The organism is Streptomyces radiopugnans (assembly GCF_900110735.1).
In the GTDB taxonomy this organism is placed as follows: Bacteria; Actinomycetota; Actinomycetes; order Streptomycetales; family Streptomycetaceae; genus Streptomyces; species Streptomyces radiopugnans.
Genome location: NZ_FOET01000018.1, coordinates 1,638 through 57,848, shown reverse-complemented (window position 1 = coordinate 57,848; position 56,211 = coordinate 1,638). Strand labels below are relative to the sequence as shown.

Here is a 56,211-nt window from a genome sequence, read left to right as displayed (position 1 = left end):
CCCGGCCTCCCTCGTGGCAGTCGCGCCCGTAGGCCCGTCGCGGCCGGTCTCAGCCCACCGGCGCCGGCAGGTCCACCAGCGCGGCGAGCGCGGCGCGGTGGCGGTCGGGGGTGCCCAGCGCGATCTGGTCGGCCTTGGCGCGCTTGAGGTACAGGTGCGCCGGGTGCTCCCAGGTCATGCCGATGCCGCCGTGGAGCTGGACGCACTCCTCGGCCGCCCGTACCGCCAGCTCCCCGCAGTGGGAGGCGGCCACCGCGACGGCCACGGGGGCGTCCGGATCGCCGGTCGCGAGGGTGTCGGCGGCGTACCGGGCGGCGGCCCGCGCGCCCACCACCTCCAGCCAGAGGTCGGCCAGCCGGTGCTTGAGTGCCTGGAACGAGCCGAGCTGCCGCCCGAACTGCCGCCGGTCCTTCAGATGGGCGACGGTGGCGGTCAGGCACCACTCGGCGATGCCGAGCTGCTCGGAGGCGAGCAGTCCGGCGCCGGTCAGCAGTGCGCGCTCCAGCGCGGCGGGGGCCTGCTCCGCGCCGGCCAGCCGCCGGGCGGCGGTGCCGGTGAGCGTCACGTCGGCCACCGGGCGGGTGAGGTCGAGGGAGGTGCGCGGTACGACGGCCAGGGCCGCCGCGGTCGTCTCCACCGCGTACAGTCCCGGCCCGTCCCGGCCCTCGGCCGGGACGATCAGGACGTCGGCGGCCGTGGCGTCGGCGACCGAGGTGACCGTGCCGGTCAGGGTGCCCGCACTGTCGGCCCGTACGGCGGAGGGGAAGGTTCCGGCCCCTGGCATCACGGAGAGCGGCACCGCCAGTGCGGCGGTGCGCTCGCCCGCGGCCAGGGACGCGAGCAGCTTCGAGGCCTCGCCGGCGCCGCTGTCACCGCTGTCGCCGTCCGTGCCCTCCAGGGCGAGCAGGGCGGTGGTGGCCAGGACGGCGCTGCCCAGGTACGGCGTCGGCGCCGACGCCCGGCCCAGCTCCTCCAGCACCACGGCGGCCTCGCGCACCGAGGCCCCGGCGCCGCCCGCCTCCTCCGGCACCGCCAGGGAGGCCGTGCCCAGGTCGCGGGCGAGGGTCTGCCACAGCCCGCGGTCGTAGGGCTCGCCCGTCTCGCAGCGGCCCAGGGTGTTCTCGTGCGGGCAGCGGTCGGTGAGCAGCGCGCGGACGCTGGCGCGCAGCTCCTCCTCGATCTCCGAGTAGAGAAGGTCCGTCATCGGGCGAGCTCCTTCCAGGGGAGGTCCTTGTCGGTGCGGGGCTCGGCGGGCAGTCCCAGCACCCGCTCGGCGATGATGTTGCGCAGGATCTCCGAGGTGCCGCCCTCGATGGAGTTGCCCTTGGCGCGCAGGTAGCGGTAGCCCGCCTCGCGGCCGGTGAAGTCCACGGCCTCGGGCCGGCGCAGGGTCCAGTCGTCGTAGGACAGGCCCTCCTCGCCCAGCAGCTCGACCTCCAGGCCGCTGAGCTCCTGCGCCAGGCGTGCGAAGGCGAGCTTCATCCCGGCGCCCTCGGGACCGGGATGGCCCGCGGTGAGCTGCTGACGCAGCCGTTCGCCGGTGAGCCGGGCGACCTCCGCGCCGACCCAGCCCGACAGCAGCCGCTGGTGGAGGCCGTGGGTGCGCAGCTCGGGGCGCTCGCGCCAGGTGGCGGCGACCTTGCCGACCATGCCGCTCTCGCGCGGCATGCGCTGGCCGCCGATGGCGACGCGTTCGTTGTTGAGGGTGGTCTGGGCGACCTTCCACCCCTCCCCCACCGCGCCGAGCCGGTGGGCGTCGGGGATGCGGACGCCGGTGAGGAAGACCTCGTTGAACTCCGCCTCGCCGGTGATCTGGCGCAGCGGCCGCACCTCGACGCCGGGGTCGGTCATGTCGCAGACGAAGTAGGTGATGCCGCGGTGCTTGGGGACGTCCGGGTCGGTGCGGGCGATCAGGATGGCCCAGCGGGCGTTGTGCGCGCTGGACGTCCACACCTTCTGGCCGTCGACCACCCAGGAGTCGCCGTCGCGTACCGCCCGGGTGGCCAGTGCCGCCAGGTCGGAGCCGGCTCCGGGCTCGCTGAACAGCTGGCACCACACCTCCTCGCCGGTCCACAGCGGGCGCAGGAAGCGATCCTTCTGCTCCTCGGTTCCGTAGCGCAGGATCGTCGGCGCGGCCATGCCCAGGCCGATGCCGTTGCGGCCGGGGTCGTTGTCGGGGGCTCCGGCGGCGGCCAGCTCGGCGTCGACGACGGCCTGGAGGGCGCGGGGCGCGTCGAGCCCGCCGTGGCCGTGGGGGAAGTGCACCCAGGCCAGTCCCGCGTCGTAGCGGGCGCGGAGGAAGTCGAGTGGTTCGGTGACGGCCGGATCGTGCTCCGCGAGCAGCGCCTGGGTACGTCGGCGCAGTTCGTCCGGGTCTGTCACGGGGGCGTTCGCAGGGGGCACGGGATCTCCTTCACGGGCCACGACTAAGCGCTTGCTTATCCTCGCGGCATACCGACTGGTACGTCAATGGCTCCGGCGCGGCGCCCGCGATGCCCGCCGCACCCGAACCGGGTCCCGGCGGGAACCGGCGGTTTCACCGATGCGGAGCCGCGTGCTCCGGCACCACGATTCATCCGTCCGACCCCAGAAGGTCACCCCTCACACACCTGGAAAGGGTCATCATGGAGCCGCAGCAGCACGACACGACACCGGGCACGGCCACCAGACACCGCGGCGCCCCCCGCCGCCTGACGAAGCTGGGCGTGGCCCTGGCCATGGTCCTGGGCGGTGTGGGCGTCGCCCTGCCCACCGCCCAGGCCACCCAGGACTCCGGCGCCGCGCCGGCCGCCGTCCAGGCCGCCGAGAACCCCTACGAGCGCGGCCCGGACCCGACCGAGCGGAGCATCGAGGCCGCCCGCGGCCCCTACTCCGTCTCCGAGACCAGGGTGTCCTCCCTGTCGGTGACCGGCTTCGGCGGCGGGACGATCTACTACCCGACCACCACCAGCGACGGCACCTTCGGCGCGGTCGCGGTCTCACCCGGCTACACCGCCGACCAGTCCAGCATGGCCTGGTACGGCCCCCGCCTGGCCTCGCAGGGCTTCGTGGTCTTCACCATCGACACCAACACCCGCTACGACCAGCCCGACAGCCGCGGCGACCAGCTGCTGGCCGCGCTGGACTACCTGACCCAGCGCAGCTCGGTCCGCGGCCGCATCGACAGCGGCCGCCTGGCGGTCATGGGCCACTCCATGGGCGGCGGAGGCAGCCTGGAGGCCGCCAAGGACCGGCCGTCCCTGAAGGCCGCGATCCCGCTCACCCCCTGGAACCTCGACAAGACCTGGCGTGAGATCACCGTCCCGACCTTCATCGTCGGAGCCGACGGGGACAGCATCGCCTCGGTGCGCTCGCACGCCGAGCCCTTCTACGAGAGCCTGCCCTCCTCCACGGACCGGGCGTACATGGAGCTCAACAACGCCACGCACTTCACCCCGAACACCTCGAACACCGAGATCGCGAAGTACAGCATCTCCTGGCTGAAGCGCTTCGTGGACAACGACACCCGCTACGAGCAGTTCCTGTGCCCGCTGCCCCGGCCCAGCCTCGCCATCGAGGAGTTCCGCGGCAACTGCCCGCACTGACGCCGGGCCGGCGCCGGGCCCCCGGGGGGACGTCCGGGCCCCGGCGCGAGGCGGCGGTCGCCCTTCGGCGGCCGCCGCCTGCGCGTGTCCCGCGGCCTCCGCGCCGCGCCCGCTCAGGGTGTGACGTGCGCCAAAGGAAGTTGGCGCACGCGCGTCCGGCAGGGCAGGGTAGAGGGTTGACGCAGCGGGACACGCACGACAGAAGGAGCCCCATGAGAATCGGCATCGTCGGAGCCACCGGCCAGGTCGGCGGAGTGATGCGCGAGATCCTGGCCGAGCGCGACTTCCCGGTGGAGCAGCTCCGGCTGTTCGCCTCGGCTCGCTCGGCAGGACGGACGCTGCCCTGGAAGGACGGCGAGATCACCGTCGAGGACGCCGCCACGGCCGACTACACGGGGCTGGACATCGTGCTGTTCTCCGCGGGCGGCTCGACCTCGAAGGCCCTGGCCCCGAAGGTGGCCGCGGCCGGGCCCGTGGTCATCGACAACTCCTCCGCCTGGCGGCTGGACCCCGAGGTCCCGCTGGTGGTCTCCGAGGTGAACCCGCAGGCCGCCGCCGAGCGCCCCAAGGGCATCATCGCCAACCCCAACTGCACCACCATGGCCGCCATGCCGGTGCTGCGGCCGCTGCACGCCGAGGCCGGGCTGACCGCCCTGGTCGTCGCCACCTACCAGGCGGTGTCCGGCAGCGGTCTGGCCGGCGTCGCCGAGCTGGACGAGCAGACCCGCAAGGCGGTCGAGGGCGACGCCACCCGGCTGGCCTTCGACGGCTCCGCGGTCGAGTTCCCCGAGCCCGACAAGTACGTGCGGCCCATCGCCTTCAACGTGCTGCCGATGGCGGGCTCCATCGTGGACGACGGGCTGGGCGAGACCGACGAGGAGCAGAAGCTCCGCAACGAGAGCCGCAAGATCCTCGGCATCCCGGAGCTGAAGGTCTCGGGCACCTGCGTGCGCGTGCCGGTCTTCACCGGCCACTCGCTCCAGATCAACGCCCGCTTCGAGCGGCCGATCAGCCCCGAGCGCGCCCGGGAACTGCTGGAGGGCGCTCCGGGCGTGGCCCTCTCCGAGATCCCCACCCCGCAGCAGGCTGCCGGCCAGGACCCGACCTACGTGGGCCGGATCCGCGCCGACGAGACCGCCGAGCACGGTCTGGCCCTGTTCTGCGCCGGCGACAACCTCCGCAAGGGCGCGGCGCTCAACGCCGTCCAGATCGCGGAGCTGGTCGCGGCCGAGTCCCGCTAGCCGCCCGGAGGGCCGCTCCGACAGGTACCGGCCGGCGTCGCCCGGTACGCGGCCCCGCATCCGCCGCCCGGCCCCGCCTCCCGCTGGAGGCGGGGCCGGGGCCGTTTCAGCGCCCCTCGCGGAAGCGGAGCCGGGCCGGGCCGGGCCGGAGTCAGCCGATCCGGGCGCCGTGGTCCCGCAGCGCCTCGGTCAGCGGCTGGTAGAAGGTCTCGCCTCCCCTGGAGCAGTCCCCGCGTCCGCCGGAGGTCAGGCCGTGGCCTGTGGTGCCGGAGAACAGCGGGCCGCCGCTGTCGCCGGGCTCGGCGCAGACGTCGGTCTGGATCAGCCCGTCGACCCTGCCCTGCGGGTAGGTCACGGAGACGTTCACCGCCGTGACCTCGCCGTCGCGGACCTTCGTGGTGCTGCCGCTGCGCTGCACCTGCTGGCCCACGATGGGGTCGGCGGCCCGGGTGATGGCGCGGCTGGACCCGTCGTACAGGTTCACCCGGCTCCGGTGGTCCGTACGGGTGGTGTAGCGCACCAGGGCGTGGTCGTCGCCGGGGAACTCGCTCGCCACGGTGATCCCGATGGCCGGCCCGGACCTGGTGGCGGACCAGCGGTCGAAGAGCCGGGCGCAGTGGCCCGCGGTGAGGAAGTACGGCATGCCGTTCCTGACCACGTTGAAGCCGAGCGAGCAGCGCGCGCCGTCCCCGCGCCAGATCGCGTCGCCGCCCAGGGCCAGGAGGGCGAACCGTCCCTCGGCCCGCCTGAGGACCGCCATGTCGCCCCGCGCCGCCACCCGCTTCCTCAGATCGGCCAGCGCCTCCGCCCCCACCGTGCTGTCCGCGGTGACGACGACCTTGTTGAGCCGGTGGTCGACGGCGCGCGCGGTGCCGGGGACGCTCTTGGCCGCGAGGTCCTTCCGCAGGGCGCCGAGCCGGGCGAGGGAGTGCTTGACGATCCGGGGCTCGGCACCGGCCTGCCGGACCTTCTCCGCGCTCGTCCCGCTGAGGACGTTGACCACCAGTTTGCGCGCCCTGGCGTCGTAGTAGGCGCCCGCCATGTCGTCCTTGAGGTCGCCGGAGAGGGTCGAGGCCAGCCGGCCCGCGGCGGTGGGGGTCAGCGGTCTGGGCGCGACGGGGGCCGGGGTGTCCGCGCTCGCCGGGACGAGGGTGGCGGAGAGCATCGCCGCCACGCCCACGCCCGCGACGGCGATGCGCCGCGTGAGTGTCCGTCGGTGTTTCAACACTGTGCCTCCCGTGGGGGATGGGACCGCCTGTGGGGATGCGGCCCCGGAGGAATGTCCGGCCCGGTCATCCTTTCCTCGGCCGACGGGGTTACACACGGAGGGTGCACACACCGCACCGGAGGGTGACGACCGCCTCCGTCATCATCCCCGTACCGACGCGGTCCGGCACACCGGGCCCGCCCGCTCCACCCGTCCGACGATCACGGCGGGCACGGCGGAGCCCCCGCCCGGCGAGGCCGGACGGGGGCTCGGAAGGCGGTGAGGTCAGTAGACGCTCACGCCGTAGGCGTTCAGCGCCTCCACGACCGGCTGGAAGAAGGTCGTGCCGCCGGTGCGGCAGTTGCCGCTGCCGCCGGAGGTCAGGCCGAAGGCGGTGGTGCCGTAGTACAGCGGGCCGCCGCTGTCGCCGGGCTCGGCGCAGACGTTGGTCTGGATCATGCCGTAGACGACGTCGCCGCCGCCGTAGTTGACCGTGGCGTTCAGGCCGGTGACGCGGCCGCTGTGGGTGCCGGTGGTGCTGCCGCGGCGGTAGACGGTCTGGCCCACGGACGGGTTGGCGGCGCGGGCGATGTCCTGGCTTCCGACCGAGCCGGGGCGGCTGATGGAGCTGGTGTAGCGGACGATGCCGTAGTCGTTGTTCGGGAAGCTGGAACCGGCCGTCGAGCCGATGGTGGAGGACCCGTTGCTCCAGCTGGAGGTGCCGTTGGTGCAGTGGCCGGCGGTCAGGAAGTAGTCCACACCGCTGCTGCTGCGGACGTTGAAGCCCAGCGAGCAGCGCCCGCCACCGCTGTAGATGGCGTCGCCGCCGGAGATCAGCTTGTTGAACTTGCCGGGGGTGCGCTCGATGCGGATCGCTTCCGCGCCCGCGCCGGCCGTCTTCTTGATCTTGGCAATCTCGGACTGGCTGACGGTGCTGTCCACCGTGACGACCAGGGTGTTGGTCGCCTTGTCGGTGTACCAGGCGGTCCCCGCGACGTCCGCGGTCTTCATCGCCTTGTCCGCCATGGCGACCTGGGCCGCGGGCGAGGGCGAGGGGGCGGCGCTCGCCGAGGTCGGCAGGGCCATGGCCGCGGCGGCGACGACGGCGGAGGCCGCGGCGACCAGGCGGATACGGCCTCGTCTGCCGGAGGTGTCGCGGGGGGAGGTTCGCTGGGTCTTCACTGGCTGTTCCTCCTGTGAAGGAAATGGGGGGAACCCGCGATGGGGCGCGGGCACGTGGAGCCGCCGGGACCCGCTGTACGACGCGTCCCTGACAAGCACCGGGACGGAGTATTCACACGTTCGATCCGTGCGCGCAAGAGTGCCGTTGCGCCAAGTTGCATCGCTCAGCGCACCGGCCACCCCGCATAACGGACGTGAGCCGCCGTCAGTCGCAGCCTCCACAGCCGCAGTTGCAGTCGCATCCCCCACCGCCACCACCGGCCCCGCCCGAACCCCCCGAACCCCCGGAGCTGTTGCAGCACCTGTGGCAGTCGGTGCAGCAGGAGCAGCACTCACAGCAGTCGGCGCAGCCGGAGCAGTCGCAGGAACGGCACAGACCCTCGCGCCTGCGCCCCGACCAGGGCCCCTCATACTCCTTGCTGCAGCAAATCCGCCCGGTACAGAACAGCCCCGTCCACACCGCGCATCCGGCCACCGCGCCCCGGCGGCGCGGCGGGCCGGGAAACGGCGTTCCGGGATGCCCCGGATGACCGGGAGACCCCGGATGCCCCGGTCGCGGCGGGCTGACGCGCGCCGCCGCGAAGGCCCGGTCCACCGCGTGTCCCGCCTCGCGGCCCAGCAGTGCCCGCACCAGTTCGGCGCCCTCCTCGTCCGCGAACTCCACGTCCCGCAGGGCCAGTCGTACGCCGCACACGGCGTCGTCGCACAGCCTGCGCACCTCGGGCAGGGGCGTGCCGGTGGCGGTGATCGGGTTCCACACGCCGGCCTCCTCGTCCGCGGCCAGGTCCTCGACGGCGTCCAGCAGATGCGCCAGCCGCCCGAAGAGCCGCCCGGCCTCGGCCAGCGGCTCCGCGTTGCCGGGCCGCCCGGCGAGGCGGGCGGTGTGGGCGAAGGCCGCGGCGGTGGCGGTCTCGGTCGGCTCGGTGACCGCCACCAGCGAACCGCCCGGACCCGTCGCGGCCTCCACCAGCGGCTGCCGTTCGACGGCCTCGGTCAGCACCGCGGTGTCGAAGCCCAACTCGGCCCCGGTACGCGCCCCCGCCCGGTCCCAGCCGGCCGCGACCCTGCGGGCCGCCGCGGCCACCGGGCGGCGCGCCATCGCCCCGTCCCCGTCGGCGACGTGGTCGCGCACCTTGGCCGAGGCCAGCACCAGGGACACCGCGGCGGCCAGCCGGGCTCCCTCGCCACGTGCCACCGAGGCGGTGCGCATCCCGCGCAGCGGGCAGGGGCCGGCGGTGCGCCGCAGGGCGCCGGAGCCGCCCGCCGGGCGCGGTGTCTGCGCCTCGGTGAGAGCGGAGACGACGAGCCCGTCGTAGTTGGTGACGACGCGCGCGAACTGGCCGTGGTCGCCGCGCAGCGCGAGGCAGAGCCCGCACAGGTGCGCGGTCCAGGCGGCCAGCAGCCGCTCGCCGAGCCGGTGACGGCACGGCCTGATGATGCCGAACAAGTTTCCCCCCGTTACCCCTTACGCATGAGTGCGCGTCACGATACCGGGCACTTCACCCGTATGCCCTTGGCGACCACCCGTCCGGCGGGGCCGCCCGGTTCGGCGCCGCGTCACCGCCCGTACAGCCTCCCGGCCCTCGCCGCGGGGGCGCGCCACGCGCGTCCTGTGCACCAGAACCGTCACGAATCCCGTGCGGAACGGGTAACTGTTTGGCGCGTTGTCAGCATCATGGACGACGATAGGGGTGCGGGCCCCGCGGCGGAGGCGCTGCCAGACACGGTGGACCGTGCATGTGAGAGGAGGCGTCCATGGGATCGGTGCGCAAGGCGAGTGCCTGGCTGGGCCTCGTCGACGACAGCGAGATGCGTTACTACGACGACGAGTACGCCGAGGGTTCCGAGCCCGAGGACGCCCGCGACGCCTGGGTCACCGACCCTCGGGTGCGCGTGACCGCCGAGACCGCCCAGGACCAGGGCACCCGGATCGCGACGGTCACCCCCGACGGATTCCGGGACGCCCGGGGCATCGGCGAGCTCTTCCGGGAGGGCGTCCCGGTGATCGTGAACCTCACGGCCATGGAGCCCGCCGACGCCAAGCGGGTCGTCGACTTCGCCGCGGGCCTGACCTTCGGCCTGCGCGGTTCGATCGAGCGCGTGGCCACGCGCGTCTTCCTGCTGACCCCTCCCGACTACCAGGTGATCAGCGGCCAGGAGCGCCGCAGCCCCGACGGCTTCTTCAACCAGAGCTGACCGGCGCGGCACCGGCGCCGGGCGGGCCGCTCACCGGAAGGCGTCCACGCCGGTGAGCGCCTTGCCCAGCACCAGTTGGTGCATCTCCACGGTGCCCTCGTAGGTCAGCACCGACTCCAGGTTCGTGGCGTGCCGCATCACCGGGTACTCCAGGGAGATCCCGTTGGCCCCCAGGATCGTGCGGGAGGTGCGGCAGATCTCGATCGCCTCGCGCACGTTGTTGAGCTTGCCGAAGCTGACCTGCTCGGGACGGAGTTTGCCGGCGTCCATCCGCCGCCCCAGGTGGTGGGCGAGCAGGATGCCCTTGTGCAGTTCCAGCGCCATGTCGGCGAGCTTGGCCTGGGTGAGCTGGAAGCCGCCGATCGGCCGGCCGAACTGCTCACGGGTGCGCGCGTACCGAAGGGCCGCCTCGAAACTGGAGCGGGCCGCGCCCATCGCTCCCCAGACGATGCCGTAGCGGGCGTGGTTCAGACAGCTCAGCGGGCCGCGCAGCCCGGTGACCTCCGGCAGCACCGCGTCGGCGGGCAGCCGTACGTCGTCCATGACCAGTTCGCTGGTGACCGAGGCGCGCAGGGACCACTTGTGCCTGATCTCGGGCGCGGAGAAGCCCGGGGTGTCGGTGGGCACGACGAAGCCGCGCACGCCCTCGTCGGTGCGGGCCCACACGACGGCCACCGAGGCCACCGAGCCGTTGGTGATCCACATCTTGCGGCCGTTGAGCACCCAGTCGTCCCCGTCCCGCTTGGCGTGGGTGCGCATCCCGGCCGGATCGGAGCCGTGGTCGGGCTCGGTGAGGCCGAAGCAGCCGATGGCCTCGCCGGACGCCATGCTCGGCAGCCACTGCCGCTTCTGCTCCTCGGAGCCGTAGCGGTGGATGGCGTACATCGCCAGCGATCCCTGCACCGAGACCAGCGAGCGGATGCCGGAGTCGGCGGCCTCCAGCTCCAGGCAGGCCAGCCCGTACTGGACGGCGGACGCGCCCGCGCAGCCGTAGCCCTGGAGCGACATGCCCAGGGCGCCGATCGAGCCGAGCTCGCGGGCCAGCTCCCGGATGCCGGGCAGCTCGCCGCGCTCGTACCACTCGGCGATGTGGGGCAGCACCCGGTCGGCGGCCCAGGAGCGGACGGTGTCGCGGACCGCCTTCTCCTCGGGGGCGAGCAGATCGTCCAGGCCGAGGGGGTCGGCGGGATCGAAGGGGGGCGGGGCGGAGCTGGACACGGTGGCCTCCGGCTGGGGATCTTCGAGGGTCGCGCCCGACGTTACGGCCGGGTAACCCCGCTGGACAAGAGGTGGCCGCCCGGCTGCCCGGGCGGCTCGGCGGAGGCCGGGGACGTGCGGACCCGTGCGGGGGCGGCGCCGTCCCGGTCCGTGCGGTCCGCCCGGTCCCGCTCCTCCGGCGGCCTCTGCCCGAAGTCCCCGCCCAGTCCTTCACCCGGGCCCCCGTCCGGCTCCCCGCCCTGTCCCGGGAGCCCCATCGCACGCGGCAGCCGCAGCGCGGCCAGCGCGCCGAGCAGCAGGAGTGCGGCGCTGACCAGCAGAGCCACGTGCAGTCCGTGGACGAACGAATCCCGCGCCGCCTCGCGCAGCGCCTCGCCGGCCGGTCCGCCGAGCCGTTCGGCGACCTCGTACGCCGCGCTCAGCGAGTGGGCGGCGTCCTCCCCGGCAGCCTCCGGCACGCCCTCCGCCCGCCGCACCCCGGGGGCGTAGGCGGCGTTCATGACGGTGCCCAGGACCGCGATGCCCATCCCCGCGCCGAGCTGGTAGGCGGTCTCGCCGATCGCCGCGGCGCCGCCCGCCTGCCGGGCCGGGGCCTCGCTGAGCATGGACTCGTACGCACCGAACAGCGTCGTCTCCAGGCCGAAGCCCAGCACGACGAAGCCGCAGACGAGCAGGGCGGGCTCGTCCCGCAGGCCGACACCGGTCAGCGACAGCACCGCGGCGGCGGTGAGCAGGAAGCCCACGAGCACCATGACGCGCGGCCCCAGCCGGCGCAGCATTCGGGAGCCGGCCAGCCCGGCGGCGATCGCGGCGAGGCTGAGCGGCAGCAGCCGCAGCCCGGTCTGCAGGGGGGTGAGCCCGAGGACGAGCTGGAGGTACTGGGCGGCGATCAGCGCCAGGCCCACCAGCGCCAGCACCGTCAGCACGATGCAGGCCACCGCCGTGCCGAAGGCGGGCCGGGCCAGGGTGGCGCAGTCCACCAGGGGGTGGCGGCGGCGGAGCTGGCGGCGTACGAAGAACGCGAGCAGCACCGCGCCCAGCGCCAGCGACACCAGCGTGCCCGGGTGGAGCGCCTCGCCGCCGCCCGCGCGCTTCACGCCCAGGATCAGCGCGCCCAGCCCGGCGGCGGCCACCAGGGCGCCGACCACGTCCCAGGGGCCGTCCCGGTCGCCGGTGGACTCCGGCAGCAGGCGGCGCCCGAGCGGGATGCACAGCAGCATCAGCGGGATGTTGACCAGGAAGACCGATCCCCACCAGAAGTGCTCCAGCAGGAGGCCGCCGACCAGCGGCCCCACCGCGGCGCCGACCGCGGCGACCGCGCTCCACACGCCGATGGCCAGCGCCCGCTCGCGGCGGTCGGGGAAGACCTGGCGCAGTATCGACAGGGTCGCGGGCATGATCATCGCGCCGCCGATCCCCAGCAGGGCACGCGCCGCGATCAGCATCCCGGGGGTGTACGCGTAGGCCGCCAGCGCCGAGGCCACGCCGAAGACGGCGTAGCCACACAGCAGCACCCTGCGCCGCCCGACCCGGTCGCCGAGGGTGCCGAAGAGGATCAGCAGGGAGGCACAGACCAGCGGGTAGGCGTCGACGATCCACAGCAGCTCGATGGCGCCGGGCCGCAGCGCCTGGGAGACCGCGGGGACGGCGACGTGCAGCACCGTCGCGTCGACGGCCACCAGGAGCAGGCTGGTGCACAGCACGACCAGCACGGTCCAGCGGCTCGCGCCGCCGCCCGGTGCGGGGGAAGCGCCGGCCGGACCGGCCGGTCCCGTCCGTCGCGGTCTCTGCCGGGGGACGTCCGCCGCCCTGGTGGCTCCGGCCGTGGTCGTCCCGGACATGTACGCACCTCCTGTTGCGCTCGCACCGCCGCCGTGGGGAATGCCGGGACGCCGGGGGAGCGTCCGGCCCGGTGTGGAGGGTCGAGTAATGCGTCAGCGTACGCGAGTCCTCCGCGCGGTCACGTGGCCTGCCTCACGTTGACGCCGGACCGAAACCCATCTCATCACCTCGTCCGAGCCCTATACCCTCCTCGTTCATGCCCGCGAGCGATCTGCTGCCCCCCTCTCCCCCACCACGGGCGTCCGTGGCCCCGCCGTACGGCCCGCCGGCGGCCGTCGTCGGCCGCCGGCCCGGCCACGGCCGCACGGGTGGGGCCGGAGACCGGCGGCCCGGGCCGCCTCCGGTGCCGCCCGCGCGGCCCGGGCGCTCCACCGGCGAAGCCCTGCGGTACGCGGCGCCCGCGCTGCTGTCCTACGCCGGGGTGCGGGCACTGGGCCTGCTGGTACTGGCCGGGTGGGCGGCGGCGGAGGGCGGAAGCGCGCACACGCTGCTGTCCGCCCGCTGGGACTCCCTGTGGTACGCCCGTATCGCCGAGGACGGCTACGGCTACATCGCCCGCCTGCCGGACGGCGGCACCCATCCCGACCTCGCCTTCTTCCCGCTGCTGCCCGCCCTGGAGCGGGGGCTGTCCGCCCTGGTCGCGCTGAGCGCGCCCGACGCCGGGCTGGCCGTCAGCGCCGTCTCCTCGCTGTGCGCCGCCGCCGCGCTGTTCGCGATAGGCGACCGCCTCCACGGCAGGAGGGCGGGCGTCACGCTGGCCGTGCTGTGGGCCGCGCTGCCCGTCGGGATCGTGCAGTCGATGGCCTACAGCGAGTCGCTGTTCACGGCCCTGGCCGGCTGGGGGGTGTACGCGGTGCTGACCGGCCGCTGGGTGTGGGCGGGCACGCTGGCCGCCTTCGCCGGGCTGACCCGGCCGGTGGGGGCGGCGGTGGTCGCGGCGGTGTGGCTCACCGCGGCCGAGCGGTTCCGCCGGGAGCGGCGGTGGGAGCCGCGCGTGGCGGCCGGGGTGCTCCTCGCCCCGCTGGGCTGGTTCGGCTACGTGGGCTGGGTGGGGCTGCGAACCGGCAGTCCGGTCGGCTACCTCGACGTGCAGGGGCAGTGGGGCAACGGCTTCGACGGCGGACTGGCCTTCGCCGCGTTCGTCTGGAAGCACCTGACCGGCTCGGTGGTCGGCGGTGTGGGGCTGCTCGCCGGAGTTGCCCTGGTGGTGTGGCTGTACGTGCTGTGCGTGCGGCGGGGGCAGCCGCTGCCGCTGCTGGCGTACGCGGGGACGGTCGTGGTGCTCGCGCTGTGCGCCAAGGGCTACTTCGGCTCCAAGCCGCGGCTACTGCTGCCGGCCTTCCCGCTGCTGCTGCCCGCCGCGGCCGCCCTGGCGCGGTGGCGTACGGCCGCCTCGGCGACGGTCCTGATCGTGGCCGCGTTCGGCGCGGCGGTGTACGGGGCGGTGTGGCTGCACGGCTCCGGCCCGCCCTGACCCGGCCCGGCCCGACCGGGTCGCGCACCGGTTAATGGCGGGTGGACTGTGCCCGTCTTCCGGGAAAAAGAACACGCGCCGCAACTTCGATAACAGCTCCGGTCGGAAAATCCGCAGACTTCTCCCGGACGTGGGAAAACAGCCTCTCCGCGCACGAACGGAAGCCCGTCGCACATCACATAGGCATTACGAAGCAGGTGGCCGGTTCGGTAGCGCCGGTCACCGCCTGTAATCTCATTCGAGTGCGTACCGACCGGATCTTCGCCCGCCTGGAACAGGAGCCAGCGCGGCCGCTCACTCCCCCGCCGGAGATGAGCGGCACCCGCAGGGCGCTCTTCTTCACCACGCTGGGCCTCTACGCGGCCATCGTGGCGGCGGTGCTGACCACCTCCCGGCTGGTCCGGCTGGACTGGCAGGTCATGCTCTTCCGCCCCTACAAGCAGTGGCCGGAGCTCCACGCCTTCCTCGACTACTTCGTGGTCCTCGGCCAGCGCGGCCCCACCGCTGTGCTGGTCGCCGCCTGGCTCGGCTGGCGCTCCTGGCGGCAGCGGACGCTGCGTCCGCTGCTGGTCCTGAGCGCCTCCCTGCTGTTGCTGAACGTGACGGTGGGGGCGGCGAAACTCGGGATGGGGCGCGAAGGTCCGCACTACGCGAACCGCATAGGCGCCAACGAGATGTTCCTGACGGGAGACATATTCCCCTCCGGCCACACGGCGAACGCGGTGGTCACCTGGGGGATCCTGGCCTATCTGGCCACCACGCCGCGGGCCCGGCGCCGGCTGTCGGTCGTCGCGGCGGTCTTCGCGCTCGGTGTCGGCACCACCACCGTCTACATCGGCACCCACTGGGTCAGCGACGTGCTCCTGGGCTGGGCTTCGGGGCTCCTCATCCTGCTGGCGCTGCCCTGGTTCGAGCCCCTCATCGCCCATGTCGAGGCGTATCTGCTGAGCCACTGGTACCGGTTCCGGGAGGGGGTGGCGCCCCTGTCGGCCCGCCTGCGCCCCGCCGGGGCCCGCATCCAGCCGGTCACCGCCCGGCTCGGCGCGGGCGGTGCGTCTCCGGCCTCCCGGCCCGAACCGGCCCTGTCCGAACCGGCCCTGCCGGCCGCGCTGTCCGCGGATCCGCCGGCCCGGGCCGGGGAGCCGCGCACCCACCACCCCGCCCACGCGCGGCAGCACGCGGCCCGCTCGGAGCGCTCCCCCGTCACCCCCGCCGGCAGCCGCCGGCCGTACGGCGAGCGCACCGTGTCGCGGACCGCGCCGATGGGACCGCGGAAGTGACGGCGCCCTAGCTCCGGTTCGGCTCCGCGGGAACGGGACGGTACGCACCCTCTCCCCCGCCCCCGCGGAGCCCGACACGTGCGGCGGCCCCGCCACCCCCGGCCGGGGGTGGCGGGGCCGCCGCACGTGTCAGCCCTTCCAGCAGCGGACCACGGCGCCGTCCTCCACCGTGAAGTTCAGCCGCCCCGACAGGTACTCCATGGTGATGACCGCGTCCGGCGGGAGGGACCGCACGGTGGTCCAGCCGCGTTCGCGGGCCTGCCGTTCGGCGGTGGCCGCGTCGAGTCCGACGTAGGTCTCGGGATCGTCGTCCGGTGTGCTCGGGTTCGTGGGTGCCGGTGCCATGGCAGCACCGTACGGCGTCGGCGGCGCAGCCGGAAGTTCCGGCCGGATCATGGCGGCGTCACACTTGTGTCACAACGATCCGCGACGCGGAGGCCGTACCGCAGCGCCGTTCGCGCGCCCCGCGCGTATCGCCGCGGATTCCACGCGCCCTGTTTTCCGAACGCGCCGCGAGGGGTTTTCCGGGAAGATCGCCCGGCTCTCCGCGCGGAATACCGGAAGAAGAATTCCGAGAGCCCCTCAATTCCCCCTGGAAACAGGCATGTTTACGGAAATCCTCTCGCGGTATCCGGGGTTGAGAGGAGCCCCATGACAGAGAAGACGAGCAACGACAGCGACAGCGAGCAGACGGCGCAGGACGGGCGGAGCCCCGTCCCGCTCGGCGAGGCGATGCGCACGGCCCGGTCGGAGTTCACCGATCTCACAGGCCTGCACGCCGAGAGCGTCTCCCGGTTCGAACGGACCGGGGACGGCTGGGCTCTGGAGGTGGAGGTCATGGAACTCGAGCGGGTTCCGGACACGATGAGCCTGATGGCCTCGTACGAGGTGACCCTCGACGAGGACGGCCACCTCACCGGTTACCGCCGCGTCCGCCGCTACGAGCGAGGCCGGGCCGATTCGTCCCGCCGCGGCTGAGAGCTGCGACACCCGAGAGGAGTGGCTCCGTATATGACTACGGCAGTTCCCGCACAGCGTTCCACCGGAGGTGGGGGCGGCAGCAGCGGTCTCTACGACGTTCTGGAACTCATCCTCGACCGCGGACTGGTGATCGACGCGTTCGTCCGCGTCTCGCTGGTCGGCATCGAGATCCTGAAGATCGACGTACGCGTCGTGGTCGCCAGCGTCGACACGTACCTGCGTTTCGCCGAGGCGTGCAACCGCCTCGATCTGGAATCCGGGCCCAGGAAGTCGCCCGGTCTGCCCGAGGTGCTGGAGAACGCCACCGAGAGCGGTGCCGGCAGCAAGACCAAGGGCGCCCTGGCCGGAGCCGCCGAGAGCATATCCGACGCGTTCCGCCAGGGCCGTTCCGACGAGGAGGAGACCGAACCCCGCAGGCGCCGCGCCTCCGCCCGCCGCAAGGAGGAGACGGAGTGAGCGTCTACGTCTACGGAATCGCGCGCTCGGACCACCCGGCGCTGCCCGAGAAGGCGCCCGGCGTCGGCCGGCCGCCGCGTGAGGTCCGGATCGTGCGCGAGGGAGACCTCGCCGCGATCGTCAGCGACTGCCCGGAGGACCTGCGGCCCAAGCGCCGCGATCTCCTGGCCCACCAGCAGGTGCTGACCGAGGTCGGCGCCAAGGGGCCGGTCCTGCCGCTGCGTTTCGGCAGCCTCTCCGACGGCGAGGAGGCCGTGCGCGGGGTCCTCGCCGAGCACGCCGCCCACTACATCCGGCAGTTGGAGGAGCTGGACGGCCGCTCCGAGTACAACGTGAAGGCCGTGCACCGCGAGGACGAGGTGCTGCGCCTGGTGCTCTCGCAGGACACCGAGGCGCGGAGCCTGGCGGAGCGCAACCGCGCCGCCGGCGGCGGCTCCCACGAGGACAAGCTGCGCCTGGGCGAACTCGTGGCGAACGCCGTGCGCGAGCGCGAGGCGGAGGACGCCCGGCTGATCGAGGAGACGCTCGCCCCCCTGGCCCAGCGGTACGTGCCGGGTCCGGAGGGCTCCGGCTGGCTGGCGAACCTCTCCTTCCTCCTCGACCGCGAGGGGGCCGAGGAGTTCACCGCCGCCGTCGAGGAACTGGGGCGCGCCAACCCCCACCTGGACATCCGCGCGACGGGTCCGCTGCCGCCGTACAGCTTCGTGGGCCGGCCCGACGAGGCCGGGCGGACCGCCCAGGCCGCGGGTTCGCCCGCGGGGTGAGCCGGCATGGGGCTGATCGGCGGGATCCTGAAGCTGCCCGCGGCGCCGTTCCGCGGCGCGGGCTGGGTGCTGCGGCAGGTGGTTGCCGAAGCGGAGCGGCAGTACTACGACCCGTCGGCGATCCAGCGTGAACTCCACGAACTGTCCAGGCAGTTGGACGAGGGCCTGATCGACGAGGAGGAGTTCGACCGCCGGGAGGACGAACTGCTCGACCGGCTGGAAGCCGTACAGGAGCAGAGACGGCGCAACCAAGGAGAGTACTGAGATGACGAACCGGTCGGCACTGGCGCTGGCATTCGCCACGGGTTACGTGGTGGGGCGCAGCAGGACCAAACTGCCCCTCGGCATGGGCGGGGCGCTGCTGGCCAGGCGGCTCGGGGTGGACCCGGGCCGGCTCGGCGAGCAGTTCAAGGAGAGGACCCCGCAGCTCGCAGAGGCCACCGGCCGGCTGCGGAACAATGTCAGGGAGGTCGGCAGGGCCGCCACCGGCGCGCTGCCGACCGAGCGCCTGGGAGCGCTGACCGGCGGCGTACGGGGGCAGCTCGGCAGGGTGCCGTGGAAGAGCGGCGGCGAGGACGCGTCGGATGCCTCCGACACCTCTGACACTTCTGACACCTCCGATGCCTCCGGCACCTCGGAGAAGAAGCCGGGGAAGGACGCCAACGGCTCGCGGAGCACCGGCGGTTCCCGCAGCGAGACCGCCGGCTCCGGCAAGTCGCGGGAGGGCGAGCGGAGCACCTCCCGGCGTGCCCCGGCGAAGAAGGCCGCGTCGCGGGCCTCCGGGAAGACGGCCTCCGCGTCGCGCAAGCCGGCCGGAGCCGCCAAGAAGGCCACGGGCTCGGCCGGCAAGCAGACCGGCAAGTCGTCCGGCGGCGCCCGGGAGACGACCGGTACGGCCAAGCGCACGGGAGGCTCCGGGGGTGACTGACGCTGTCGGCGGCCGTCGGCGGACCGCCGTCGGCATCCCGGCCGCTGACCGTCGGCGAGTGCGTCGAGGTCGGCGTACCGGTTCGCGAGGCGTACGACCGGTGGCTGGAATTCCTTGAGGGCGGCGCCGGAGACGGGACCCCGGGCGGCGCGAGGATCCTGTGGCCCGGGCGCGGCAGGAGGGTGCGCGTCACCGATCGGATCCGGGACGACCTCGTCGTGTGGACCGCCCACGACGCCAGGGCGGCGGCCAGGGGTGTGGCCACCTTCCACGGGCCGGCCGGGAACCTGACCCGGGTGCTGGTCGTCCTGGACTACCGTCCCCGGAGCCTGCCGGAGAGGGCCGCGGCCCTCTGGCACGCCCAGGCCCGCCGCGTACGGCTGGATCTCGCCGGCCTCCAGCGCTCGGTGAGCCTGGGCATCGAGATCGACGGCGGCGGGACCACCGGCGGCGACGGGGAGCCGGGGGACCCGGCGGACGAGGACTGACACGGGCACGGGCGCGGGGCGGACGGAGTCCGGTGCCCTCGCGGTCCTCGCGGTCCTCCCCGTTCCGCCCTCAACCCCTCCCCCGGCCCTGCTCCCGGCCCTCCCCCTCCGTCCGCCACGCCCGCGCGGCCCGGCCGAGGCGGCCCGCCAGCTCCTCCATCCGCTCGCCCAGCGCGGCCGGTTCGCGCACCTCGAAGTCGAAGCCCAGCATCAGGACGTGGAGGGCCATCTCGTCCAGGGAGGGGGCGCCGGTGCGCAGCAGGCAGGTGCGTCCGTCCACCGGTTCCAGCACGCCGGCCGTGGGCGCGATCCGCTCCGCGACCCGGTCCGCCGGGGCGTGCAGCAGTACGGTCGCCCGCTCGGGGTACGCCCCCGTGGAGATGCCCTCGGAGACATAGGCGGCCCAGTCCTCGGCGGGCGGTTCCCGCAGGGCGAAGCGGGGGCCGTGCGGCGGGGTGAGGGTGAGCCGGTCGAGGCGGAACGTGCGCCAGTCGGCGCGGTCGGCGTCCCAGCCCACCAGGTACCAGCGGTGGCTGCTGCACACCAGGCGGTACGGCTCGACGACGCGGCGCGAGCCGGAGCCGTCGTGGCCGCGGTAGGTGAAGCGCAGCCGCTGCCGGTCGCGGCAGGCGTTCACCACTTCGGTGATGGTCTCCACCTCGACGGCCGGGCCGCGGCGCCCGCCGAGCGGGTCGGTGAAGGCGGTGAGCGCGCTCACCCGGCGGCGCAGCCGGTGCGGCAGCACCTGTTCCAGCTTGGCCAGGGCCCGTACCGAGGACTCCTCCATCCCCTGCACCACGTTGTGCGCGGCCGTGCGCAGCCCGACCGCGACGGCCACCGCCTCGTCGTCGTCCAGGAGCAGGGGCGGCAGTTCGGCGCCCGCGCCGAGCCGGTAGCCGCCGGCGGTACCGGTGGTGGAGTGGACGGGGTAGCCCAGCGTCCGCAGCCGTTCCACGTCGCGGCGCACCGTCCGCGGGGTCACCCGGAGACGCTCGGCCAACTCGGCCCCGGACCAATCGCGGTGGGCCTGGAGCAGGGACAGCAGACGCAGCAGCCGTGCCGATGTCTCCCTCATGCGGCCGAGTCTGCCACCTCGTGAGGACGGAGGACGGCGGTTGTCCGCTGTGCCCGCCGGCGCCCCGCAGGCCCCGCCCGTCCCGGGAGAGCCTCGGAGGGGGCGGGGCCCTGCGGACCGGGCCGGGATCAGGAGCCGGACGGCTCCGTGCGCTCCAGCCGGACGGACAGATCGTTGGCGCCGGTGTAGTACGGGCGGGCCGTCAGCCCTCCGCTCCCGCCCGCCCCGTCCGCGGCCCCGTCCGCGGCGACGGGCCGCGCCGGGTAGCGCAGGACCTTGTGCTTGTCGACGATGTCGTCCAGGATGCGGGCCACCCGCACCGGCTCGGCGTCCTCGCCGGGGCGCAGCCACAGCTGCCAGTCGCCCTCCGCGCCGCCCTCCCGGACCAGGTCGCCGTACGCCAGCCGTGCCGTGAAGCCGTGCCCATGGGCAGGTGCGTCGGCCGGGGTGACCGGTACGGTGACGGGCCGCGCCTCCCCGCCGTCGGGAGCGGCGGCGCGGCGGGGGCGGGCCTCCAGTCGCGCGGTGGGGGTCAGCCGGGCTCCGTACAGCCTCCCGTGGACGGTCAGCCCGCCGTCGGCGGGCCAGATGTCGCCCGCCTCGGCGTGCGGCCAGCGCAGCCAGGAGCACAGCGAGAGGTTGCCGTACTTGGTGGCGTACGGGATGCGTACGCCCAGCCAGGTCCGGTCGTCGCGCGGCACCCGGTCGACGAGCGAGCGCAGGTCGCTGCACCCGGGCAGCAGCCGCCGCGCCTCGCCCTCTCCGATCATCAGGTAGGCGTCCCAGCGGCCCTCCGCCAGCGGAACCGTGCTGGGCAGGGTGGCGCGCAGCACGGAGCCGTCCCGGTCGCCGGAGAGCGGCTCCAGCGGCAGGCGCACCGACTCCTCCGGTTCGCTGTCGCGCAGCCGCAGCAGCAGGGCGGCGTCCCACCGCTCCGCGACACCGGGCACCCTGATGTCGAAGCTGAGGCCGCCCGCACTGTCCGCCGTGCAGTCGGCCCGCGGTGCCGTCGCCCCGGGGACGTCGGGGGCGCCGGCGGGCCTGCGGGTGGTCGCGGTCATGCGGTCCTTCCTCCTCTCAGCGCGCCCCGGCGGGCGCGGGCCAGGGCGTCCTTGGTGGCGTACGCCCCGCCCAGCAGGGCTCCCCGGGTCCGGTGCAGGGACGAGCGCAGCCGGCCGATCCCGCTCCGCCCGCCGCGTGCGACGAGCTCCGTGCAGAGCGAGGAGTACATCTCGCCGATCCGCGAGGGGTCGTAGCGGGCGGCGTCCGCGATCGCGGCGCGGCCCATCCTGCGGCGCAGTTCGTCGTCGTTGATCAGCTCAAGCAGGGACCCGGCGATGGCGTCGACGTCGCCGGTGGGCACCAGCCTCCCGTCCACCCCGTCGGCGATGATCTCCCCCGGCCCGTGCGGGCAGGTGGTGGCCACCACCGGCAGACCGCAGCGCATCGCCTCCACGATCGTCATTCCGAAGGACTCCAGACTGGACGTCACGGCGGCGACCGAGCCCTTGACCCACTCCGCCTCGATGGGGTGGGCCGGTCCCATGAGGAACGCGTGGTTGTACAGGCCGAGCTCCTCGACCATGGCCCGCAGCTTCGCCTCCTCGCGTCCGGCCCCGTAGAGCCTCAGCCGCCAGTCGGGCCGCTGCTCGACCACCTTGGCGAAGGCCCTCAGCAGCACGTCGTAGCGTTTGGCCGGAGCCAGCCGGCCGGCGGCCACCACCCATTTCCCGGTGCCGTCGGAGGGTTCCACCGCCGGCGCGGGGACGCCGTTGGGCACCGCCTGCACGTGTACCCCGGGCAGACGCATCATGCGCCGGTAGTCGCGCGCGTCGGCCTCGGTGACGGTGGTGATGGCGTCCAGGCGCGGGTAGGCGCCGCGCAGGGTCGCCCGCAGCGCCCGCGAGTGGGTGGAGAGCGTGAGGTGCTCCTGCCCCATGCGCACCGGGCCGGGCCGGGTGTGCATGGCGATCATGGTGTTGAGGCCGGGGCGGGTGCCGATCACGACGTCCGCCTCGACGGTGGCCAGGTGCTCGGTGATCCGGCGGTCGGTGAGCGCGCTGTACTTGCGGTGGTTGCCGTCGGCGCGCGGGAACAGCTTGGACGGCCGGGCGTGCTCGGGATCGTCGCCGTCGTAGTCCGGGCTGTGCTTGCGCATGTCCACCAGATGGCGCAGGCGTACCGCGGGGTCCAGGTCGAAGACGGGACGGTCGCGGTGCCGGAAGACCGAGACGATCTCGACGTCGTGCTGCTCCGCGAGCGCGCACGCGAGGTTGAAGGTGGTCCGGATCGTTCCACCCATGCCGTACCCGTGATGCAGCAGAAAAGAGATATGCATCCGTCTCCATGTCCCACGGAAGCGCACGGGTAAGCATCCCGGCGCCGTGTTTCCCGGTGTCGCACTCCTGTTGATGCCGCGTTCGCCCGGAGAGACCGCGGACGGCCGCCGAAGGTTGACCGGCTTGATCGCCTTGTACCCGAAAAGTTCACCTGATGTGAGCCTTTTTCGGGAACCGAACGGCTCGTTCCGCCGTCCCCGCGCGGGGCGCCGGTGCGCCCTTCGCGCACGGCCCCGTGTTCCCGTCCCGGCGGGCGGGTGTACGGACGGCCCGGTGGGGCGGCGGCGCCCCTGGGGGTCAGTGCGGGGAGCACCTCCGCCCCCGGAGGTCCTTCCCGTTCGTCGCGCCGGTTCTCGCCGATCTGCCTCCCGGCCGCCTCCGTCTCCTCGCGCACACCGGCGCGATGGCTCCGGCGGCGTCGGACGGTACCGCGCCCGCACCCGGCCCGAAGCGGCCGCGCGGCCGGCGCGCTCCGGCGGCCCCGGCCGCCGGAGCGGCGCGGGGCGAAGCGGTGGCGGGGACGGCCCGGGGGCCGAGAAGCGTATGCGGCACCTCTCCACGCTAGGGCCGTGCAGGCGCGCGACCGGCGCAAACGCGCCAGTGCGGGGCCCGGGCCCCACCCGGTCGGCCGACAGCGCACCGGGCTCCGGGCGCTCCGCGCCGCCGTCCCCTCCCCCGCGTTCTCCCGCGTCCCCCGGCTTCCCCGAGGGGAAGCGGAACGAACCGGCGCGCGTCGTGCACCGCGCATCCGCCTGTGCGACCTGCGCTCCCCCCGGCGCGTTACCACGGCACTCGGTCCCCCGTTGTGCATGTGAACCAGAACCGAACGCCAGGAGTTTCCCCGTGTCCCCCATGCTCGATGTCAGCGACGACGTCCGCGCCGAGATCGGCGAGGAGGAAGCCGCCCGGCTGATCGCCGGTGACAGCGCCCCCGGCAGCTACGACTGCACCTCATGCCGCGCCCCCGGCGACCCCGAGCAGGAGCGCACCAGCACCGTGCTCTTCCTCGGCGAGGAGACGGCCGTGCTCGCCTTCGCCCACGCGACCTGCATCCCGTCCCAGGTCGTCCCGGTCTCCGAGGAGCAGCTCAAGGACGCCGTGCGCACCATCACCGGCGGGTCCGGGGCCGGCGACGCCCCCGCACCGGGCGGCGCGCCCCTGCCGTCCTCCCCCTCCGGCGCGCCCCCCGCCGGCTCCGGGCCCGCCCCGCGCCAGGCCGTGCTGGGCGTGACCTGCGGCCAGGTGCTCATCGACGACCAGCTCCACCCCGCCCTCGTCGTCGAGCCCACCGCGCCCATCACCCGCCCCGGCACCGACGGCCCCGGCGACGACTTCCTGCCACTCCTCATCGAGCAGGGCTTCATGCCCGTGAACGACGTGGCCCGGGCCCCGGCGCCGGTCGGCGGCTGGTCCGTCCTGCTGGCCATGGGCCGGCTCCACGCCATCCTCCAGCCGGGCCCCGGCGGCGGGCAGCCCACCTCCTGGTGGCAGGCGCACCAGCCGCTGCCCGTCACCGACGACTGGCGGACGGCCGCCAACCGGAGCCGGACGGTCTACGTCTACGCCGCACCGGTCGGCACCATCGGGCAGCAGCCGCGCGAGGACCTGCTGCGCGACGCGCTGGAGAAGGCCGCCGCGGGCGGCCTCCTGGTGGCCGCCGCCATGCCTCTGGCGGGCACCTGAGGAACCCGGGGGATCCGCGGGCCCCGCTTCCCCCTACCGGGGTTTCCCCCCGCCGGGCCCGCATCCGCCGGGCGGCGTGGTCGTTGGCACTGACGTGCAGCCTTACGAACCTTCCCGCACCCACAACGCGCATCTCAACCGCGGCCAGATCCCGGGGATGCGCGCCCCCCACGAGCCCATGTCGGGCCACTTCCCGGCCACTCCGATCTACGACGCGCTGTACGCCGAGTACCGGCGCCTGTTCCGGGCCCTGCCCGGGGACCGGAGCGGCGAGGAGGAACTGCGGTTCACGGGCTTCGGCACCGGGACGGCCCACTGGTACGGCGGGCGCCGGACCGGCGGCTTCCTCCCCGCCGCTCCGGCGCCCGCCGTCCTGCCGCCCGCTCCGCGGGACGGCCGCCCCTACGACCGGTGAGGGTCGTGCCCCGCTGCGGGGCACGACCCTCACCGGTCGTCCGCGGCGGGCGGGGTGGGCGCCGGCCGGCGCCCACCCCGCCCCCGCCTCACTTCTTGCGCCCGCGCTTCTCGCGCACCCGCACCGAGATGTGGATGGGCGTGCCCTCGAAACCGAACTCCTCGCGCAGCCTGCGCTCGATGAACCGGCGGTAACCGGCCTCCAGGAAGCCGGAGGCGAACAGGACGAAGCGCGGCGGGCGGGTGCCCGCCTGGGTGCCGAAGAGGATGCGGGGCTGCTTGCCGCCCCGGATCGGGTGGGGGTGGGCGGCGACCAGTTCGCCGAGGAAGGCGTTGAGCCGCCCGGTCGGCACCCGGGTCTCCCAGCCTGCCAGCGCGGTCTCGATCGCCGGCACCAGCTTCTCCATGTGGCGGCCGGTGCGCGCCGAGACGTTCACCCGCGGCGCCCACTTCACCTGGCCGAGATCGGTCTCGATCTCGCGCTCCAGGTAGTAGCGGCGCTCCTCGTCGAGGGTGTCCCACTTGTTGTACGCGATGACCAGCGCGCGTCCGGCGTCGACCGCCATGGTGATGATGCGGGTGTCCTGCACGCTGACCGGCTCGCTGACGTCGATGAGGACGACCGCGACCTCGGCCTTCTCCAGGGCGGCGGCCGTGCGCAGCGAGGCGTAGTAGTCGGCGCCCTCGGTCAGGTGCACCCGGCGCCGGATGCCTGCGGTGTCGACGAACTTCCAGGTCTTGCCGCCCAGTTCGATCAGCTCGTCGACCGGATCGCGGGTGGTGCCCGCCAGCTGGTCGACGACCACCCGGTCCTCCCCCGCGACCTTGTTCAGCAGCGAGGACTTGCCGACGTTGGGGCGGCCGATCAGCGCCACCCGGCGCGGCCCGCCGATCCCGCCGCCGAAGGTCTGCGGCGGCGCCTCGGGCAGCACCTTCAGCACCTCGTCCAGCAGATCGCCGGTGCCCCTGCCGTGCAGCGCGGAGACCGGGTGGGGCTCGCCGAGGCCGAGCGACCACAGCATGGCGGCGTCCGCCTCGCCGGAGGGCCCGTCGACCTTGTTGGCGCACAGCACCACGGGCTTGCCCGCCTTGCGCAGCAGCCTGACGACGGCCTCGTCGGTGTCGGTCGCGCCGACCGTGGCGTCCACCACGAAGACCACCGCGTCGGCGGCCTCGATCGCGAACTCGGCCTGGGCCGCCACCGAGGCGTCGATGCCCAGGACGTCCTGCTCCCAGCCTCCGGTGTCGACCACCTTGAAGCGGCGCCCCGCCCACTCGGCCTCGTAGGTGACCCGGTCCCGGGTGACACCGGGGCGGTCCTCCACGACGGCCTCGCGGCGGCCGAGGATGCGGTTGACCAGAGTCGACTTGCCGACGTTCGGCCGGCCGACGACGGCCAGCACCGGCAGCGGCCCGTGCCCGGCCTCGCCGAGCGCCCCCTCGACGTCCTCGGCGTCGAACCCCTCCTGCGCGGCGAGCTCCATGAACTCCGCGTACTCGGCGTCGCCGAGCTCACCGTGCCCGTGCTCGTCGCCGACGTGGGTCTGCTCGTTCATGAAGTCCTGTCCTCGTTCGTACGTGTTGTCCGTGACCCTGCGCGTCCCGTGCGCGTCCCGTGGGGCGCACGCCCCCGTCCGGGACCGTGTGCGCCCCCGCGCGGTACCGCGCGGGCGCCACGGGTGCAGAGGTCCAGTGTCGCCTAACCGCGCCCGGTGACGCGCCGGGCGTCGGCCAGGTGGGCCGTCAGTCGCCTGCCGATGCGCACCGTCGCCTCGTCCAGCGCCGCCCGGGTGCGCCTGCCGCTGCCGTCGCCCGCCTCGAAGGGTTCGCCGAACACGATGTCGACGCGGGCCCGCAGCGGGGGCAGCGCGGGTATCGCGCGCCCGCGCGTCCCGGCCGTCCCCAGCACCGCGACGGGTACGACGGGCGCCCCCGAGCGCAGCGCGAAGTAGGCCAGGCCCGAGCGGAGCGAGGCGAAGTCGCCCTCTCCCCGGGTGCCCTCCGGGAAGATGCCCAGCACACCGCCGTTGCCCAGCACGCCCAGCGCCCTGGTGATCGCGACGCGGTCGGCGGCCTTCCGGTCCACCTCGATCTGGCCGACACCGGTCAGGAAGGGGTCGAGGGGGCCGATGAAGGCCTCCTTCTTGATCAGGAAGTGCACCGGCCGGGGTGCGGTCCCCATCAGCAGCGGGCCGTCCACGGCGTGCGTGTGGTTGACGGCGAGGATCACCGGTCCGGCGGCCGGGACCCGCCAGGCGCCGAGCACCCTGGGCCGCCACAGCCCGTACATCAGGCCGATCCCGATGCGCCGCCCGACCGCGGCGCCCCGTGCGCTGGGCAGGCCCGGGCCGCCGCTGCCGTCCGCCGCGCTCACCTGGCCTGCTGCTTCTCTTCGATCAGGGTGACGACGCACTCGATGACCTGCTCCAGGGTCAGTTCGGTGGTGTCCACCTCGACAGCGTCGTCCGCCTTGCGCAGCGGGGAGGTCTTGCGGCCGGCGTCGGCGGCGTCCCTCCTGAGCAGCGCCTCGCGGGTGGCGTCCAGGTCGACCGGGCGGCCGCCGCTGCCCTTCAGCTCGCCGCCGCGCCGGGCCGCGCGGGCCTCGGGGGAGGCGGTGAGGAAGATCTTCAGGTCCGCGTCTGGCAGGACGGTGGTGCCGATGTCCCGGCCCTCGACGACGATGCCGGTGGGAGCTCCCGCGGCGATGGCGCGCTGGAGCTCGGTGATCCTGGTGCGCACCGCGGGCACCGCGCTGACCGCGCTGACCGCGCCGGTGACCTCCTGGGTGCGGATCGGGCCGGAGGCGTCCGTGCCGTCCACGGTGATGGTCGGCTCGGCCGGGTCGGTGCCGGAGAGGATCTCGGGGCGGTCGGCCGCGGCGGCGACGGCCTCGGCGTCCCGGACGTCGATGCCGTGGGTCAGCATCCACCAGGTGATCGCGCGGTACTGCGCACCGGTGTCCAGGTAGCTCAGGCCGAGCTTGGCCGCGACGGCCCGGGAGGTGCTCGACTTGCCCGTGCCGGAGGGGCCGTCGATGGCGACGATGACGGGGGCCGGGGCGTCCGGGGACACGGAGGACGCCTGCCGGGAGGTTGCTGCCACGGTGTCGGGCACCTTTCTCGAACTGCTGGGAGCACGGGTCGGGACGCGGGCGCGGGGGCGCCGGCGAGGGGAACGCCGGCACGCCCTCCCCGTCCGGCACAAGGCTACCGTCGGCCGGGTACCCCTACTGCTGCCGGATGGCCCAGCCCCGCTCGCGCAGCGCCGCCGTCAGCACGGGGGCGGCGCTCGGCTCGACCATGAGCTGGACGTGGCCGGCCTGCTGGCCGGTGGCGTGCTCGATCCGGACGTCCTCGATGTTGACGCCGGCCCGTCCGGCGTCGGCGAAGATGCGGGCCAGCTCGCCGGGACGGTCGCTGATGAGCACCGCCACCGTCTCGTAGGCGGCCGGGGCCTGCCCGTGCTTGCCCGGGATCCGGGCCCGGCCGCTGTTGCCGCGGCGCAGCACCTCCTCGATGCCCGCCGCGCCGCCGGTGCGCTCGGTCTCGTCGGCGGACTCCAGCGCGCGCAGCGCCCGCACCGTCTCCTCCAGGTCGCCGGCCACCGCGGCCAGGACGTCGGCCACGGGGCCGGGGTTGGCCGAGAGGATGTCGATCCACATGCCCGGGTCGGAGGCGGCGATCCGCGTCACGTCGCGGATGCCCTGGCCGCACAGGCGCACGGCCGTCTCGTCGGCGCCCTCCAGGCGGGCGGCGACCAGGCTGGACAGCAGCTGCGGGGTGTGCGAGACCAGGGCGACGGCCCGGTCGTGGGCGTCGGCGTCCATCACCACGGGGACGGCGCGGCAGAGCGAGATCAGCTCCAGCGCGAGGTTGAGCACCTCGGTGTCGGTCTCCGGGGTGGGGGTGAGGACCCAGGGCCGCCCCTCGAAGAGGTCGGCGGTGGCGGCCAGCGGACCGGAGATCTCGCGCCCGGACATCGGATGCGTGCCCAGGTAGGTGGCCGGATCGCAGCCCAGCGCCTCGGCCTCCCGGCGCGGCCCGCCCTTGACGCTGCCGACGTCCAGATAGCCGCGGGCCGCCTTCCGGCGCTGGGCCGCGGCGAGGACGGCGGGGATGTGGGCGGGCGGCACGGCCACGACGGCGAGGTCCACCGGGCCCTCCGGGGGCCGGTCGGTCCCCGCGCCCAGGGAGGCGGCCGTGCGGGCCTGGTCGGCGTCGTGGTCCTCCAGGTGCACCCGCACCCCGCGCCCGGCCAGGGCCAGGGCGACGGAGGTGCCGATCAGTCCGGTGCCGATGACGAGCGCGGTCCTCACTGGGCGATGTCCTTGCGCAGGGCCGCGGCGGCGCCGAGGTAGACGTGGGAGATCTCGGCCTTGGTCAGCCCGGTCTCGACATGGGCGAGGATGCGGACCACCCGCGGCATGGCGCCGGCCACGTCCAGCTCCTGCGCGCAGATCAGCGGCACATCCACGATGCCGAGCTTGCGGGCCGCGGCGGCGGGGAAGTCGCTGCGCAGATCGGGGGTGGCGGTGAACCAGACGCTGATCAGGTCGTCGGCCGTCAGCGCGTTGCGCTCCAGTATCGCGGTGAGCAGTTGCGAGACCCGCTCGTCCATGTGCCCGGCCTCGTCCCGGTCCAACTGCACGGCGCCCCGCACCGCTCGTACCTTCACCTGCTCGCTCCCCTGCGTCCGCGGCTGCACTGCTGTCCTGACCAGCGTAGAGGCGGCGTGCCGGCTCCCGCGCCCGCGCCCGCCCTGCGAGACGGCCGCGTGCCACAATCGCGGCCATGCCCTCCGCGCCCGGCACATCCGCCCCGCACGACCGGGTCCCGCACGGTCCGGCAGCGCACGGCCCGGACCCGCACGGCCTGGTGCGCGACCACACCGTCTACTCCTGTGTGATGGGCTCGCGCGCCTTCGGCCTGGCGACCGAGGACAGCGACACCGACCGGCGCGGTGTGTACGCCGCGCCGACACCGCTGTTCTGGCGCCTGGACAAGCCCCCGACGCATGTGGAGGGCCCGCGCCCGGAGGAGTTCTCCTGGGAGCTGGAGCGCTTCTGCGCACTGGGGCTGGCCTCGAACCCCGGCATCCTGGAGTGCCTGCACTCCCCCCTCGTCGAGCGCCTGGACGACACCGGCCGGGAGCTTCTGGCCCTGCGCGGCGCGTTCCTCTCCCGGCACGCGCACCGCACCTTCACCGGGTACGCCGAGGGGCAGCACCGCAAGCTGCGGGCGCGGGTGCGCAGCCGCGGCGAGATGCGCTGGAAGCAGGCCATGCATCTGGTGCGGCTGCTGCTGTCCTGCCGCGATCTGCTGCGCGCCGGGGAACTCGTCCTGGACGCGGGGCCGTACCGGGACCGCCTGCTGGCCGTCCGGCGCGGCGAGGTGGCCTGGGCCGAGGTGGAGGCCTGGATCGCGCGCCTCCGTGAGGAGGCGGACGGGGCCGCCTCCGGCACCCCCCTGCCCGCCGAGCCGGACCGCGCCCGGGTGGAGGACTTCCTGATCCGCGTCCGCCGCGCCTACGTCTGAGCCGGCCGCCCGGCGGCCGTGCGGGCCCGGACGACCAGGTCGTGGAGGGCGTCGCGGCCGCCGGGCTCGTCCGGGAGCCGGGAGGTGTCCCGGGCGTCGGCCAGTACGGCGTGCAGCGCCTCGACGTCCGCGCGTACGCGCTCGGCGTCCCGGCCGCCGTCCAGCGGGGCCGGTCCGTGCTCGACCTCGGCCTTGGCGTCGATCAGCCCGGCGAGGTGGCCGGGGGCCTCCTCCACCTCCTCGGCGAGGGTGGGCAGATGGGCGCGGACCTCACCGGTGCGCATCAGATGGATGCCGGTGAGCAGCGCGCGGAAGGTGTAGAGCAGTGGCTTCAGTTCACCGGTCCTGCCGTACAGCCGCCACTGGGTGCCGGCGAAGCCCCGGTAGTGGTGGGCGTGGTGCCGGGTGAGCACGGCGGGCGCGAGCGCGGCCAGCTCGGCGTGCGTCTCGGTGGTGTGCACCACCAGCGGGGACAGCAGCTGCTCCAGGACATAGCCGTTGCGGCGGAGCATCAGCCGGGCGAACTTGCGCAGGTCGTGGGTGACCAGGTCCAGCTCGGTCCCTTCCCGGTCCCACATCCGGCTCACGGTCTCCTCGCCCTCCCGCAGCCCGACCAGGTCCTCCACCGGCAGCAGATGGACCCCGCGCAGGTCGACGTCGGAGTCGCGGGAGGGGAAGCCGTACAGATGCGCCCCGGAGACGGTCGCGAAGACCAGGGGGTGGCGCTGCCGGGCGAGTACGGGGCGCAGATCGGGGAGACCGGCGGCGGTCGGGGCGGCCATGCGCCCATCCTGGCGGGCGCGCACCGGCCCCGGCCAGGGGTTTTCCCGGGCCGGGGCCGGTGGCGGGCGGGACGGCGGCCTAGAGGTCGACCTCCCGCATCAGCATGCCCACCTCGGTGTTGGTCAGCCGGCGCAGCCAGCCGGACTTCTGGTCGCCCAGCGCGATGGGGCCGAAGCGGGTGCGCACCAGCTTGTCGACGGGGAAGCCGGCCTCGGCGAGCATGCGGCGGACGATGTGCTTGCGGCCCTCGTGGAGGGTGACCTCGACGAGGTAGTTCTTGCCGGTGTTCTCCACGACCTTGAAGTTGTCGGCACGGGCGTAGCCGTCCTCCAGCTTCACGCCTTCCTTGAGCCGCTTGCCCAGGTCGCGCGGGATGGGCCCCTGGATGGCGGCGAGGTAGGTCTTCGCCACGCCGTAGCGGGGGTGGGTGAGGCGGTGGGCCAGCTCGCCGTGGTTGGTGAGCAGGATCAGCCCCTCGGTCTCGGTGTCGAGGCGGCCGACGTGGAACAGCCGGGTCTCGCGGTTGGTCACGTAGTCGCCCAGGCACTGGCGGCCCTCCGGGTCCTCCATGGAGGAGACGACGCCGGCGGGCTTGTTGAGCGCGAAGAACAGGTAGGACTGCGTGGCGATCGTCAGGCCGTCGACCTTGATCTCGTCCTTCTCCGGGTCCACCCGCAGGCCCTGCTCGACCACGATCTCGCCGTTGACCTCCACCCGGCGCTGGTCGATCAGCTCCTCGCAGGCGCGGCGCGAGCCCATGCCGGCACGGGCGAGGACCTTCTGCAGCCTCTCGCCCTCCGCCTCGCCGAAGGTCTTGGGGAGCTTGAGCGCCGGCTTGGCGTGCCGCGCGCGGTTGCGCTCCTCGATCTGGGCGTCGTACTCGCGGGGGCGCGCCGGGACCGAACGCCCGCGGGCGCCGCCCTTGCCGCCCTGCCCGGGGCCGGTCCTGGGCCCCTTGGGGCCTCCCGCCCCGGCGCCCGCCTTCGGCCCGCCCCGGGAGGCGCCCCCGGGTCCCTGCCCCTGCCTGCCCTCCTGACCCTGGCCCTGCCGCCGGCCCTGGCCCTTGGCGCCGCCGGGCTTGGCGGACTTGCCCGGCCCGCCCGGCCTGCCCGGCTTGTCGGGTCCGCCGCCGGAGCCGGCGTCGTAACGGCGCTCCTCCGGGCGGGGGCGTCCCGCGCGCTTCTGCCTGTCGTCGCGGCTGTTGCCCGCGCCCCGGTGGTTCCGGTTGCTGTTCCTGCCGCTGCTTCGCATCAAGGTTTCCGTCTAACTGTCTCTAAGTCTGGGAATCGCCGCTGTCGTCCACGTCGAACGACGGCACGCCCTCCTGGCTCTCGGCCTCGACCGCGTCCGCCTCGGGGAGGAAGGGCGCGAGTTCCGGAAGCTCGTCCAGACCGCGCAGGCCCATCCGCTCCAGGAAGTAGTTCGTCGTCCTGTACAGGATCGCACCTGTTTCGGGTTCGGTGCCCGCCTCCTCGATCAGCCCGCGCTGGAGGAGGGTGCGCATGACCCCGTCGCAGTTCACCCCGCGCACGGCCGAGACGCGCGAGCGGCTGACCGGTTGACGGTACGCGACCACGGCCAGGGTCTCCAGCGCGGCCTGGGTCAGCCGGGCCTGCCGGCCGTCCAGGACGAAGCTCTCGACGGCGTCGGCGTACTCGGGGCGGGTGTAGTACCGCCAGCCGCCGGCGACCAGCCGCAGGTCGAAGCCGCGGCCCTGCCGGGCGTACTCGTCGGACAGCTCGCGCAGCGCCACGGCGATCGCGCGGCGGGGGCGCTGGAGCACCTTGGCCAGGTGCTCCTCGGTGGCCGGTTCGTCGACGACCATCAGCACCGCCTCCAGGGCGGGCTTGAGGTCCAGCTCGGCGACGGCGGAGGCGCCGGCCGGCGGCCGGGGCTCCTCCTCGGCCGCCCCGCCCGTCCCCGCTCCTCCGCTCGTCCCCGTCCCGGCCGGGTCCGGTCCCGTGTCCGTGTCCGTGCTCATCCGAGGCCGTCCTTCCCGTCGTCGCCGGTGCCACTGCCCGCTCCGTCGCCCGCGTCGAACTCGTCGGTGACCAGCGGCCGCGTCTCCTCCCCGCCGCTCCAGCGCACGGTGAGGCCGCCGAGGGCCTCCTCCTGCTCCAGGGCGACCGCGCGCTCGCGGTAGAGCTCCAGCAGCGCCAGGAAGCGGGCGACGACGGTGAGGGTGTCGGCCGCGTCCTCGGTGAGCGCCGCGAAGCTCGCCTCGCCCAGCTCCCGCAGCCTGGCCACCAGGATCTCCGCCTGCTCGCGCACGCTGACCAGCGGGGCGTGGATGTGGTCGACGTAGACCTGCGGTTCCGGTCTGGGCTGCATCGCCTTGACCGCGAGCCGGGCGAAGCCCTCGGGGCCGATGCTGATGACCACCTCGGGCAGCAGCTCGGCGTGGTGCGGCTCCAGTCCCACCGTACGGGGGTGGCGGCGTGCCTCGGCGGCCAGGCGTCCGTCGAAGATCCCGGCGACCTGCTTGTACGCGCGGTACTGCAGCAGCCGGGCGAAGAGCAGGTCGCGTGCCTCCAGCAGGGCGAGGTCGGCCTCGTCCTCGACCTCGGCGGCGGGCAGCAGCCGCGCGGCCTTCAGGTCGAGCAGGGTGGCGGCGACGACCAGGAACTCGGTGGTCTGGTCGAGGTCCCAGTCGGGGCCCATGGCGCGGATGTGCGCCATGAACTCGTCGGTGACCTTCGACAGGGCGACCTCGGTGACGTCCAGCTTGTGCCGGGAGATGAGCTGGAGGAGGAGGTCGAAGGGGCCTTCGAAGTTGTCCAGGACGACCTTGAAGCGGCCGTCGCCGGGCTCGGTGCCTCCGTCTCCGACTTCCTCCCGGCCCTCCGGCCCTCCGCCCTCCCCGGGCGGTGGGCCCTCACCGGGCGGCGGCTGCCGTACCCGTTCCGGCTCGGGTCCGGGCCCGCGTACCGGAGCCGGTTCCGGTACGGCCTCGGGCTCGGGTCCGGGTACGGGCTCGGACGGCGGTTCGGGTGCGGGCTCAGGCTCGGGTTCGGGCTCGGCGGCGGCCGGTTCGGCCGGACCGGCCGGTTCCGGCTCCTTCGCGGGCTCGGGCCCGGGGGCCGCCGGGGCTTCCGGCGGCCGCGGAGCGGCCGGTGCCGCCCCCGGCCCCCGGCCCAGCGGGCGGCGGGAGCGCCGGGGGTTCGGCGCGGGGTCGTCGGCGGTCGGCATCGCGGGGCAGGCTACCGCCCCGCGGGTCAGCGGCCGCGCAGGCGGCGCACCAGGATGCTCGCGTCGCCGCGCGCCTCCAGGTCCGCGAGGACCACGGCGACCGCCTCGCGGACGATCCGGCCGCGGTCCACGGCCAGGCCGTGCTCACCGCGGAGCACCAGCCGGGCGTGCTCGAGGTCCATCAGCTCCTCGGCGGAGACGTAGACGGTGATCTTCTCGTCGTGGCGCTCGCGTCCGCTGGGGCGCCGGGCCGCGGGTCTGCCGCGCCGGGGAGCCGCCGCGCCCACGGCCGTACGGCCCCTGCCCTGGCCCCGGGCGGCGCCCGCGGCGGACTGGGCCGGGGGCTGGCCCGCCCCCCGGCGGGCCTCCGCCGTCTCGCGGCCGCCCCGCCCGGCGTTCTGGCCGGGCACCGGGGTCTGCCGGGGCTCCCGGCCGCCGTGGTCGCCGGCCTCCGGGGCCCCGGCGGCGCCCGCCGCCGTACGCTCCGGGCCGTCGCCGTCTTCCGCCGGGGCGTGCTCGCCCGCGGCGCCCTGCTCGCCCGCCGGGGCGGGGAGCCGGGAGGCGGCGGAGGTGTCGCCGCCGGTGTGCTGCTGGGGGGTCGACGGCTGGACCGGGGACCCTCCGGTGGAACGGAACAGTTCGTCGGCTGCCGGGAGACTCACTCGGCGTGGCACCGGGCGAGCACCTCCCTGGCGAGTTGGCGGTAGGCGGCGGCGCCGACGGAGTTGGAGGCGTAGGTGGTGATCGGCTCGCCGGCGACCGTGGTCTCCGGGAAGCGGACCGTGCGCCCGATGACGGTGTGGTACACGTTGTCGTCGAACGCCTCGACCACGCGTGCGAGCACCTCCCTGCTGTGCACGGTGCGCGAGTCGTACATCGTCGCCAGGATGCCGTCGAGCTCCAGTTCCGGGTTGAGCCGCTCCTGGACCTTCTCGATCGTCTCGGTCAGCAGCGCCACCCCGCGCAGCGCGAAGAACTCGCACTCCAGCGGCACGATCACCTTGTGCGCGGCGGTCAGCGCGTTGACGGTGAGCAGGCCGAGGGAGGGTTGGCAGTCGATGACGATGAAGTCGTAGTCGGGCAGCAGCGGCGCCAGGGCGCGCTGGAGCGTGGACTCGCGGGCGACCTCGCTGACGAGCTGGACCTCGGCCGCGGACAGGTCGATGTTGCTGGGCAGCAGGTCCATGCCCGCCACGGCCGTCTTCAGCAGCACCTCGTCCGCCGACATGCCCCGCTCCATGAGCAGGTTGTAGACGGTCAGGTCCAGCTCCATCGGGTTGACGCCGAGGCCGACGGAGAGGGCGCCCTGGGGGTCGAAGTCCACCAGCAGCACCCGGCGGCCGTACTCGGCGAGCGCGGCGCCCAGGTTGATGGTCGAGGTGGTCTTGCCCACCCCGCCCTTCTGGTTGCACATCGCGATGATCTTCGCCGGGCCGTGCTCGGTGACCGGACCGGGGATCGGGAAGTACGGCAGCGGCCGGCCCGTGGGCCCGATGCGCTCACGGCGCTGGCGGGCGGCGTCGGGCGCGAGGGTGGCCGCGTACTCGGGGTCCGGTTCGTACTCCGCGTCGGGGTCGTAGAAGTGCCCCTCGGGGAGTTCCTCGTAGTGGGGGTCCGCGTGGTCGGCCGGCCGGCCGGTCTCGCCGCCCCTGCGGTCGGCGGCCATGGCGTTCGCTCGGTGGCCGTCCATGCTCTGATGGGCTGTCATGCTCGCCTGGTTCTGGTGGGCTGCGAAAGTCTGGACAGCGACGGAGCCGACGGCCCTGAGTCCCGAGGGGGCTTCGCCCCGCGAAGGCATTCCTGGTTGACCACCCGGGGGAGTAAATGTCGACTCATTCACAAGTCGTCCTACCTCCTTGGTGACCAGGAAACTTCTAGACAGGTCAGCGTGGCACCATGCCGATGATTGGCGACTCTATGGCGTGTCGGCCGTCCACAGCAACACAATCCGCCGTAGACGGCCGGATGTGTCGGCAACCATGTACCCGTCTGTCAAGGGCGTAACAGCCGCGCGGACGAGGTCTTCCGGGGGCGCGAAAGGGACGAAGCGCAACGATCGCGGCGAGTTGACGCCGCGTCGGCCCCGCACCGGACCCGCCCTGAAGCCAACCCCCCGCCGCGCACGGGAAACCGCCGGCCGGAGCCCGGAGGGTCCGGGTTCCGGCCGGCGGAACGGCCGTGGCGGTGTTGACGGGTGATGTTGACGCACGCCGTTGACCGCCACCGGCGCTTCATATGACGACTTGTCTACTCCGTCGGCGACCGCCCGGCCGCCCGGCCCGTCAGCCGAGCAGCGCGGCCGGCTCGCGCACCGGCAGCCCGTGCGCCTCGGCGACCGGGCCGTAGGTCACCTCGCCGTCGTGGACGTTCAGGCCCCTGGCGAGCGCGGGGTCGCGGCGCAGTGCGTCGCGCCAGCCGCGGTTGGCCAGCTCGACGATGTACGGCAGCGTGGCGTTGGTCAGCGCGTACGTCGAGGTGCTCGGCACCGCGCCGGGCATGTTGGCGACGCAGTAGAAGACCGAGTCGTGGACGGTGAAGGTCGGCTCCGCGTGGGTGGTGGGGCGCGAGTCCTCGAAGCAGCCGCCCTGGTCGATCGCGATGTCGACCAGCACGCTGCCCGGCTTCATCCGCGACACCAGCTCGTTGGTGACCAGCTTCGGCGCCTTGGCGCCCGGGATCAGCACTGCGCCGACGACCAGGTCGGCGTCGAGGACGGCCTTCTCCAGCTCGTACGCGTTGGAGCTGACCGTCCGCACCCGGGTGCCGAAGATCCGGTCGGCCTCGCGCAGCTTGCGCACGTCCTTGTCGAGCAGGGTGACGTGGAAGCCCATGCCGACGGCGATCTGGGTGGCGTTCCAGCCGGAGACGCCGCCGCCTATGACCACGGCCCGGCTCGGCGCGACGCCCGGCACGCCGCCGGGCAGCACTCCGCGGCCGCCGGCCGAGCGCATCAGGTGGTACGCGCCCACCTGCGGGGCGATCCGGCCCGCCACCTCCGACATCGGTGCCAGCAGCGGCAGCGCGCGGTCGGCGGTCTCCACCGTCTCGTAGGCGATGGCGGTGGTGCCCGAGCGCAGCAGCGCGTCGGTGCACTCCCGGGACGCGGCCAGGTGGAGGTAGGTGAACAGCGTCTGGTCCTTGCGCAGCCGGTGGTACTCCTCGGCGACCGGCTCCTTGACCTTCAGCAGCAGCTCGGCGGTGGCCCACACCTCGTCGGCGCTGTCCAGGATGACGGCGCCGGCCTCGGTGTACTCCCGGTCGGGGATGGAGGAGCCCTCGCCGGCGCTCCGCTCCACGTAGACCCGGTGCCCGTTGCGTACGAGCTCGTGCACACCGGCCGGGGTGATGGCCACGCGGAACTCGTTGTTCTTGACTTCGCGGGGGATGCCGACCTTCACGTCGATCACGGTCCTTGTCTCATGGGGGTGTCATGGTTGCGGAATGGACCGGGGCCCACCCCACCGCACCGGTACACGGGGTAAATGTCGGATGCGGTCGAGCGGCCGCAGCTCGGCCAGTTTAATGAAGGGTTTCTCCCTGTCCAGCCTTGCAAAGGGTCAATTTTTGCGAGGATCGCTGTCTATTTCGCAGGCCGACTGCCGCTCTCGGCGGCGCGCGGGGTTCCTTCCAGCATCCACCGCGCCACCGCGGGGCGCGAGCGGGCGCCGCCTCCTGTGCCCGTCTCCCCGCTCCGGGCCGCGCCCCCGTCCCCGCGCGCCGCCCCCGGACGCCCCCACCGCAGGGCCCGGCGGCGGGTGCGCCGCGCCTCCTCACCGCGGCCCGCGTACTCCTGGACCCTGGCCACCTCCTCCAGCGCCCGCGCGTACGCCTCCCCGTCCCGCAGCCGCCGGCAGGCCGCGGCACAGGCCCGCCAGGCGCGCAGGGCCTCCTCCCAGCGCCCCTCGCGCAGGTGGGCGGCCCCGATCAGCCCGTGCAGCCGGGCCTCGTCGGCCGGCTCGCCGCGGGTCTGGCACAGCGCCAGCGCCCGGCCGTACCAGTCGCCGGCGCGCCGGTCGTCGCCCAGGTGCGCGTAGGTGTCGCCCAGCGACTCCAGCGCCCGCGCGGCCGCCGCCGCACTCCGGTCGCCGCCGCGTCCGCCGTCGGCGCGGGCGGCCTCCAGCGCGCCGCGGTAGCGCGTCAGCGCCCGGTGCGGGCGGCCGGCGTGGGCGTCGAGGTCCCCGAGGTCGAGCAGGATCGCGGCGCGCTCGCCGTGCAGCCCGCGCCGCTCGGTGACGGGCAGCAGCAGTTCGTGGAGCCGGTACAGCTCGGGGGCGGCCGCCTCGTGCCCCAGGTGCGCGATCAGCGCCCCGGCGAGCCCGGCGGCCAGCCGCCGGGCCAGGGTGTCCAGTTCCCCGTCCGCCACGGCGTCGCGGGCGGCCGCGCGCAGGCCCGGCAGCCGGGGGCCGAGCCAGGCGGCAGCGGCGGCGCGGTTTCCGAAGCGCAGGGCGCGCGGCAGCTCGGCCGCCGCCCGGCGCGCCGGCGAGCCGGGCGGCTCGGCCGCGGCCCGGCAGGAACGCAGCAGCCGCGCCGACCGCTCCAGCACCCGGGCCCGGGCCAGCCTCACGTCCTGCGGGCGCTCCCGCTCCTCCAGCACGGCCGTGAGCACGGGGGCGAGGCAGCCCGGGACGGCGTACAGCCCCGGGGTGGCGGTGGTGCGCAGCAGGCCGAGCCCGGTGAAGGCCTCCAGTATGGCCGCCGCCTCGTCCGCCCGGCATCCGGTCAGGGCCGCGGCGGTGTGGGCGTCGGCGAGTCCGGCCGGGGCGAGCGCCAGCAGGCGCAGGAAGCGCGCGGCCGGGGGCGGCAGCGAGCCGTGGACCAGGTGGAAGGCGCGCACCAGCGGCCGGGCGACCGCGGCGGGACGGGCGCGGGGCCCGGGGACGGCGGCTCGCGCGGGACCGGGAGGACCACCGGGGAGAGCGCCGGGAAGACCGCCGGGAAGACTGCCGAAGTGGCCGCCGGGCACGCGTCCCGACGCGTCCTCGGGCGCGTGGGCGTCGTCCGCCGCGCCGCCGGGCAGATCGTCGGGGAGAGCGCCGAAACGCCGGGCCGCCTCGGCGACGGACGCCGTGGGGTGGGCCGCCAGCCAGCCGCCGACCAGGACGAGCGCCGCGGGACGCCCGCCGCACGCCTCGGCCAGGGACTCCGCCGCACGCGGGTCGACGGTGACCCGGGGGGTGTCCCCGGCCCGCTTCTCCAGCAGGGCGACGGCCGCCTCGGTGCCGAGCCCCTCCAGCGTGCAGGGCCGGACGTCCGGGATGCCGGTCAGCGGCCCGCGGGAGACGGCCAGCACCAGGCACCCGCGGCCGTCGGGCAGCAGGCCGTGAAGCTGTTCGGGAGCGGCCACGTCGTCCAGGAGGAGCAGGGCGCGGCGGTCCGCCAGGGCGGCGCGCAGCGCCTCGGCGAGCTCCACGTCCCCCGCCCCGGCGGGAGGCGCGGCCAGGGGTCCGCGGGCCGCGGCGAGAGCGCGGAGCAGATCGCGGGCGGTGCGCTCGGTGGGGACGGGGGTGCCGTCCGGGTCGCTGAGCCGGGCGCGCAGGATCCCGTCGGGGTAGTCGGCGGCCGCCTGCCGCGCGAACTCCTCCGCCAGCGCGGTGCGGCCCGAGCCGGGCCGGCCCGCGATCAGCAGGACGCGGCAGCGGGCCGGGGGGCTGCCGGAGAGGGCGTCGAGCCCGGCGCGTTCGGCGTCGGCGCGCAGCCGGTCCAGTTCGCGCCGCCGTCCCAGGAGACCGCCCGCTGCCCCGCCTCCGTCCACGGCTCCGGCGGACGGGGCCGGTCCGCCGGTGTGCACCGCCTGATCCGTCACGGCTGGAAGGGTAGTTCACCACGGACGGTCCGCACCGGCGCCGCGCGCCCCGGGCGCGGAGCGGCCGCTCCGCGCCCGGGGCGCGTTCACACTCCGGCCGCCGGCCGGCTCCTCATGCCCGGAACGGCCTGGCGGGCCAGGGCGCCTCGGCGGGGCGCAGGGCGTCCAGGCCGCCCTCGGTCCGTGCGGCCGTCAGGGCCAGGACACCGGTCACCAGGCAGTTGTTGTGCAGGTCCCCCGCCAGCGCACCGCGTACCAACTGCGCCAGGGGCACGCGTGCCACCTCCATGTCGGCCTCCTCGTCGCAGACCTCGAAGCGCTCGCCGTCGGCGTCGGACAGATCGCGGGCCAGGAAGATGCGCACCGCCTCGTCGCTGCCGCCGGGCGAGGTGTACACGTCGACCAGCACCCGCCAGTCCTCGGCCTTGACGTGCGCCTCCTCGTACAGCTCGCGCCGGGCGGCGCCCAGCGGGTTCTCGCCGGGGACGTCGAGCAGGCCTGCGGGGATCTCCCACAGCTTGTGCCGCACCGGGTGCCGGTACTGGCTGATCACCAGCACCCGGTCCTGCTCGTCGAGCGCGAGGACGGCCACCGAGCCGGGGTGGACCTGGTAGTCGCGGGCGGCGACGGAACCGTCCGGCATCACCACACGGTCGGTGCGCACGCTGGTCTTGCCGCCCTCGAAGGGCGTCTCGGAGGCGGTGACCCGCCACTGCCTCGGGGCGTCCCGCAGAGCCCCCGCGTCCTTCTCCGCCATCGCTCAGGCCCCCTCGCCCGCCGCGGCGGGGGCGGCCTGAGGCACGGCGCCCGAGCCCTGCTGCCGCTTCACGGCCGCCCCGACCAGGCCGGCGAAGAGCGGGTGCGGGCGGGTGGGCCGGGAGCGCAGCTCGGGGTGGGCCTGGGTGGCGACCAGGTAGGGGTGGGTCTCGCGCGGGTACTCCACGTATTCCACCAGCTTGTTGTCCGGGGAGGTCCCGGAGAACACCAGGCCGGTCTTCTCCAGCTCGGCCCGGTAGGCGTTGTTGACCTCGTAGCGGTGGCGGTGGCGCTCCTCGACGTACGGCTCGCCGCCGTAGACCTCGCGCACGATCGAGCCCTCGGCGAGCTTGGCCGGGTACATCCCCAGTCGCATGGTGCCGCCCATGTCGCCCTCACCGGCGACGATGTCGAGCTGCTCCTCCATGGTGGAGATCACCGGGTGGGGCGCGGCCTGGTCGAACTCGGTGGAGTTGGCGCCCTCGATGCCGGCCAGGTTGCGGGCGGCCTCGATGACGATGCACTGCAGGCCCAGGCACAGGCCCAGCAGCGGGATGCCGTTCTCGCGGGCGTAGGTGATCGCGGCGACCTTGCCCTCCACGCCGCGCTCGCCGAAGCCGCCGGGGATGCAGATCGCGTCCACGTCGCCGAGCTGCCTCCTCGCCCCGCCGGGGACGCGGCAGTCGTCGGAGGTGACCCACTTGATCTTCACACGGGCGTTGTTGGCGAAGCCCCCGGCGCGCAGCGCCTCGGTGACCGACAGGTACGCGTCGGGCAGGTCGATGTACTTGCCGACCAGCGCGACGGTCACCTCGTGGTCGGGCTGGTGGACGCGGCGCAGCAGGTCGTCCCACTGGGTCCAGTCCACGTCGCGGAAGGGCAGGCCCATCCGGCGCACCACGTAGGCGTCCAGGCCCTCGGTGTGCAGCACCTTGGGGATGTCGTAGATCGACGGGGCGTCCTTGCAGGCCACCACCGCCTCCTCGTCCACGTCGCACATCAGCGAGATCTTGCGCTTGATGGAGACGGGCACGTCGCGGTCGGCGCGCAACACGATGGCGTCGGGCTGGATGCCGATGTTGCGCAGGGCGGCGACCGAGTGCTGGGTGGGCTTGGTCTTCAGCTCGCCGGAGGGCCCGATGTAGGGCAGCAGGGAGATGTGGACGACGAAGACGTTGTCGCGGCCGACCTCGTGCCGCACCTGGCGCACGGCCTCCAGGAAGGGCAGCGACTCGATGTCGCCGACGGTGCCGCCGACCTCGGTGATCACCACGTCGACGTCGTCGGTGGCCATCCGGCGGATGCGGTGCTTGATCTCGTTGGTGATGTGCGGGATGACCTGCACGGTGTCGCCCAGGTACTCGCCGCGCCGCTCCTTGGCGATGACCGTGGAGTAGATCTGGCCGGTGGTGACGTTGGCGGAGCCGTCGAGGTCGACGTCGAGGAACCGCTCGTAGTGGCCGATGTCCAGGTCGGTCTCGGCGCCGTCGTTGGTGACGAACACCTCGCCGTGCTGGAAGGGGTTCATCGTGCCGGGGTCGACGTTGAGGTACGGGTCGAGCTTCTGCATGGTGACCCGCAGTCCCCGCGCCTTGAGCAGGGCGCCCAGGCTGGAGGCGGTCAGACCCTTGCCGAGCGAGGAGGCGACACCCCCGGTGACGAAGAGGTGCTTGGTCGTCATGGATGTCGAGGATCGAGTCGGCATGGCCAAGAGGGGGCTCCCGTGGTCGCGAGGTGACGTGCGCTTGGCGCCCCGGCCGGATCGGCTCGACCGGTGGGGGTGCCGTCGCTGCGGTTCGGGGGTTGTTGTGCCCTCCGCTCCACGGGCTACCAGGGTATCAGCGGCGCGTCCGGGTTGCGGAGGCGCGGCCCGCCGCCGCCCGGGCCGTGGCACAGTTACCGGGACGGCCGCCGGTGCGGCCGTCCCGGCGATCGCCGCCGCGGCCGTCCACCGCGGTTGTCAATCACCGGATTGTTGTCACCCGGAAGGGCCCGTCACCCCTAAGGTGACCTCGGCGCGGAACATCTGGCCGCGTCGTATCCTGCTCAGACTGTCCACGCGGGCCCTCCCGCGCGGCAGGACGGAAAACCGCACGTCCCACGGGGCGTAGCCACTGTTCGACTGGAGATGCTCGTGGCCGGGCGCATCGAGGATTACGCACTCATCGGGGACATGCAGACCGCCGCCCTGGTATGCCGGGACGGTTCGGTGGACTGGCTGTGCCTGCCCCGGTTCGACTCGCACGCCGTCTTCGCGGGGCTCCTGGGCACCGAGGAGCACGGCTTCTGGCGCCTGGGCCCCGCGTACCCCGCCGGCCAGGAGCCGCCGGTCGCGAACCGCCGCCGCTACCGGGGCGACTCCCTGATCCTCGAGTCCGAGTGGGACACCCCGCGCGGGACGGTGCGTGTGATCGACTTCATGCCGCCCCGCGAGCACCACGCGCCGCAGCTCATCCGCATCGTGGAGGGTGTCAGCGGCCGCGTGCCGATGCGCTCGGCGCTGCGGATGCGGTTCTCCTACGGCTGGGTGGTGCCGTGGGTGCACAAGGTGGACGGCCGCACCGTCGCCGTCGCGGGGCCCGACTCCGTGTGGGTGGACTCCGAGGCCGACACCTACGGCAAGGACCTGACCACCTACGCCGACTTCACCGTCGCGCCGGGCGACCGGGTGGCCATGACCATCAGCTGGCAGCCCTCGCACAAGGAGCCCCCGGCGCCGGCGGAGCCGGAGACGTCCCTGACTGCGACCGAGGACTTCTGGCGCGACTGGGTGCGCCAGTGCACGTACCACGGCCCGTACCGGGAGGCGGTGGTGCGCTCCCTGATCACGCTCAAGGCGCTCACCTACGCCCCGACCGGCGGCATCGTCGCGGCCCCCACCACCTCGCTGCCCGAGCACATCGGCGGCGTGCGCAACTGGGACTACCGCTTCACCTGGCTGCGCGACGCGGCGATCACGCTGTCGTCGCTACTGCGCACCGGCTACCGCGAGGAGGCCCTCGCCTGGCGCGAGTGGCTGCTGCGCGCGGTCGCCGGCGATCCGGAGAACCTGCAGATCATGTACGGCATCGCCGGTGAGCGCGAGCTGGGCGAGACGGAGCTGTCCTGGCTGCCCGGCTACGAGAACTCCCAGCCGGTGAGGGTCGGCAACGGCGCCGCCTCCCAGCTCCAGCTCGACGTGTACGGCGAGGTCATCGAGGCCCTGCACCTGGCCCACATGACCGGTCTGGCGCGCAACGACTACGCCAGCCTCCTGCAGATCAAGCTGATCGGCTATCTGGAGGACCACTGGAACGAGCCCGACGAGGGGATATGGGAGGTGCGAGGCCCGCGCCGCCACTTCGTGCACTCCAAGGTCATGGCCTGGGTGGCGGTGGACCGCACGATCCGCCTGATCGAGTCCGGAGAGGCGGACGGTCCGCTGGAGCGGTGGCGCGCGCTGCGCGACGAGATACACCGGGACGTCTGCGAGAAGGGCTACGACCCCGAGCGGAACACCTTCACCCAGTCCTACGGGTCCAAGGAGCTGGACGCCTCCCTGCTGCTGATCCCGCAGGTGGGCTTCCTGCCGCCGGACGACAAGCGGGTCATCGGCACCATCGAGGCCATCCAGCGCGAACTGTCCACGCCGGACGGCTTCGTGCTGCGCTACCCGACCTCGGGCGAGCACGCGGGGCTGGACGGGCTGGAGGGCGACGAGGGCGCGTTCCTGGCCTGCTCCTTCTGGCTGGCCGACGACCTGGCGATGATCGGCCGGGTGGAGGAGGCGCGCAGGCTCTTCGAGAAGCTGCTCTCGCTCCGCAACGACCTGGGGCTGCTCGCGGAGGAGTGGGACTCCCGTCTGGGGCGCCAGGTGGGCAACTTCCCGCAGGCGTTCAGCCACGTTCCGCTGATCGACACCGCCCTGCGGCTGACGGCCTCGGGCGCGTACGGCGGCTGAGGCCCCAGGCTCCGCCGTCCCGTCCGGCGCCGCCCGGCGACGTCCGTTTCCCGGACGCGCCGGGCGGCGCCGTACCACGGTGCTGTACAACGTAGAACGGGGTCGTGAAAGCGCTCTCACCACAGAGCCTGCCGACTGTCCGCGTCCGGCGGTAGCGTCGGGATCCCGCGAGAGAAGGAGTTGTTCGCCCGTGCACGGTCCCAGACCCACCCTCGAAGCGGTCGCCGCCCATGCCGGGGTCTCCCGCGCCACCGTGTCGCGCGTGGTCAACGGGGGCGCCGGTGTCCGCAAGTCCCTCCGGGACCGGGTCCAGGCGTCCGTGGCCGAGCTGGGCTACGTCCCCAACAGCGCGGCGCGCAGTCTGGTCACCCGCCGCACCGGAGCCGTCGCCGTGGTGATCGCCGAGCCGGAGACCCGGGTGTTCTCCGACCCCTTCTTCGCCCAGCAACTGCGCGGCATCAGCCGCGAGCTGGCGGCGTGCGACACGCAACTGCTGCTCATGCTGCTGGAGGGCCGCACGGACTACGACCGCATCGGCCGCTATCTGGCGGGCGGGCACGTGGACGGCGCGCTGATGTTCTCGCTGCACCGCGACGACCCGCTGCCGTCCATGGCGAACGCCTCCGGCCTGCCCACGGTCTTCGGCGGCCGGCCGGGCTGGCCCGGCGCCGAGGACGACCCCGACCTGCTGTACGTGGACACCGACAACCGGGGCGGCGCCCGGCAGGCGGTGGAGCACCTGCGCCGGCGGGGACGGCGGCGGATCGCGGTGATCACCGGTCCGCTGGACCAGACCTCCGCCCTGGACCGGCTCGACGGCTATCTCGACGCCCTGGGCCTGACCGAGCCCGATCCCGCCCTGATCGCCCACGGCGACTTCACGGCCGAGGGCGGCGAGCGCGCCATGGCCGAGCTGCTGGACCGCTCGCCCGGCCTGGACGCGGTGTTCGCCGGCAACGACCTGACGGCCACGGGCGCGCTGCGGACGCTGCGCGCCCGCGGGCTGCGGGTGCCGCAGGACGTGGCGGTGGTCGGCTACGACGATCTGGAGCAGGCCGCCTGGGCCGAGCCGGCGCTGACCACCGTCCGCCAGGACATCCAGGGGATGGGGCGGATGATGGCGGAGCTGCTGCTGCGGCGGCTCGGGCTGGCCGACGCCTCCGGCGTCGGCCGGCCGGCCCCGGTCGTCACCCCGGCCCGGCTGGTCGTCCGCGCCTCCAGCTGACCCGGCCTGGCCGGGGCCCCGGGCCCGCGCCCGGCACGGCGGCGGAAGGCCGGGGCACGGGAACCGGGCACGGCGGGGACCGGGTACCGCGGGCGCCCGGGCCGTCAGCCCCCCTGCTCCAGCTCGTCGTACACGCTCAGCACCTGGGTCACCGTCTCGTCCTCGCTCGGCCAGGTCGCGGCCTGGGCACGCCCGGCCGCGGCCAGCCCGCGGCGCCGGGCGGGGTCGACGAGCAGCCCGCCCACCGCGTCCGCCAGCGCCTCCGCATCCCCGTAGGGCACCAGCAGCGCGGCGTCGCCGACCAGCTCCGGCAGACCGCCCACCGCGCTCGCCACCAGCGGCACCCCGGCCCGCAGCGCCTCCTGTGCCACCATCGCCCGGCCCTCCCAGCGCGCGGGCAGCACGGCGACATCGGCGGCGGCGAGCAGCTCCAGCGCGTCCTCGCGCCGCCCCAGCAGCCGTACCGGCAGCTCCTCGGCCTCGATGCGGCGCTGGAGCGCGGGGCGCGCCGGGCCCTCCCCCGCGATGGCCAGCAGCGGCTGCGGATCCAGCCGGCGCCAGGCCCGGGACGCGGTCAGCAAGGTGGTGTGCCCCTGGCGGGGAACGAGCCGCCCGACGGCGAGGACCAGCGGGCGGCCGGTGACGCCGAGTTCGGCCCGGGTCTTCTCCCGCGCCGTGTCGTCCGCCCCGTCCGGCCGGCCCGGGCGTCCCTCGTGCCCGCCGCACGGCACGGACACGGTCACCGGAGCCAGCCGGGCGTCGCGGGCGCCGTGGCGGCGGGCCCGGTCCACCAGGTCCGACGTGGTGCCGAACACCACCTGCGCGGCCCGCACCACCCGCCGCTCCAGCAGCCACATCAGCCGGGCCCGTACCCCCACCGCCTGGACCCGGGCGTGCCAGGTGACCACCAGCGGCGTCCGGCGCCGTCCGCACAGCGCCAGGGCGGCCGGCACACCGGCGCGCAGCCCGTGGGCGTGCACCACGCCGGCGTCCGCGCACACCGCGCGCAGCACCGCGGCCGCCTCGGGGCCGGTGCCGCAGGACAGGGGGACGAAGTGGGCGCCGAGGCCGGTGAAGCCGTAGTCCGGCTCGGTGCCCGGCGGCGCGCAGACGGTCACGCGCACCCCCCGCGCCACCAGTCCGGCGGTCAGGGAGCGCACATGCGCGCAGACGCGGGCGCTGCCGCCGCCGATCACCTGCACGACGTGCAGCGGCGGTCCGCCGCGCGGTGGAACCGGGGTGGTCTTCACAAGGGGCCGGGACTCCTGGGGTGAGGGCTCGGACGGCTCGGACTCGCGGATCCGCCCCCGCACGGGATCGCGGATCACGCACAGCAGCGTACGGCGTACGGGCGGTGCGGCGCCTCCAGGATGCCACCCCGGCCCCGGTGGGACGCCACGCCGTACGGGTGAAACGCGGGCGGCCCGGGCGGCCCGGAACGGGTGCCCGAAGGCCGCGGTTCAGATGCCGGAGCGGGCCGCCTCCAGCAGCTCCTCGGCATGGGCGCGGGCGAGTTGCGAGTCCTCCTGCCCGGCCAGCATCCGGGACAGCTCACGCACCCGGTCCTCGCCCCGGAGGGTCTTCACACCGCTGCGCGTCACCGAGCCGTCGGAGGTCTTCTCCACCACCAGGTGCCGGTCGGCGAACGCCGCGACCTGCGGAAGATGGGTGACCACCACGACCTGCGCCGACTTCGCCAGCCGCGCCAGCCGCCGTCCGACCTCCACGGCCGCCTTGCCGCCCACGCCGGCGTCCACCTCGTCGAAGAGGTAGGTCGGCACCGGGGCGGTGCCCGCGAAGACGACCTCGACCGCGAGCATCACCCGCGACAGCTCGCCGCCCGAGGCCCCCTTGGCGATGGGGCGGGGCGGGGCCCCGGGGTGCGGTGCCAGCAGCAGCTCGACCTCGTCCACGCCGTGGGGGCCGAAGGCGACCAGCCGCCCGTCCACCTCGATCCCCGACTCCTCGTCCGCCGTCTCGTGCTGCCGCAGCTCCACGGTGACGCGGGCGTGCGGCATGGCGAGCTCGGCCAGCTCGGCGGTGACCGCGTCGGCGAACCGCTTGGCGGCCTCCGTCCGCGCCTGTGTCAACCGCTGCGCGAGAGCGGCCAGTTCGGCACGGAGCGCATCGCGTTCGGCGGTCAGTTCGCCGATCCGGTCGTCGTCGCCCTCGAGTTCGGCGAGCCGGGCGGTGCTCTCCTCGGCCCAGGCCAGGACGGCCGCGGTGTCCTCGCCGTACTTGCGGGTCAGGTGGGACAGGACGGCCCGGCGCTCCTCGACCGCGGCCAGCCGCGCCGGGTCGGCGTCCAGGTCGTCGGCGTACCCGGCCAGCTCCCCGGCGACGTCCGCCAGCAGGATGCCCACCTCGCCCAGCCGGTCGGCCAGCCCCGCCAGCGCCGGATCGTGCGACCGCACGGCCTCCAGCGCACGCTGGGCGCCGGCGACCAGCGCGCCCGCGTCCACCGACTCCGGGTCGGCCGGATCGCCGGCCAGCGCGCCGTGGGCGGTGGCCGCGGCCGACGCCAGTGCCTCGGCATGGCCGAGCCGCTCGGCCTCGGCGGCCAGTTCGGCGTCCTCCCCCGCCCGGGGTTCGGCCGCGGCGATCTCCTCCAGGCCGAAGCGCAGCAGATCGGCCTCCTGAGCGCGCTCGCGGGCTCGCGTGGTCAGCTCGGCCAGCTCGGCGGAGACCGCGCGCAGCCGCCGGTAGGCCCGGCCGTACTCGGCCAGCGGGGCGGATACCGCCCCACCCGCGTACCGGTCCAGCGCCTCGCGCTGCCGGGCGGGCCGCAGCAGGCCCTGCTGGTCCGTCTGGCCGTGCACCGCGACCAGGTCCTCGCCCAGCTCCGACAGCAGCCCGACGGGCGCCGAGCGGCCGCCGACATGGGCGCGCGAGCGTCCCTCGGCCGAGATCGTCCGGCTGACCAGCAGCACGCCCTCGTCCAGCTCCGCGCCCGCCTCCTCGGCCCGCCGCGCCGCGGGCGCGCCGGGCGGCAGCACGATCCGGCCCTCCACCACGGCGGCCTTGGCGCCCACCCGTACGAGGGCGGCGTCCGCCCGTCCGCCGAGCAGCAGTCCCAGACTGGTGACGACCATGGTCTTGCCCGCGCCGGTCTCGCCGGTCACCGCGGTGAAGCCGGGGGACAGCTCGACGACGGCGTCATCGATCACGCCCAGGGCCCGAATCCGCATTTCCTCCAACACGGATACGACCATACGAGGTTCCGCGGCGGGATCCCCACTCACGGTCCGCACCACGCGCCCCGCGCGCCCCTTCCTCCCCGTCGCGCGCACGCGCGGCCGGCGCGGACGCGGCCGGCCCGCCGGTGCGGCGCGGTCAGTGCGGTGCCCCGCGCCATCCGGCCACCGGGAGGGCGAACTTCGCCACCAGGCGATCGGTGAAGGAGGCGTGGTGCAGCCGCGCCAGCCGCACCGGCACCGCGCTGCGCCGCACCTCCACCCGGGCCCCGGCCGGCAGCTCCGCGGTGCGCCTTCCGTCGCACCACAGGACGCCCCCCTGGGTCTGCGGCTGCACCTCGACGGCCAGCACCGAGTCGGGCGTGGTCACCAGGGGCTTGGCGAACAGCGCGTGGGCGCTGATGGGCACCAGCAGCAGCGCCTCGACCTCCGGCCAGACCACCGGCCCGCCCGCGGAGAAGGCGTAGGCCGTGGAACCGGTGGGCGTGGCGCACACCACCCCGTCGCAGCCGAAACGGGAGACCGGCCGGCCGTCGACCTCCGCCACGACCTCCAGCATCCGCTCGCGGGCGGCCTTCTCCACCGAGGCCTCGTTCAGCGCCCAGTCGCGGTGGATCACGTCCCCGTTGCTGCGGACGAGCACGTCGACGGTCATCCGCTCCTCCACCTCGTAGGAGCGCGCGACCACCCGCCGCACGACCTTGTCCAGGTCGTCGCGCTCCGCCTCGGCGAGGAAGCCGACCCGGCCGAGGTTGACCCCCAGCATCGGCACCCCCGAGGCACGGGCGAACTCAGCGCCGCGCAGCAGCGTCCCGTCCCCGCCGAGGACGACGATCAGCTCGCAGCCCTCCACGGCCTTCTCGCAGATCTCGCCGTCCCGCACCGTCTCCACGGACGGCGGCAGCGTCAGGTCGGCCGCCTCCTCCGCCAGGACGCGCGCGCCGATGCCGTTGCGCAGCAGCCCCTGGACGACGAGTTCGGCGCTGCGGACGGCGGCCGGGCGGCCGGTGTGGGTGATCAGGAACACGGTCCGCCCGGCGCCCTCCACGCTCCCGGTGGTCTCGGCGGTCGTGTTCTTCTTCGTGCTCTGCGTGGTCACTGGGGGCCCTCCGCCACGGCTCGGTCGACATCGGCCGGGTCCAGTTCGGGTGCCCCGGCACGCAGCCACAGGAAGTACTCGACGTTACCGGAGGGTCCCGGCAGAGGGCTGGCGGTCACTCCGAGCACGCCGAAACCCAGTTCCGCGGCCCGGCCCGCGACGGTGCGGACCGCCTCGGCCCGCAGGGCCGGGCTGCGCACCACGCCCCCGCTGCCCAGCCGCTCCCGGCCCACCTCGAACTGCGGCTTGACCATCAGCACCAGATCGGCCCCGGGCGCCGCGCAGCGTGCGAGCGCGGGCAGCACCAGCCCGAGCGGGATGAAGGACAGATCGCCGACGACGAGGTCCACCGGCTCACCGCCGATCTGCTCCAGGGTCAGCTCGCGGACGTTGGTGCGGTCGCGCACCAGCACCCGCTCGTCGCTCTGCAGCGACCAGGCGAGCTGCCCGTAGCCGACGTCGACGGCGACGACCCGCGCGGCCCCGGCGCGCAGCAGCACGTCGGTGAAGCCGCCGGTGGACGCTCCGGCGTCCAGCGCCCTGCGCCCCGCCACGGTCAGCCCGCGCGGGGCGAACGCCGCCAAGGCGCCGGCCAGCTTGTGGCCTCCGCGCGAGACGTAGTCGGGGTCGGCCGCGTCCTCGGCCACGACGACGGCCGCGCCGGTCTCCACCTGGGTGGCGGATTTGGTCGCGGTGGCACCGCCGACGGTGACACGCCCGGCGGCGATGAGCCGGCCGGCGTGCTCGCGCGAGCGGGCCAGGCCGCGGCGCACCAGCTCCGCGTCGAGCCGGTTGCGCCGGCCACGCTGGTTTCGTGACGCTGCCACGTGCGGTTCAGCTCCCGGGGTTGTACGGCGCGCCCGGTGCGGGCGGCCCGGGTCGCTGGTCGAGCGCGGTCAGCGTGTCACGCAGTCCGCGATGCACATCCTCGTACACCTCCAGATGGCCGGAGACGGCGAGGTGGTCGGCGTCCGCCAGGCGACGCAGCCGGGCGTCGACCCCGGCGTTCCCGGTGGGGGTCACACACAGCCCCAGGGGCCGCGGCCCGCCGTCCCCGGCGAAGGACTCCTCCCCCGGTTCCGTCGTGCCGGCCACCACCAGGGCCCGCGCTGGTGGTTCCGTCTCAGGCGCCGTGCCGGGCATCGGCTCGTCCATCGGTCTCCTAGCGGGGGGCCACCGGCTTCAGCCGGTGGCGGGGTTGCTCCTGACTCGGCCGGAGGCGGGACCGCCCCGGCGGGGCCGGGGGAGGACCGCCTCCCTCACGCGTGACGGCTCTCCGTTCGTCCCGAAAGGGGCCGGTCCGGGCCGGAAGCCCCCTCCTTCAGGGGGGAGCGCGGTCACGGTCACGACGCTACCGCGCGCGGCGCCCTCCACGACGGCGGCCACTCCTCCTGGGGTACCGTCGTGAGGCGATGGCGACCACACAGCAGTGCCGGACCGCGCTGGAGCGGCTGGCGGCCAACCTCGCGGACGCGGACGACGACGTGCGCAGCGCCGCCGCCCTGGAGCGCTCGGTCAGCTGCCATCTCACGGACCTGGACACCACCTTCACCGGCCGGCTCGTCCACGGCCGCATCGAGGACATGGCCACCGTCCACGGCCCGCCCCCCGGGCGTGCCCAGATCAGACTGGCCATGACCAGCGACGACCTCGTCTCGCTGGTGGACGGCCGGCTGAACTTCGCCCGGGCCTGGGCCCGGGGCCGCGTCAGACTCGAGGCGGGCCTGCGGGACCTGCTGCGGCTGCGGTCCCTGCTCTGAACGGCCCCGCTCCGTCCGGCCCCCGGGGCCGGGCGGCCGGACGGGCCGGGCCCGACAGCCGCGGGAAACGGGTGTGGCCGGGGCCCCGGGCGGCGACGATGGCCGTATGACCGCCGCCTCCCACGCCCGCTCCTTCGACACCGCCGCGGCCCTGTACGCCGCGAACCGCCCCTCCTACCCGCCCGCCCTCCTGGACGCCGTCGAGGAGCTCTCGGGCCGCCCCCTCGCCGGTGCCCGCACCGCCGACGTCGGAGCCGGCACGGGGCTCCTCACCGCGCTCCTGGCCGCCCGCGGCGCCCGTGTCGTGGCCGTCGAACCCGGCGGCGGCATGGCGGCCGAGTTCCGCCGCGCCCTCCCCGGCGTCCCCGTGGTGCGCGGCGACGGAGACCGCCTGCCACTGGCCTCCGGCCGCTTCGACCTGGTCACCTACGCCCAGGCCTGGCACTGGACCGACCCCGGGCGGTCGGTGCCCGAGGCCCTCCGCGTCCTGCGCCCCGGCGGCGCCCTCGCCGTCCTGCGCAACGACCCCGACGAGTCCGTCGGCTGGATCGCCGGCCAGGCCGCCCGGGTGCGCCGCTTCTTCGGCGTCGGGCAGGAGGCGGTGGAGGCGGCCCGGGCCCGTGCGCTGCCGTCCGGGCCCGGCTTCACCCGCCGGCAGGTGCGCTGGTCCCGGCGGGTGCCACTGGAGACCCATCTGGCCAACCTCGCCAGCCACTCCGACTTCCTCGTCATCGGGGAGGAGGCCGCCGGCGCGTTCCTGGCCGGGGAGCGCGACCGCATGGACGCCCTCTTCCCCGGCGGTACGGTCGAGGAGGCCTACGTCGCGACCCTGTGCCTCACCCTGCGCTGAGCCCTCACCGGCGAGCCCTCCCCGGCGAAGCGGGCGCCGCCCGGGGCACACCGCGGCCCCACGCCCCGGGAGGCGAGGGCCTGGCGAGAGCCTGGGCAAGCCCGGCGGAGAGGCCTCACAACCCGAGCACGGCCCGCACCTCGTCCACCCCGGGCAGGTCGCACACGCCCTCCCCCGCATGCGTCCACGCGGCGGCGCACAGCGCCCGCAGCCCGTCCAGCGGATCGTCCCCCCGGCCCTCCAGCCGCAGCACGCCCCCCTCCGCCGAGGCCGCCCAGCCGCCGCACAGGAACCCGCTCCGGCCCCCGTCGCGCAGCTCCTCCACCTCCGGCTGCTCCCGGTGCAGTGCCCGCAGGTCGGCGGCCACGTACGTCGGCCGGTGCTCGGGGGGAGCGGCCAGCAGCTGCGCCGCGTCCGTCACCCCGGTGAGCACCAGCAGCGAGTCCACGCCCCCCGCGTACGCACCCTCGATGTCGGTGTCCAGCCGGTCCCCGACCACCAGCGGCCGCTCCGCGCCCGTCCGCAGGATCGTCTCGCGGTGCATCGGCGGCAGCGGTTTGCCGGCCGTTCTCGGCTCCGGCGCCGGGCGCATCCAGCGCGTCGCGATCCGCACCACCTCCACGGCCGCGCCGTTGCCCGGCGCGATGCCCCGGCCGCTGGGGATCGTCAGATCCCCGTTGGAGGCGAACCACGGCAGCCCGCGCCCCACCGCGATCGCCGCCTCCGCCAGCCGCCCCCAGGGCATCTCCGGTCCGCCGTACCCCTGCACGACCGCCGCCGGAGCGTCGTCCGCGGACTCCACCGGCTCCAGGCCGCGCTCGCGCAGCGCCACCCGCAGGCCCTCGCCGCCAACACACAGCACCCGCGAACCGGCCGGCAGCTCCTCAGCGATCATGCGCGCCACCGCCTGCGCCGAGGTGACCACCTCCTCCGGCTCGGCCGGCACTCCCAGCCGCGTCAGGTGCCCGGCGACGGTCAGGGGGGTGCGCGCCGCGTTGTTCGTCACGTACGCCAGCCGCATCCCGGCCTCCCGGGCCGCCGCGAGCGACTCGACCGCGTGGACGACCGCCTCGCCGCCCGCGTAGACCACGCCGTCCAGGTCGAGCAGCGCGGTGTCGTACATCCGGCTCGGCGGAGCCGGGCAGCCCTCCGGCCGGGTGCGTATCGGGCGGTGTGAACCGGTCATCGTCGTCTCGCTCCTTGCGCCGGCGGTCTTCCTCCCCCGATCATCTCCCACCCGGCACACCGGCATAACATGCACCAATGCTGCGTTCCCCGGGCCCCGAACACCCCTCGGGCGGCCTCCTCCTCGCTCCCTTCTGCGGCCTGCGCTACGCCCCCGACCGGGTCGGCAGCCTGGCCGCCGTGACCTCGCCCCCGTACGACGTCGTGGTACGGCCCGACGGCCTGCACCACCTGCAGACCGCCGACCCCCACAACATCGTCCGGCTGATCCTCCCGGAGGCCGCCGACCCGGCCGCCCGCCACCTGCAGGCCGCGCGGACCCTGCGCCGCTGGGAGGCCGACGGCGTCCTCGTACGGGACCCGGAGCCGGCCCTGTACGTCTACGAGCAGCGCCGGGGCGACGTGCTCCAGCGCGGCCTGATCGGCGCCCTGCGGCTGACCCCGCCGGACGAGGGTGTCGTACTGCCCCACGAGGACGTGATGCCGGAGGTCGTCGAGGACCGCGCGGCCCTGATGCGCGAGACCGCCGCCAACCTCGAGCCACTGCTGCTGTCCTACCGCGGCGACGGCACCGCGACCGGCGCGACCGCCGTCATCGAGCGCACCACCGGCAGACCCCCACTGCTCTCCACCACCACCGAGGACGGCTTCTCGCACCGGCTGTGGGCGGTAACCGACGCGGAGGAGATCGCCGAGGCCGGGCGCGACCTCTCCCGCCGTCAGGCACTCATCGCCGACGGCCACCACCGCTGGGCCACCTATCTGCGGCTGCGGTCCGAGCACACCGGGGAAGGCGCCGGCCGGGACGGCTTCTGGGAACACGGCCTGGTGCTGCTGGTGGACACCGCCCGCTACCCGCTGCGGGTGCAGGCCATCCACCGCGTGCTGCCCCGCCTGCCGGTGGCCGGCGCCCTGGCCCGGCTGGAGGGCGCCTTCCGGGTCCGGACCGCCGAAGGTCCGCTCCCCCGTGCCCTGCGCGCTCTGGAAACCGCCCCCGGCAACGCCTTCCTGCTCACCGGCGACGGCGCCTTCCACCTGCTCCACGACCCCGACCCGGACCTGCTCGCACGCACCGTCCGCGACGGCCTTCCCGAGGAATGGCGGCGGCTGGACGCCACGGTCCTGCACTCGACCCTGCTGGCCGCCGTCTGGCGCGTCCCGGACCGCCCCTCCGAAATCGGCTACCTCCACGACGCGGCGGCGGCCGTGGAACAGGCCGAGCGCCTGGGCGGCTCGGCGGTCCTGATGCGCGCGGTCGCGGAGGACACCGTGCGCGCACTGGCCCGCCAAGGCGTGACCATGCCCCGCAAGTCCACGTCCTTCGGTCCCAAACCGGCCACCGGCCTGGTGCTGCGCGCCCTCGGCGGCCTCCCGGAAGGGCATGCCTGACCGTACGGCTGGGGGCGGGGTCCGTCCCACGACGGGCCCCGCCCCCAGCCGCACACAGCGCGTCAGACGCCGCTCAGCGCTCTTCCTCCGCGCCCTGGTCGCGGTCGCGGCTCCCGTCCCCGCTCTCCCGGTCCCCCCGGTCCTCCCGGCCTGCCTCGACCGCCTCGGTGGGAACCTCCCCGTTCCCCTCCTCCGGCTCGGGCGCGTCCTCCAGGTCCGCCTCCGGGTCGAGCGCGTCCAGGAACTCCACACCGTCCAGCTGGGCCAGCCGATCCGACGCGTCGGTCATCCCGCCCTGGTCCGCCTCCAGAGCCCTGGCGAACCACTCGCGGGCCTCCTCCTCACGGTCCACGGCCAGGAGCGCATCGGCGTACGCGTAGCGCAACCGCGCCGTCCACGGCTGCACGGAGTTCGACGCCAGCTCGGGGCTCTGAAGCGTGACCACGGCCGCCTCGGCCTGACCCATGTCGCGCCGTGCTCCCGCCGCGACCAGCCGCATCTCCACCTGCCCGGCCTTGTCGAGCTTCTGCACCTCCGGCTCGCCGGCCATGGCCAGAGCCTTCTCCGGCCGGCCGAGACCACGCTCGCAGTCGGCCATCACGGGCCACAGGTGGGACGCACCGGTCATCCGCCGGGCAGCCCGGAACTCGGCCAGCGCTTCGGCGTACTTCCCCACCCCGTAGGCGGCGAAGCCCGCGGCCTCGCGCACCGCGGCGACACGGGAGGCCAGCCGCAGCGCGACCCTGGCGTAGCCGTACGCCTGCTCGGCGTCCTCGTCCAGCAGCTTCGCCACCATCACCAGATTCCTGGCGACATCGTCGGCCAGCGTCTTGGGCAGGCTCATCAGCTCCTGCCGCACGTCCTTGTCCAGCTCCTGCCCGGTGACGTCCTCCGGAATCGGCAGCCGCCTGATGGGCTCCCGGTCCTGGTTGCGGTCGCGCGGGCGCTCTTCACGCCGGTAACCGGTGTCTCCACCCTCGCGCCGTCCGCGGTAACCGCCCCGGTCGTCACGCCGGTCGTCACGGCCGCGGCCGCCGCCCTGACCGTACGGGCGCCTTCCGCGGTCGTCGTCCCGGCGCGGACCGCGGGGCCGCTCACCCCGGTCATCACGCCGATACGACGGCCGATCATCCCTACGGAACCCACCGCGGT

Annotated in this window: 52 protein-coding genes; 19 read left to right on the top strand and 33 right to left on the bottom strand. The window is 74.7% G+C overall.

Annotated features, from left to right (window positions below; all coding sequences use genetic code 11):
• Positions 1 to 49 precede the first annotated feature (49 nt).
• Positions 50 to 1,204: an acyl-CoA dehydrogenase family protein gene (locus tag BMY40_RS24120; protein WP_093662891.1), complete on the bottom strand. Its 1,155-nt coding sequence runs from the start codon at positions 1,202 to 1,204 to the stop codon at positions 50 to 52.
• Positions 1,201 to 2,382 carry an acyl-CoA dehydrogenase family protein gene (locus tag BMY40_RS24115; RefSeq protein ID WP_093662890.1) on the bottom strand — a complete coding sequence of 394 codons (1,182 nt, stop codon included), beginning with the start codon at positions 2,380 to 2,382 and terminating at the stop codon, positions 1,201 to 1,203. The genes BMY40_RS24120 and BMY40_RS24115 overlap by 4 nt, the downstream gene beginning before the upstream one ends.
• Before the next feature lie 242 nt (positions 2,383 to 2,624).
• On the opposite strand from BMY40_RS24115, the gene bdeA reads away from it, so the two are divergent.
• Entirely contained in the window at positions 2,625 to 3,584 is a 960-nt protein-coding gene (bdeA, locus tag BMY40_RS24110) for a bis(hydroxyethyl) terephthalate hydrolase (protein WP_093662889.1), read from the top strand.
• Positions 3,585 to 3,796: 212 nt separating this feature from the next.
• A complete protein-coding gene (locus BMY40_RS24105) occupies positions 3,797 to 4,825 on the top strand; it encodes an aspartate-semialdehyde dehydrogenase (RefSeq protein ID WP_093662888.1) in 1,029 nt (342 codons plus the stop codon).
• 151 nt (positions 4,826 to 4,976) lie between these two features.
• Here the strand turns inward: BMY40_RS24105 and BMY40_RS24100 are convergent, their stop codons facing one another.
• The 3 genes from BMY40_RS24100 to BMY40_RS24090 form a co-directional block, all read right to left on the bottom strand.
• On the bottom strand, positions 4,977 to 6,050 hold the full coding sequence (locus tag BMY40_RS24100) for a S1 family peptidase (protein WP_093662887.1): 1,074 nt from the start codon (positions 6,048 to 6,050) through the stop codon (positions 4,977 to 4,979).
• Between the two features lie 267 nt (positions 6,051 to 6,317).
• Positions 6,318 to 7,214, bottom strand: coding sequence for a S1 family peptidase (locus BMY40_RS24095; protein WP_093662886.1), 897 nt, complete (start codon positions 7,212 to 7,214; stop codon positions 6,318 to 6,320).
• A 205-nt stretch (positions 7,215 to 7,419) separates the two neighbouring features.
• On the bottom strand, positions 7,420 to 8,661 hold the full coding sequence (locus BMY40_RS24090) for a DUF5685 family protein (RefSeq protein ID WP_245770294.1): 1,242 nt from the start codon (positions 8,659 to 8,661) through the stop codon (positions 7,420 to 7,422).
• 308 nt (positions 8,662 to 8,969) lie between these two features.
• Between BMY40_RS24090 and BMY40_RS24085 the strand changes: the two genes are divergently transcribed.
• Positions 8,970 to 9,410 (top strand): cell division protein SepF, encoded by a 441-nt coding sequence (locus tag BMY40_RS24085; RefSeq protein WP_093662885.1) that lies wholly within the window; start codon positions 8,970 to 8,972, stop codon positions 9,408 to 9,410.
• A gap of 30 nt (positions 9,411 to 9,440) precedes the next feature.
• Here the strand turns inward: BMY40_RS24085 and BMY40_RS24080 are convergent, their stop codons facing one another.
• A complete protein-coding gene (locus BMY40_RS24080; RefSeq protein WP_093662884.1) occupies positions 9,441 to 10,628 on the bottom strand; it encodes an acyl-CoA dehydrogenase family protein in 1,188 nt (395 codons plus the stop codon).
• Between the two features lie 41 nt (positions 10,629 to 10,669).
• Positions 10,670 to 12,469, bottom strand: a complete 1,800-nt coding sequence (locus BMY40_RS24075) for an MFS transporter (protein ID WP_093662883.1) — start codon at positions 12,467 to 12,469, stop codon at positions 10,670 to 10,672.
• A 197-nt stretch (positions 12,470 to 12,666) separates the two neighbouring features.
• On the opposite strand from BMY40_RS24075, the gene BMY40_RS24070 reads away from it, so the two are divergent.
• Complete coding sequence (locus tag BMY40_RS24070) at positions 12,667 to 13,944, top strand: mannosyltransferase family protein (RefSeq protein WP_107436791.1); 1,278 nt, start codon at positions 12,667 to 12,669, stop codon at positions 13,942 to 13,944.
• Between the two features lie 242 nt (positions 13,945 to 14,186).
• Positions 14,187 to 15,224: a phosphatase PAP2 family protein gene (locus BMY40_RS24065; protein ID WP_245770293.1), complete on the top strand. Its 1,038-nt coding sequence runs from the start codon at positions 14,187 to 14,189 to the stop codon at positions 15,222 to 15,224.
• A gap of 129 nt (positions 15,225 to 15,353) precedes the next feature.
• On the opposite strand, the gene BMY40_RS24060 is transcribed toward BMY40_RS24065, so the two are convergent.
• Positions 15,354 to 15,569, bottom strand: a complete 216-nt coding sequence (locus tag BMY40_RS24060; protein WP_093662880.1) for an I78 family peptidase inhibitor — start codon at positions 15,567 to 15,569, stop codon at positions 15,354 to 15,356.
• 306 nt (positions 15,570 to 15,875) lie between these two features.
• On the opposite strand from BMY40_RS24060, the gene BMY40_RS24055 reads away from it, so the two are divergent.
• From BMY40_RS24055 to BMY40_RS24030, 6 genes are all read left to right on the top strand, one after another.
• Positions 15,876 to 16,202: a gas vesicle protein GvpO gene (locus BMY40_RS24055; protein WP_093662879.1), complete on the top strand. Its 327-nt coding sequence runs from the start codon at positions 15,876 to 15,878 to the stop codon at positions 16,200 to 16,202.
• A 33-nt stretch (positions 16,203 to 16,235) separates the two neighbouring features.
• The gene (locus BMY40_RS24050; RefSeq protein ID WP_093662878.1) at positions 16,236 to 16,661 is read left to right on the top strand and encodes a gas vesicle structural protein GvpA; all 426 of its coding nucleotides are present in this window, start codon (positions 16,236 to 16,238) and stop codon (positions 16,659 to 16,661) included.
• Complete coding sequence (locus BMY40_RS24045) at positions 16,658 to 17,425, top strand: GvpL/GvpF family gas vesicle protein (RefSeq protein WP_093662877.1); 768 nt, start codon at positions 16,658 to 16,660, stop codon at positions 17,423 to 17,425. Before BMY40_RS24050 ends, BMY40_RS24045 begins: the two co-directional genes overlap by 4 nt.
• A 6-nt stretch (positions 17,426 to 17,431) precedes the next feature.
• Positions 17,432 to 17,689, top strand: a complete 258-nt coding sequence (locus BMY40_RS24040; RefSeq protein WP_093662876.1) for a gas vesicle protein GvpG — start codon at positions 17,432 to 17,434, stop codon at positions 17,687 to 17,689.
• Between the two features lies 1 nt (position 17,690).
• The gene (locus BMY40_RS24035; RefSeq protein WP_093662875.1) at positions 17,691 to 18,353 is read left to right on the top strand and encodes a hypothetical protein; all 663 of its coding nucleotides are present in this window, start codon (positions 17,691 to 17,693) and stop codon (positions 18,351 to 18,353) included.
• Between the two features lie 182 nt (positions 18,354 to 18,535).
• A complete protein-coding gene (locus BMY40_RS24030; protein ID WP_093662874.1) occupies positions 18,536 to 18,841 on the top strand; it encodes an SRPBCC family protein in 306 nt (101 codons plus the stop codon).
• 70 nt (positions 18,842 to 18,911) lie between these two features.
• Here BMY40_RS24030 and BMY40_RS24025 read toward each other — a convergent pair whose 3' ends face one another.
• From BMY40_RS24025 to BMY40_RS24015, 3 genes are all read right to left on the bottom strand, one after another.
• Positions 18,912 to 19,916 (bottom strand): helix-turn-helix transcriptional regulator, encoded by a 1,005-nt coding sequence (locus BMY40_RS24025; RefSeq protein ID WP_093662873.1) that lies wholly within the window; start codon positions 19,914 to 19,916, stop codon positions 18,912 to 18,914.
• Positions 19,917 to 20,044: 128 nt separating this feature from the next.
• On the bottom strand, positions 20,045 to 20,977 hold the full coding sequence (locus BMY40_RS24020; protein ID WP_093662872.1) for a hypothetical protein: 933 nt from the start codon (positions 20,975 to 20,977) through the stop codon (positions 20,045 to 20,047).
• The gene (locus BMY40_RS24015; RefSeq protein WP_093662871.1) at positions 20,974 to 22,254 is read right to left on the bottom strand and encodes a glycosyltransferase family 4 protein; all 1,281 of its coding nucleotides are present in this window, start codon (positions 22,252 to 22,254) and stop codon (positions 20,974 to 20,976) included. The genes BMY40_RS24020 and BMY40_RS24015 overlap by 4 nt, the downstream gene beginning before the upstream one ends.
• 853 nt (positions 22,255 to 23,107) lie before the next feature.
• On the opposite strand from BMY40_RS24015, the gene BMY40_RS24010 reads away from it, so the two are divergent.
• Together BMY40_RS24010 and BMY40_RS24005 are read left to right on the top strand one after the other, a co-directional pair.
• Positions 23,108 to 23,938, top strand: a complete 831-nt coding sequence (locus BMY40_RS24010; protein WP_093662870.1) for a hypothetical protein — start codon at positions 23,108 to 23,110, stop codon at positions 23,936 to 23,938.
• A gap of 94 nt (positions 23,939 to 24,032) precedes the next feature.
• Positions 24,033 to 24,353, top strand: coding sequence for a hypothetical protein (locus BMY40_RS24005; RefSeq protein ID WP_093662869.1), 321 nt, complete (start codon positions 24,033 to 24,035; stop codon positions 24,351 to 24,353).
• An 88-nt stretch (positions 24,354 to 24,441) separates the two neighbouring features.
• Here the strand turns inward: BMY40_RS24005 and der are convergent, their stop codons facing one another.
• From der to aroH, 5 genes are all read right to left on the bottom strand, one after another.
• Entirely contained in the window at positions 24,442 to 25,908 is a 1,467-nt protein-coding gene (gene der, locus BMY40_RS24000) for a ribosome biogenesis GTPase Der (RefSeq protein WP_093662868.1), read from the bottom strand.
• A 143-nt stretch (positions 25,909 to 26,051) separates the two neighbouring features.
• Positions 26,052 to 26,642, bottom strand: a complete 591-nt coding sequence (locus BMY40_RS23995; protein WP_093662945.1) for a lysophospholipid acyltransferase family protein — start codon at positions 26,640 to 26,642, stop codon at positions 26,052 to 26,054.
• Positions 26,643 to 26,722: 80 nt separating this feature from the next.
• Positions 26,723 to 27,454, bottom strand: coding sequence for a (d)CMP kinase (cmk, locus tag BMY40_RS23990; protein WP_177214113.1), 732 nt, complete (start codon positions 27,452 to 27,454; stop codon positions 26,723 to 26,725).
• Between the two features lie 124 nt (positions 27,455 to 27,578).
• Positions 27,579 to 28,667: a prephenate dehydrogenase gene (locus BMY40_RS23985; RefSeq protein WP_093662866.1), complete on the bottom strand. Its 1,089-nt coding sequence runs from the start codon at positions 28,665 to 28,667 to the stop codon at positions 27,579 to 27,581.
• Positions 28,664 to 29,026 (bottom strand): chorismate mutase, encoded by a 363-nt coding sequence (gene aroH, locus BMY40_RS23980; RefSeq protein WP_093662865.1) that lies wholly within the window; start codon positions 29,024 to 29,026, stop codon positions 28,664 to 28,666. Before aroH ends, BMY40_RS23985 begins: the two co-directional genes overlap by 4 nt.
• A gap of 230 nt (positions 29,027 to 29,256) precedes the next feature.
• Here aroH and BMY40_RS23975 point away from each other — a divergent pair, with 230 nt between their 5' ends.
• The gene (locus BMY40_RS23975; RefSeq protein ID WP_245770298.1) at positions 29,257 to 29,886 is read left to right on the top strand and encodes a nucleotidyltransferase domain-containing protein; all 630 of its coding nucleotides are present in this window, start codon (positions 29,257 to 29,259) and stop codon (positions 29,884 to 29,886) included.
• Here the strand turns inward: BMY40_RS23975 and BMY40_RS23970 are convergent.
• The 10 genes from BMY40_RS23970 to BMY40_RS23925 form a co-directional block, all read right to left on the bottom strand.
• A complete protein-coding gene (locus BMY40_RS23970) occupies positions 29,877 to 30,668 on the bottom strand; it encodes a nucleotidyltransferase domain-containing protein (protein ID WP_093662863.1) in 792 nt (263 codons plus the stop codon). The two genes, BMY40_RS23975 and BMY40_RS23970, sit on opposite strands and share 10 nt — an antisense overlap.
• Positions 30,669 to 30,747: 79 nt before the next feature.
• Positions 30,748 to 31,920 carry a pseudouridine synthase gene (locus tag BMY40_RS23965; RefSeq protein ID WP_093662862.1) on the bottom strand — a complete coding sequence of 391 codons (1,173 nt, stop codon included), beginning with the start codon at positions 31,918 to 31,920 and terminating at the stop codon, positions 30,748 to 30,750.
• 22 nt (positions 31,921 to 31,942) lie between these two features.
• The gene (gene scpB / locus BMY40_RS23960; RefSeq protein WP_245770292.1) at positions 31,943 to 32,650 is read right to left on the bottom strand and encodes an SMC-Scp complex subunit ScpB; all 708 of its coding nucleotides are present in this window, start codon (positions 32,648 to 32,650) and stop codon (positions 31,943 to 31,945) included.
• Positions 32,647 to 33,858, bottom strand: a complete 1,212-nt coding sequence (locus tag BMY40_RS23955) for a segregation and condensation protein A (protein WP_093662861.1) — start codon at positions 33,856 to 33,858, stop codon at positions 32,647 to 32,649. Before BMY40_RS23955 ends, scpB begins: the two co-directional genes overlap by 4 nt.
• 26 nt (positions 33,859 to 33,884) lie before the next feature.
• On the bottom strand, positions 33,885 to 34,520 hold the full coding sequence (locus BMY40_RS23950; protein WP_093662860.1) for a hypothetical protein: 636 nt from the start codon (positions 34,518 to 34,520) through the stop codon (positions 33,885 to 33,887).
• Positions 34,517 to 35,656 carry a ParA family protein gene (locus BMY40_RS23945; RefSeq protein WP_093662859.1) on the bottom strand — a complete coding sequence of 380 codons (1,140 nt, stop codon included), beginning with the start codon at positions 35,654 to 35,656 and terminating at the stop codon, positions 34,517 to 34,519. Before BMY40_RS23945 ends, BMY40_RS23950 begins: the two co-directional genes overlap by 4 nt.
• A 484-nt stretch (positions 35,657 to 36,140) precedes the next feature.
• Positions 36,141 to 37,256: an alanine dehydrogenase gene (ald, locus tag BMY40_RS23940; RefSeq protein ID WP_093662943.1), complete on the bottom strand. Its 1,116-nt coding sequence runs from the start codon at positions 37,254 to 37,256 to the stop codon at positions 36,141 to 36,143.
• A gap of 182 nt (positions 37,257 to 37,438) precedes the next feature.
• Complete coding sequence (locus BMY40_RS23935) at positions 37,439 to 39,661, bottom strand: tetratricopeptide repeat protein (protein WP_093662858.1); 2,223 nt, start codon at positions 39,659 to 39,661, stop codon at positions 37,439 to 37,441.
• A 112-nt stretch (positions 39,662 to 39,773) separates the two neighbouring features.
• A complete protein-coding gene (locus BMY40_RS23930; RefSeq protein ID WP_093662857.1) occupies positions 39,774 to 40,418 on the bottom strand; it encodes an NUDIX domain-containing protein in 645 nt (214 codons plus the stop codon).
• A gap of 3 nt (positions 40,419 to 40,421) precedes the next feature.
• Complete coding sequence (locus BMY40_RS23925; RefSeq protein ID WP_093662856.1) at positions 40,422 to 42,122, bottom strand: CTP synthase; 1,701 nt, start codon at positions 42,120 to 42,122, stop codon at positions 40,422 to 40,424.
• A 423-nt stretch (positions 42,123 to 42,545) separates the two neighbouring features.
• On the opposite strand from BMY40_RS23925, the gene BMY40_RS23920 reads away from it, so the two are divergent.
• Entirely contained in the window at positions 42,546 to 44,357 is a 1,812-nt protein-coding gene (locus tag BMY40_RS23920) for a glycoside hydrolase family 15 protein (protein WP_093662855.1), read from the top strand.
• A 190-nt stretch (positions 44,358 to 44,547) separates the two neighbouring features.
• On the top strand, positions 44,548 to 45,582 hold the full coding sequence (locus BMY40_RS23915; RefSeq protein ID WP_093662854.1) for a LacI family DNA-binding transcriptional regulator: 1,035 nt from the start codon (positions 44,548 to 44,550) through the stop codon (positions 45,580 to 45,582).
• Positions 45,583 to 45,686: 104 nt separating this feature from the next.
• Here the strand turns inward: BMY40_RS23915 and BMY40_RS23910 are convergent, their stop codons facing one another.
• The 5 genes from BMY40_RS23910 to BMY40_RS23890 all read right to left on the bottom strand — a co-directional run bounded on the left by BMY40_RS23910 (position 45,687) and on the right by BMY40_RS23890 (position 51,030).
• Positions 45,687 to 46,832 carry a glycosyltransferase family 4 protein gene (locus tag BMY40_RS23910; RefSeq protein ID WP_093662853.1) on the bottom strand — a complete coding sequence of 382 codons (1,146 nt, stop codon included), beginning with the start codon at positions 46,830 to 46,832 and terminating at the stop codon, positions 45,687 to 45,689.
• Positions 46,833 to 47,042: 210 nt separating this feature from the next.
• Positions 47,043 to 48,794, bottom strand: a complete 1,752-nt coding sequence (recN, locus tag BMY40_RS23905) for a DNA repair protein RecN (protein ID WP_093662852.1) — start codon at positions 48,792 to 48,794, stop codon at positions 47,043 to 47,045.
• A gap of 121 nt (positions 48,795 to 48,915) precedes the next feature.
• On the bottom strand, positions 48,916 to 49,803 hold the full coding sequence (locus BMY40_RS23900; RefSeq protein WP_093662942.1) for an NAD kinase: 888 nt from the start codon (positions 49,801 to 49,803) through the stop codon (positions 48,916 to 48,918).
• A 68-nt stretch (positions 49,804 to 49,871) separates the two neighbouring features.
• Positions 49,872 to 50,702 (bottom strand): TlyA family RNA methyltransferase, encoded by an 831-nt coding sequence (locus BMY40_RS23895; protein WP_093662851.1) that lies wholly within the window; start codon positions 50,700 to 50,702, stop codon positions 49,872 to 49,874.
• Positions 50,703 to 50,709: 7 nt separating this feature from the next.
• Positions 50,710 to 51,030, bottom strand: coding sequence for a hypothetical protein (locus BMY40_RS23890; RefSeq protein WP_093662850.1), 321 nt, complete (start codon positions 51,028 to 51,030; stop codon positions 50,710 to 50,712).
• A 257-nt stretch (positions 51,031 to 51,287) separates the two neighbouring features.
• Here BMY40_RS23890 and BMY40_RS23885 point away from each other — a divergent pair, with 257 nt between their 5' ends.
• Both BMY40_RS23885 and BMY40_RS23880 read left to right on the top strand, forming a co-directional pair.
• Complete coding sequence (locus BMY40_RS23885; RefSeq protein WP_093662849.1) at positions 51,288 to 51,635, top strand: SCP2 sterol-binding domain-containing protein; 348 nt, start codon at positions 51,288 to 51,290, stop codon at positions 51,633 to 51,635.
• Between the two features lie 106 nt (positions 51,636 to 51,741).
• A complete protein-coding gene (locus tag BMY40_RS23880; RefSeq protein WP_093662848.1) occupies positions 51,742 to 52,485 on the top strand; it encodes a class I SAM-dependent methyltransferase in 744 nt (247 codons plus the stop codon).
• A 115-nt stretch (positions 52,486 to 52,600) separates the two neighbouring features.
• Here BMY40_RS23880 and BMY40_RS23875 read toward each other — a convergent pair whose 3' ends face one another.
• Entirely contained in the window at positions 52,601 to 53,671 is a 1,071-nt protein-coding gene (locus BMY40_RS23875) for an HAD hydrolase-like protein (RefSeq protein WP_093662847.1), read from the bottom strand.
• Between the two features lie 77 nt (positions 53,672 to 53,748).
• On the opposite strand from BMY40_RS23875, the gene BMY40_RS23870 reads away from it, so the two are divergent.
• A complete protein-coding gene (locus BMY40_RS23870) occupies positions 53,749 to 55,059 on the top strand; it encodes a DUF1015 family protein (RefSeq protein WP_093662846.1) in 1,311 nt (436 codons plus the stop codon).
• 73 nt (positions 55,060 to 55,132) lie between these two features.
• Here the strand turns inward: BMY40_RS23870 and BMY40_RS23865 are convergent, their stop codons facing one another.
• Positions 55,133 to 55,918: a hypothetical protein gene (locus BMY40_RS23865; RefSeq protein WP_245770291.1), complete on the bottom strand. Its 786-nt coding sequence runs from the start codon at positions 55,916 to 55,918 to the stop codon at positions 55,133 to 55,135.
• Positions 55,919 to 56,211: the final 293 nt, after the last annotated feature.

Excerpts from the sequence above, each read along its gene's own strand:
- BMY40_RS24120 (WP_093662891.1), bottom strand. The coding sequence starts at position 1,204 with ATGACGGACCTTCTCTACTCGGAGATCGAGGAGGAGCTGCGCGCCAGC.
- bdeA (WP_093662889.1), top strand. The coding sequence starts at position 2,625 with ATGGAGCCGCAGCAGCACGACACGACACCGGGCACGGCCACCAGACAC.
- BMY40_RS24105 (WP_093662888.1), top strand. The coding sequence starts at position 3,797 with ATGAGAATCGGCATCGTCGGAGCCACCGGCCAGGTCGGCGGAGTGATG.
- BMY40_RS24085 (WP_093662885.1), top strand. The coding sequence starts at position 8,970 with ATGGGATCGGTGCGCAAGGCGAGTGCCTGGCTGGGCCTCGTCGACGAC.
- BMY40_RS24075 (WP_093662883.1), bottom strand. The coding sequence starts at position 12,469 with ATGTCCGGGACGACCACGGCCGGAGCCACCAGGGCGGCGGACGTCCCC.
- BMY40_RS24070 (WP_107436791.1), top strand. The coding sequence starts at position 12,667 with ATGCCCGCGAGCGATCTGCTGCCCCCCTCTCCCCCACCACGGGCGTCC.
- BMY40_RS24060 (WP_093662880.1), bottom strand. The coding sequence starts at position 15,569 with ATGGCACCGGCACCCACGAACCCGAGCACACCGGACGACGATCCCGAG.
- BMY40_RS24055 (WP_093662879.1), top strand. The coding sequence starts at position 15,876 with ATGACAGAGAAGACGAGCAACGACAGCGACAGCGAGCAGACGGCGCAG.
- BMY40_RS24050 (WP_093662878.1), top strand. The coding sequence starts at position 16,236 with ATGACTACGGCAGTTCCCGCACAGCGTTCCACCGGAGGTGGGGGCGGC.
- BMY40_RS24040 (WP_093662876.1), top strand. The coding sequence starts at position 17,432 with ATGGGGCTGATCGGCGGGATCCTGAAGCTGCCCGCGGCGCCGTTCCGC.
- BMY40_RS24035 (WP_093662875.1), top strand. The coding sequence starts at position 17,691 with ATGACGAACCGGTCGGCACTGGCGCTGGCATTCGCCACGGGTTACGTG.
- BMY40_RS24025 (WP_093662873.1), bottom strand. The coding sequence starts at position 19,916 with ATGAGGGAGACATCGGCACGGCTGCTGCGTCTGCTGTCCCTGCTCCAG.
- BMY40_RS24020 (WP_093662872.1), bottom strand. The coding sequence starts at position 20,977 with ATGACCGCGACCACCCGCAGGCCCGCCGGCGCCCCCGACGTCCCCGGG.
- BMY40_RS24015 (WP_093662871.1), bottom strand. The coding sequence starts at position 22,254 with ATGCATATCTCTTTTCTGCTGCATCACGGGTACGGCATGGGTGGAACG.
- BMY40_RS24010 (WP_093662870.1), top strand. The coding sequence starts at position 23,108 with ATGCTCGATGTCAGCGACGACGTCCGCGCCGAGATCGGCGAGGAGGAA.
- der (WP_093662868.1), bottom strand. The coding sequence starts at position 25,908 with ATGAACGAGCAGACCCACGTCGGCGACGAGCACGGGCACGGTGAGCTC.
- BMY40_RS23995 (WP_093662945.1), bottom strand. The coding sequence starts at position 26,642 with ATGTACGGGCTGTGGCGGCCCAGGGTGCTCGGCGCCTGGCGGGTCCCG.
- BMY40_RS23975 (WP_245770298.1), top strand. The coding sequence starts at position 29,257 with ATGGGCTCGCGCGCCTTCGGCCTGGCGACCGAGGACAGCGACACCGAC.
- BMY40_RS23970 (WP_093662863.1), bottom strand. The coding sequence starts at position 30,668 with ATGGCCGCCCCGACCGCCGCCGGTCTCCCCGATCTGCGCCCCGTACTC.
- BMY40_RS23965 (WP_093662862.1), bottom strand. The coding sequence starts at position 31,920 with ATGCGAAGCAGCGGCAGGAACAGCAACCGGAACCACCGGGGCGCGGGC.
- scpB (WP_245770292.1), bottom strand. The coding sequence starts at position 32,650 with ATGAGCACGGACACGGACACGGGACCGGACCCGGCCGGGACGGGGACG.
- BMY40_RS23955 (WP_093662861.1), bottom strand. The coding sequence starts at position 33,858 with ATGCCGACCGCCGACGACCCCGCGCCGAACCCCCGGCGCTCCCGCCGC.
- BMY40_RS23945 (WP_093662859.1), bottom strand. The coding sequence starts at position 35,656 with ATGCCTTCGCGGGGCGAAGCCCCCTCGGGACTCAGGGCCGTCGGCTCC.
- BMY40_RS23930 (WP_093662857.1), bottom strand. The coding sequence starts at position 40,418 with ATGGCGGAGAAGGACGCGGGGGCTCTGCGGGACGCCCCGAGGCAGTGG.
- BMY40_RS23925 (WP_093662856.1), bottom strand. The coding sequence starts at position 42,122 with ATGCCGACTCGATCCTCGACATCCATGACGACCAAGCACCTCTTCGTC.
- BMY40_RS23920 (WP_093662855.1), top strand. The coding sequence starts at position 42,546 with ATGCTCGTGGCCGGGCGCATCGAGGATTACGCACTCATCGGGGACATG.
- recN (WP_093662852.1), bottom strand. The coding sequence starts at position 48,794 with ATGGTCGTATCCGTGTTGGAGGAAATGCGGATTCGGGCCCTGGGCGTG.
- BMY40_RS23890 (WP_093662850.1), bottom strand. The coding sequence starts at position 51,030 with ATGGACGAGCCGATGCCCGGCACGGCGCCTGAGACGGAACCACCAGCG.
- BMY40_RS23885 (WP_093662849.1), top strand. The coding sequence starts at position 51,288 with ATGGCGACCACACAGCAGTGCCGGACCGCGCTGGAGCGGCTGGCGGCC.
- BMY40_RS23880 (WP_093662848.1), top strand. The coding sequence starts at position 51,742 with ATGACCGCCGCCTCCCACGCCCGCTCCTTCGACACCGCCGCGGCCCTG.
- BMY40_RS23875 (WP_093662847.1), bottom strand. The coding sequence starts at position 53,671 with ATGACCGGTTCACACCGCCCGATACGCACCCGGCCGGAGGGCTGCCCG.
- BMY40_RS23870 (WP_093662846.1), top strand. The coding sequence starts at position 53,749 with ATGCTGCGTTCCCCGGGCCCCGAACACCCCTCGGGCGGCCTCCTCCTC.